Origin of the sequence: Streptomyces sp. ISL-99 (assembly GCF_018614005.1) — a bacterium.
Lineage (GTDB): Bacteria > Actinomycetota > Actinomycetes > Streptomycetales > Streptomycetaceae > Streptomyces > Streptomyces flavidovirens.
This window is the reverse complement of record NZ_JAGGPC010000004.1, coordinates 54,561-110,389: the sequence shown is the minus strand read 5'-3', so window position 1 is coordinate 110,389 and position 55,829 is coordinate 54,561. Positions and strand designations below refer to the sequence as shown.

The 55,829-nt window shown below is 71.2% G+C and carries 53 protein-coding genes and 1 pseudogene (2 of these 54 cut by a window edge); 28 read left to right on the top strand and 26 right to left on the bottom strand.

Annotated elements, in window-relative coordinates; translation table 11 throughout:
* On the bottom strand, positions 1-468 hold the 5' portion of the coding sequence (locus J7E91_RS02525) for an NAD(P)-binding domain-containing protein (protein WP_214898738.1). It extends 888 nt beyond the left edge of the window; the window shows 468 of its 1,356 coding nt (coding positions 1-468); the start codon lies at positions 466-468; its stop codon lies beyond the left edge, outside the window.
* 148 nt (positions 469-616) lie between these two features.
* Between J7E91_RS02525 and J7E91_RS02520 the strand changes: the two genes are divergently transcribed.
* Both J7E91_RS02520 and J7E91_RS02515 read left to right on the top strand, forming a co-directional pair.
* A complete protein-coding gene (locus J7E91_RS02520; RefSeq protein ID WP_028810657.1) occupies positions 617-976 on the top strand; it encodes a helix-turn-helix transcriptional regulator in 360 nt (119 codons plus the stop codon).
* 142 nt (positions 977-1,118) lie between these two features.
* Positions 1,119-3,035: an NAD(P)-binding protein gene (locus J7E91_RS02515; protein ID WP_214898793.1), complete on the top strand. Its 1,917-nt coding sequence runs from the start codon at positions 1,119-1,121 to the stop codon at positions 3,033-3,035.
* A gap of 44 nt (positions 3,036-3,079) precedes the next feature.
* Here J7E91_RS02515 and J7E91_RS02510 read toward each other — a convergent pair whose 3' ends face one another.
* The 4 genes and pseudogenes from J7E91_RS02510 to J7E91_RS02495 all read right to left on the bottom strand — a co-directional run bounded on the left by J7E91_RS02510 (position 3,080) and on the right by J7E91_RS02495 (position 5,731).
* Positions 3,080-4,141 (bottom strand): CdaR family transcriptional regulator, encoded by a 1,062-nt coding sequence (locus J7E91_RS02510; RefSeq protein ID WP_214898736.1) that lies wholly within the window; start codon positions 4,139-4,141, stop codon positions 3,080-3,082.
* A gap of 58 nt (positions 4,142-4,199) precedes the next feature.
* A pseudogene (locus J7E91_RS02505) lies at positions 4,200-4,319 on the bottom strand (FAD-binding protein); the annotation flags it as partial.
* Positions 4,320-4,328: 9 nt separating this feature from the next.
* On the bottom strand, positions 4,329-5,426 hold the full coding sequence (gene arsB, locus J7E91_RS02500) for an ACR3 family arsenite efflux transporter (protein WP_214898734.1): 1,098 nt from the start codon (positions 5,424-5,426) through the stop codon (positions 4,329-4,331).
* On the bottom strand, positions 5,423-5,731 hold the full coding sequence (locus J7E91_RS02495; RefSeq protein ID WP_214898732.1) for a helix-turn-helix transcriptional regulator: 309 nt from the start codon (positions 5,729-5,731) through the stop codon (positions 5,423-5,425). The genes arsB and J7E91_RS02495 overlap by 4 nt, the downstream gene beginning before the upstream one ends.
* A gap of 91 nt (positions 5,732-5,822) precedes the next feature.
* Between J7E91_RS02495 and J7E91_RS02490 the strand changes: the two genes are divergently transcribed.
* The 6 genes from J7E91_RS02490 to J7E91_RS02465 all read left to right on the top strand — a co-directional run bounded on the left by J7E91_RS02490 (position 5,823) and on the right by J7E91_RS02465 (position 11,283).
* A complete protein-coding gene (locus J7E91_RS02490; protein ID WP_214898730.1) occupies positions 5,823-6,236 on the top strand; it encodes an arsenate reductase ArsC in 414 nt (137 codons plus the stop codon).
* A 187-nt stretch (positions 6,237-6,423) separates the two neighbouring features.
* Positions 6,424-7,311 (top strand): hypothetical protein, encoded by an 888-nt coding sequence (locus J7E91_RS02485; protein ID WP_214898727.1) that lies wholly within the window; start codon positions 6,424-6,426, stop codon positions 7,309-7,311.
* Between the two features lie 33 nt (positions 7,312-7,344).
* Positions 7,345-8,103, top strand: coding sequence for a hypothetical protein (locus J7E91_RS02480; RefSeq protein WP_214898725.1), 759 nt, complete (start codon positions 7,345-7,347; stop codon positions 8,101-8,103).
* A 144-nt stretch (positions 8,104-8,247) separates the two neighbouring features.
* On the top strand, positions 8,248-9,672 hold the full coding sequence (locus tag J7E91_RS02475) for a DUF2252 domain-containing protein (protein WP_214898723.1): 1,425 nt from the start codon (positions 8,248-8,250) through the stop codon (positions 9,670-9,672).
* Positions 9,673-9,777: 105 nt separating this feature from the next.
* Complete coding sequence (locus tag J7E91_RS02470) at positions 9,778-10,869, top strand: J domain-containing protein (RefSeq protein WP_214898721.1); 1,092 nt, start codon at positions 9,778-9,780, stop codon at positions 10,867-10,869.
* 69 nt (positions 10,870-10,938) lie between these two features.
* Entirely contained in the window at positions 10,939-11,283 is a 345-nt protein-coding gene (locus tag J7E91_RS02465; protein ID WP_214898719.1) for a rhodanese-like domain-containing protein, read from the top strand.
* A 15-nt stretch (positions 11,284-11,298) separates the two neighbouring features.
* Here the strand turns inward: J7E91_RS02465 and J7E91_RS02460 are convergent, their stop codons facing one another.
* From J7E91_RS02460 to paaA, 6 genes are all read right to left on the bottom strand, one after another.
* Positions 11,299-12,432 (bottom strand): acyl-CoA dehydrogenase family protein, encoded by a 1,134-nt coding sequence (locus J7E91_RS02460; protein ID WP_214898717.1) that lies wholly within the window; start codon positions 12,430-12,432, stop codon positions 11,299-11,301.
* Between the two features lie 138 nt (positions 12,433-12,570).
* Positions 12,571-13,629 carry a 2Fe-2S iron-sulfur cluster-binding protein gene (locus J7E91_RS02455; RefSeq protein WP_214898715.1) on the bottom strand — a complete coding sequence of 353 codons (1,059 nt, stop codon included), beginning with the start codon at positions 13,627-13,629 and terminating at the stop codon, positions 12,571-12,573.
* The gene (gene paaD / locus J7E91_RS02450; protein ID WP_214898713.1) at positions 13,630-14,127 is read right to left on the bottom strand and encodes a 1,2-phenylacetyl-CoA epoxidase subunit PaaD; all 498 of its coding nucleotides are present in this window, start codon (positions 14,125-14,127) and stop codon (positions 13,630-13,632) included.
* Positions 14,121-14,852, bottom strand: a complete 732-nt coding sequence (gene paaC / locus J7E91_RS02445) for a 1,2-phenylacetyl-CoA epoxidase subunit PaaC (RefSeq protein ID WP_308375953.1) — start codon at positions 14,850-14,852, stop codon at positions 14,121-14,123. Before paaC ends, paaD begins: the two co-directional genes overlap by 7 nt.
* Positions 14,849-15,136, bottom strand: a complete 288-nt coding sequence (paaB, locus tag J7E91_RS02440; RefSeq protein WP_028810644.1) for a 1,2-phenylacetyl-CoA epoxidase subunit PaaB — start codon at positions 15,134-15,136, stop codon at positions 14,849-14,851. Before paaB ends, paaC begins: the two co-directional genes overlap by 4 nt.
* Positions 15,133-16,122, bottom strand: coding sequence for a 1,2-phenylacetyl-CoA epoxidase subunit PaaA (gene paaA, locus J7E91_RS02435; protein WP_214898712.1), 990 nt, complete (start codon positions 16,120-16,122; stop codon positions 15,133-15,135). Before paaA ends, paaB begins: the two co-directional genes overlap by 4 nt.
* Positions 16,123-16,271: 149 nt before the next feature.
* Between paaA and J7E91_RS02430 the strand changes: the two genes are divergently transcribed.
* From J7E91_RS02430 to J7E91_RS02420, 3 genes are read left to right on the top strand one after another with little or no spacing between them, the layout of a single operon-like run.
* Positions 16,272-17,042, top strand: coding sequence for a DUF5819 family protein (locus J7E91_RS02430; protein WP_214898710.1), 771 nt, complete (start codon positions 16,272-16,274; stop codon positions 17,040-17,042).
* Positions 17,039-18,247 carry an HTTM domain-containing protein gene (locus J7E91_RS02425; RefSeq protein ID WP_308375952.1) on the top strand — a complete coding sequence of 403 codons (1,209 nt, stop codon included), beginning with the start codon at positions 17,039-17,041 and terminating at the stop codon, positions 18,245-18,247. Before J7E91_RS02430 ends, J7E91_RS02425 begins: the two co-directional genes overlap by 4 nt.
* A 46-nt stretch (positions 18,248-18,293) precedes the next feature.
* A complete protein-coding gene (locus J7E91_RS02420) occupies positions 18,294-19,061 on the top strand; it encodes an RNA methyltransferase (RefSeq protein ID WP_214898706.1) in 768 nt (255 codons plus the stop codon).
* A gap of 40 nt (positions 19,062-19,101) precedes the next feature.
* Here the strand turns inward: J7E91_RS02420 and paaN are convergent, their stop codons facing one another.
* On the bottom strand, positions 19,102-20,793 hold the full coding sequence (gene paaN, locus J7E91_RS02415) for a phenylacetic acid degradation protein PaaN (RefSeq protein ID WP_308375951.1): 1,692 nt from the start codon (positions 20,791-20,793) through the stop codon (positions 19,102-19,104).
* A 125-nt stretch (positions 20,794-20,918) separates the two neighbouring features.
* On the opposite strand from paaN, the gene J7E91_RS02410 reads away from it, so the two are divergent.
* Complete coding sequence (locus tag J7E91_RS02410; RefSeq protein WP_214898702.1) at positions 20,919-22,427, top strand: 3-hydroxyacyl-CoA dehydrogenase; 1,509 nt, start codon at positions 20,919-20,921, stop codon at positions 22,425-22,427.
* Complete coding sequence (locus J7E91_RS02405; protein WP_028810638.1) at positions 22,427-23,029, top strand: TetR/AcrR family transcriptional regulator; 603 nt, start codon at positions 22,427-22,429, stop codon at positions 23,027-23,029. The genes J7E91_RS02410 and J7E91_RS02405 overlap by 1 nt, the downstream gene beginning before the upstream one ends.
* 6 nt (positions 23,030-23,035) lie before the next feature.
* Here the strand turns inward: J7E91_RS02405 and J7E91_RS02400 are convergent, their stop codons facing one another.
* Entirely contained in the window at positions 23,036-23,557 is a 522-nt protein-coding gene (locus tag J7E91_RS02400; protein ID WP_214898700.1) for an Lrp/AsnC family transcriptional regulator, read from the bottom strand.
* Between the two features lie 173 nt (positions 23,558-23,730).
* Here J7E91_RS02400 and pdhA (J7E91_RS02395) point away from each other — a divergent pair, with 173 nt between their 5' ends.
* The 7 genes from pdhA (J7E91_RS02395) (at position 23,731) to J7E91_RS02365 (ending at position 32,034) form a co-directional block, all read left to right on the top strand.
* Positions 23,731-24,897, top strand: coding sequence for a pyruvate dehydrogenase (acetyl-transferring) E1 component subunit alpha (gene pdhA, locus J7E91_RS02395; RefSeq protein WP_214898698.1), 1,167 nt, complete (start codon positions 23,731-23,733; stop codon positions 24,895-24,897).
* Complete coding sequence (locus tag J7E91_RS02390; protein ID WP_214898696.1) at positions 24,894-25,922, top strand: alpha-ketoacid dehydrogenase subunit beta; 1,029 nt, start codon at positions 24,894-24,896, stop codon at positions 25,920-25,922. The genes pdhA (J7E91_RS02395) and J7E91_RS02390 overlap by 4 nt, the downstream gene beginning before the upstream one ends.
* Positions 25,922-27,265: a dihydrolipoamide acetyltransferase family protein gene (locus J7E91_RS02385; protein WP_214898694.1), complete on the top strand. Its 1,344-nt coding sequence runs from the start codon at positions 25,922-25,924 to the stop codon at positions 27,263-27,265. Before J7E91_RS02390 ends, J7E91_RS02385 begins: the two co-directional genes overlap by 1 nt.
* A 337-nt stretch (positions 27,266-27,602) precedes the next feature.
* Positions 27,603-28,496 carry an NTP transferase domain-containing protein gene (locus J7E91_RS02380; protein ID WP_214898692.1) on the top strand — a complete coding sequence of 298 codons (894 nt, stop codon included), beginning with the start codon at positions 27,603-27,605 and terminating at the stop codon, positions 28,494-28,496.
* Positions 28,493-29,857 carry a molybdopterin molybdotransferase MoeA gene (locus J7E91_RS02375; RefSeq protein WP_214898690.1) on the top strand — a complete coding sequence of 455 codons (1,365 nt, stop codon included), beginning with the start codon at positions 28,493-28,495 and terminating at the stop codon, positions 29,855-29,857. The genes J7E91_RS02380 and J7E91_RS02375 overlap by 4 nt, the downstream gene beginning before the upstream one ends.
* A 20-nt stretch (positions 29,858-29,877) precedes the next feature.
* Positions 29,878-30,951, top strand: a complete 1,074-nt coding sequence (locus tag J7E91_RS02370; RefSeq protein WP_214898789.1) for a TrkA family potassium uptake protein — start codon at positions 29,878-29,880, stop codon at positions 30,949-30,951.
* Between the two features lie 102 nt (positions 30,952-31,053).
* A complete protein-coding gene (locus tag J7E91_RS02365) occupies positions 31,054-32,034 on the top strand; it encodes an NAD(P)H-quinone oxidoreductase (RefSeq protein WP_214898687.1) in 981 nt (326 codons plus the stop codon).
* A gap of 112 nt (positions 32,035-32,146) precedes the next feature.
* Here J7E91_RS02365 and J7E91_RS02360 read toward each other — a convergent pair whose 3' ends face one another.
* From J7E91_RS02360 to J7E91_RS02335, 6 genes are all read right to left on the bottom strand, one after another.
* Positions 32,147-32,686 (bottom strand): bacterial proteasome activator family protein, encoded by a 540-nt coding sequence (locus tag J7E91_RS02360; RefSeq protein WP_214898684.1) that lies wholly within the window; start codon positions 32,684-32,686, stop codon positions 32,147-32,149.
* 95 nt (positions 32,687-32,781) lie between these two features.
* A complete protein-coding gene (locus J7E91_RS02355) occupies positions 32,782-35,622 on the bottom strand; it encodes an ABC transporter permease (protein WP_214898682.1) in 2,841 nt (946 codons plus the stop codon).
* Positions 35,619-36,386: an ABC transporter ATP-binding protein gene (locus J7E91_RS02350; protein WP_214898680.1), complete on the bottom strand. Its 768-nt coding sequence runs from the start codon at positions 36,384-36,386 to the stop codon at positions 35,619-35,621. Before J7E91_RS02350 ends, J7E91_RS02355 begins: the two co-directional genes overlap by 4 nt.
* 65 nt (positions 36,387-36,451) lie before the next feature.
* Positions 36,452-37,141: a PadR family transcriptional regulator gene (locus tag J7E91_RS02345; protein WP_214898678.1), complete on the bottom strand. Its 690-nt coding sequence runs from the start codon at positions 37,139-37,141 to the stop codon at positions 36,452-36,454.
* Positions 37,142-37,272: 131 nt separating this feature from the next.
* Positions 37,273-37,947, bottom strand: coding sequence for a hypothetical protein (locus J7E91_RS02340; protein WP_214898676.1), 675 nt, complete (start codon positions 37,945-37,947; stop codon positions 37,273-37,275).
* A 191-nt stretch (positions 37,948-38,138) separates the two neighbouring features.
* Positions 38,139-39,797, bottom strand: a complete 1,659-nt coding sequence (locus tag J7E91_RS02335) for a protein kinase (protein WP_214898674.1) — start codon at positions 39,795-39,797, stop codon at positions 38,139-38,141.
* A 326-nt stretch (positions 39,798-40,123) separates the two neighbouring features.
* Here J7E91_RS02335 and J7E91_RS02330 point away from each other — a divergent pair, with 326 nt between their 5' ends.
* Complete coding sequence (locus tag J7E91_RS02330; protein WP_214898672.1) at positions 40,124-41,791, top strand: protein kinase; 1,668 nt, start codon at positions 40,124-40,126, stop codon at positions 41,789-41,791.
* An 11-nt stretch (positions 41,792-41,802) separates the two neighbouring features.
* Here J7E91_RS02330 and J7E91_RS02325 read toward each other — a convergent pair whose 3' ends face one another.
* The 3 genes from J7E91_RS02325 to J7E91_RS02315 form a co-directional block, all read right to left on the bottom strand.
* Complete coding sequence (locus J7E91_RS02325; protein WP_214898670.1) at positions 41,803-42,831, bottom strand: phosphotransferase; 1,029 nt, start codon at positions 42,829-42,831, stop codon at positions 41,803-41,805.
* Positions 42,832-42,854: 23 nt separating this feature from the next.
* The gene (locus tag J7E91_RS02320; protein WP_214898669.1) at positions 42,855-43,280 is read right to left on the bottom strand and encodes a pyridoxamine 5'-phosphate oxidase family protein; all 426 of its coding nucleotides are present in this window, start codon (positions 43,278-43,280) and stop codon (positions 42,855-42,857) included.
* A gap of 83 nt (positions 43,281-43,363) precedes the next feature.
* Positions 43,364-44,047 (bottom strand): response regulator transcription factor, encoded by a 684-nt coding sequence (locus J7E91_RS02315; protein ID WP_214898667.1) that lies wholly within the window; start codon positions 44,045-44,047, stop codon positions 43,364-43,366.
* A 326-nt stretch (positions 44,048-44,373) separates the two neighbouring features.
* Here J7E91_RS02315 and pdhA (J7E91_RS02310) point away from each other — a divergent pair, with 326 nt between their 5' ends.
* The 3 genes from pdhA (J7E91_RS02310) to J7E91_RS02300 are packed head-to-tail and all read left to right on the top strand — an operon-like array spanning position 44,374 to position 47,971.
* Positions 44,374-45,528, top strand: coding sequence for a pyruvate dehydrogenase (acetyl-transferring) E1 component subunit alpha (pdhA, locus tag J7E91_RS02310; protein WP_214898665.1), 1,155 nt, complete (start codon positions 44,374-44,376; stop codon positions 45,526-45,528).
* A gap of 2 nt (positions 45,529-45,530) precedes the next feature.
* A complete protein-coding gene (locus J7E91_RS02305) occupies positions 45,531-46,520 on the top strand; it encodes an alpha-ketoacid dehydrogenase subunit beta (protein WP_214898663.1) in 990 nt (329 codons plus the stop codon).
* 14 nt (positions 46,521-46,534) lie between these two features.
* Positions 46,535-47,971 carry a dihydrolipoamide acetyltransferase family protein gene (locus J7E91_RS02300; RefSeq protein WP_214898661.1) on the top strand — a complete coding sequence of 479 codons (1,437 nt, stop codon included), beginning with the start codon at positions 46,535-46,537 and terminating at the stop codon, positions 47,969-47,971.
* 73 nt (positions 47,972-48,044) lie between these two features.
* Here J7E91_RS02300 and J7E91_RS02295 read toward each other — a convergent pair whose 3' ends face one another.
* Positions 48,045-48,989, bottom strand: a complete 945-nt coding sequence (locus tag J7E91_RS02295) for a serine hydrolase (protein WP_251015060.1) — start codon at positions 48,987-48,989, stop codon at positions 48,045-48,047.
* Between the two features lie 191 nt (positions 48,990-49,180).
* Between J7E91_RS02295 and J7E91_RS02290 the strand changes: the two genes are divergently transcribed.
* Both J7E91_RS02290 and J7E91_RS02285 read left to right on the top strand, forming a co-directional pair.
* The gene (locus J7E91_RS02290; RefSeq protein WP_214898657.1) at positions 49,181-49,846 is read left to right on the top strand and encodes a GntR family transcriptional regulator; all 666 of its coding nucleotides are present in this window, start codon (positions 49,181-49,183) and stop codon (positions 49,844-49,846) included.
* Positions 49,843-51,180 (top strand): nitrate/nitrite transporter, encoded by a 1,338-nt coding sequence (locus J7E91_RS02285; protein ID WP_214898655.1) that lies wholly within the window; start codon positions 49,843-49,845, stop codon positions 51,178-51,180. The genes J7E91_RS02290 and J7E91_RS02285 overlap by 4 nt, the downstream gene beginning before the upstream one ends.
* Before the next feature lie 60 nt (positions 51,181-51,240).
* On the opposite strand, the gene J7E91_RS02280 is transcribed toward J7E91_RS02285, so the two are convergent.
* Positions 51,241-52,065: a maleylpyruvate isomerase family mycothiol-dependent enzyme gene (locus J7E91_RS02280; RefSeq protein ID WP_214898653.1), complete on the bottom strand. Its 825-nt coding sequence runs from the start codon at positions 52,063-52,065 to the stop codon at positions 51,241-51,243.
* A gap of 168 nt (positions 52,066-52,233) precedes the next feature.
* Here J7E91_RS02280 and J7E91_RS02275 point away from each other — a divergent pair, with 168 nt between their 5' ends.
* Positions 52,234-53,019 (top strand): carbon-nitrogen family hydrolase, encoded by a 786-nt coding sequence (locus J7E91_RS02275; protein ID WP_214898651.1) that lies wholly within the window; start codon positions 52,234-52,236, stop codon positions 53,017-53,019.
* 9 nt (positions 53,020-53,028) lie between these two features.
* On the opposite strand, the gene J7E91_RS02270 is transcribed toward J7E91_RS02275, so the two are convergent.
* Positions 53,029-53,583: a Uma2 family endonuclease gene (locus J7E91_RS02270; protein WP_214898649.1), complete on the bottom strand. Its 555-nt coding sequence runs from the start codon at positions 53,581-53,583 to the stop codon at positions 53,029-53,031.
* A 289-nt stretch (positions 53,584-53,872) separates the two neighbouring features.
* On the opposite strand from J7E91_RS02270, the gene J7E91_RS02265 reads away from it, so the two are divergent.
* The gene (locus J7E91_RS02265) at positions 53,873-55,687 is read left to right on the top strand and encodes an NHL domain-containing thioredoxin family protein (RefSeq protein WP_214898647.1); all 1,815 of its coding nucleotides are present in this window, start codon (positions 53,873-53,875) and stop codon (positions 55,685-55,687) included.
* Between the two features lie 82 nt (positions 55,688-55,769).
* On the opposite strand, the gene J7E91_RS02260 is transcribed toward J7E91_RS02265, so the two are convergent.
* Positions 55,770-55,829, bottom strand: partial view of a DUF6458 family protein gene (locus tag J7E91_RS02260; RefSeq protein WP_214898645.1) — the end only. The gene runs 168 nt beyond the window's last position; only the last 60 of its 228 coding nucleotides appear in the window; the start codon falls outside the window, past its right edge; the stop codon is at positions 55,770-55,772.

The following is a 55,829-nucleotide window of genomic DNA, read 5'->3' as shown; positions in this document are numbered from 1 at the left end:
CCAGGTGCCGGAGGCGTCGATGACGGCGCGGGCGGTGAGCCGCTCCTCGGAGCCGTCGGTGTTCAGGACGTGGACGGTGAAGGGCTGCTGCTCGCGCTCGGCATCCACCACGCGGTCGCGGCCGAGGCGGGACACACCGGTGACGCGGGCACCGAAACGGACCTGGTCGCCCAGGACGTCGGCGAGCGGCTGGAGGTAGTCCGCGGCCCAGTCACCGCCCGAGGGGTACGTCGTACCGTCGGGCGCGGACCAGCCGGTCGGGGCGAGCAGCTTCTCGGCCGCCGGGTCGACGACCTCGGCCCAGGTGGAGAACAGCCGCACGTGGCTCCACTCGCGGACGGCGGTGCCCGCGCCCGCTCCGGCCTCCAGGACCAGAGGCTCGATGCCGCGCTCGACGAGGTGGGCGGCGGCGGCCAGGCCGATCGGGCCGGCGCCGATCACGACGACCGGAAGCTTCTGCTCGCTCATGACTGCTGTCTCCCTGTATTGATGTCTGTCTATGTGGCGAGCCTCCCACCTGTATAGACCGTTGTCAACATAGACACGTGTCGAAATCGACTGTCCGGTTCCGGACCGTGGAGGGGGGGATTGGTTCGACGCGTGTCAACATAGACGTATGTCGAACGCAAAGGTCCTGCCGCTGCTGGAGCCGGACATCGTGCCCTGCTGCCCGCCGCTGAACGAGCGCCCCCTCACGGCGGACGAAGCAGTACGCACCGCCGCGATGTTCAAGGCACTCAGCGATCCCGTTCGCTTGCGGCTCTTCTCGGCGGTCGCCTCGCACGAGGGCGGGGAGGCATGCGTGTGCGACATCTCCGACGTCGGCGTTTCCCAGCCCACCGTCAGCCATCACTTGAAGAAGCTGAAGGAAGCGGGGCTGCTCACGTCCGAGCGCCGGGGCACCTGGGTGTACTACCGCGTCGAGCCGTCCGTGCTGGCCGGGATGAGCAAGGTGCTGGGCCAGTACGCCGCCTGACGAGTTCAGCGGCCACTCACTTTTCGGGCCACGGCGGGCGGGCCGGGGGATTCCCGTGCGATCCGCGCACCGGGCGAGGCACTCTACGCAGGTGCCTTCACTTCCCCCTCAGCGCTCCACGGACAGTCCGCCGGCCGGACACATGATCGTGTGCGGTGACGACGCCTTGGCCCACCGGCTGGCCGCGGAGCTCCGCGACGTCTACCGGGAGCGGGTCGTGCTGGTCCGGCCCGGCGGCGGACCGGCGCTCGGCCCCCGGCTTGCCGTGCCGGGGCAGGGCCGGGCCTCCGCCCTCCTCGGGCGGGTGTCCGCCGCCATGACAGGAACACCACCCGGCCCCGAGGCGGCTGATCCCGCCACCGTGGAGGCCGACGAGCCCACCGAGGCGGTACTGGCGTCTGCGGGCGTGGCCCGGGCCGCCGCACTGGCGCTCGTCTACGACGACGACGAGACGAACATCCGGGCCGCGCTCGCGGCCCGCCGCCTCAACCCCGGCCTGCGCCTCGTCATCCGGCTCTACAACCGCAAGCTCGGCCAGCACCTGGAAGAACTCCTCGACCAGGCCGCCTTCGTGGCCCTGCCGGATCTGGACGCCGCCGCCCTCGACGCGTCCACCACCGTCCTGTCCGACGCCGACACCGCGGCGCCCGCCCTGGCCGCCACCGCCGTCGCGGGCACGAGCAAGGTCGTACACGCCGACGGGCTGCTGCTGCGCGCGGTGGAACGCACCCCGCCCGGACGCGGCGAAGTCGCCGATCCCGGCCTGTGCACCCTCGCCCTGCTCTCCGCCACCACCAACGACCCGGCCGGGGAGGAGGGTTCGGACAGCAGCGGCACGGCAGGGCCCCAACTGCTGCCCGATCCCCGCACCGTCACCGCCGCCACCGGACGCGGAACCATCGTCCTCGAAGCGGTGACCCACACCGGCCCGCCCCTGCCGGCCGGCCGTCTGGCCGGCCGGGGCGTCCCGCTCTCCGAGCTCTTCTCCCGCCGCCTGCGCTGGGCCGTCGCCGGCACCGGCCTTGCGGTCCTCGCCCTGGCGATCGCCGCCTGGCAGGTCACGGACGACGGCTTTCTGCGCGCCGCCTACATCACGCTTCTCGACCTCTTCTCCATCAACGACCCCGCCGTCGGCGAGTCCACGGCCCGCCAGGTGCTCCAGCTCCTGTCCGGACTGGTCGGTCTCGCACTCCTGCCGCTCCTCGTGGCCGGAGGGCTGGAGGCGCTGGGCACGTTCCGCAGCGCCGCCACCCTGCGCCGCCCGCCGCGCGGCCTGTCCGGCCACGTCGTCCTGCTCGGCCTCGGCAAGATCGGCACCCGGGTGCTGGCCCGGCTGCGCGACCTCGACATCCCCGTCGTGTGCGTGGAGGAGGACCCCGAGGCACGCGGTATCGCGCTGGCCCGCCGCCTGCGCGTGCCGACCGTGATCGGCGACGTCACGCAGGAGGGCGTCCTGGAAGCGGCGAAAATCCACCGCGCGCACGCCCTGCTCGCCCTGACGTCCTCCGACACCACCAACCTGGAGGCCGCCCTCTACGCCCGTACGGTCAAGGCGGACCTGCGCGTCGCGCTGCGGCTGTACGACGACGACTTCGCCACCGCCGTCTACCGCACCCTGCGCGCCGCCCACCCCGACGCGCTCACCCGCAGCCGCAGCGTCTCCCACCTGGCCGCCCCCGCCTTCGCCGGAGCGATGATGGGCCGCCAGATCCTCGGCGCCATACCGGTCGAACGCAAAGTGCTCGTCTTCGCCGCACTCGTGGTCGCCGGCTACCCGCAACTGGAGGGCCGTACCGTCGCGGAAACCTTCCGGCCCGGTGCCTGGCGCGTCCTCGCCCTGGACACCACCGCCCCCGCCGAGCGGCGCCCCGACCTGTCCACCCCGCACCCGGCCGACGGCGAACAGCACCCCACCGGCCTCGTCTGGGACCTCCACCCCGGCTACGTACTCCAGCCCCAGGACCGCGTCGTCCTGGCCGCCACCCGCCGGGGGCTGGCCGAACTGCTCGGCAGGCACCCGCAGCCGCGTACTGGTCGGGGAACGCCCGCACAGCGCTGAGCCGGGCCCTACACGGACGCCGGTACGGTGCGAACGCTCAGAGGTCAGAGCGGCTGGTCCGGCCAGTCCAGCAGCCGGGCGCCGACCACCGCCGTCTGCAGGGTGTAACGGTCGCCGGGGTCACCGGGGTCGGCGCCCGTCAGCAGGCGGATCCGCTCCAGCCGGTACGTCATCGCCCTGGCGCTCAGGGAGAGCCGGCGGGCGGCTTCGGCGGCCACGCACCCGGTGTGGAAGTACGCGTTGAGGGTGTCGATCAGCGGCTGCGCTCCGCCGCGGGCCTGCTGGAGCGGGCCGAGGACGCTGCGTACCAGGTCGGCCATCGCCTGCCGGTCGCGGGTGAGGACCGGGTAGACCAGGAGGTCCGCGGCGTGCAGCACCGGGGCCTCCAGGGGCAGGCGGGCGGCCAGGTCGAGGGCGTTGAGTGCCTCCTCGTAGGAGTGGACCACTCCGCCGACGCCCGGATGGGGGCGGCCGATGGCCACCTGGCCGCCGTCGGTCGCGGCGTACGCCTGCTTGGCGAAGAAGCCGAGGACATCGGCCTCGTCACCGGGCGCGATGCAGATGAGCCGGCCGTTCTTCGTGGTGAGCAGGATCCGGCGGTTCGCGAAACGGGCCGCCAGGGACGCCTCGATGCCGCGGGTGACCGCGTAGCCGTCTTCGTACGGCTCGGTGCCCTGGGCCACGGCGACCGCATGCGCGTGGGACAGCAACAGCCCGAAACGCTCGGCTCGTTCGGCCAGACGCCCGGCGTCGCTGCGCCCGTGGAGCAGGTCGTCGATGAACTCCCGCCGGGCGGCCTCCTGCTGGCGGATCGCGAGCCGCTGGGCCCGCTCATGGCCCTCGGCGAAGGCGTCCACGGCCTGTTCCACTGCCGCGAGGAGGTGGTCGGCGCCCGCGCCCCGCAGGCTCGCCCGTACGCCCTGGGCCGCGGACAGGTGGGCGCGCACCAGGAAGCGCAGTCCGAGGCCGGCCTCGGCGGCCCGCTCACCCTGCGCCCGCAGCGCCGCCCCCTCGTCCCGGGTCAGCCGCCTGCCGGTGGCGCAGGCACCGGCCAGTATCTGGGCGTACCCCTCCAGGTATGCCTCGGCCGTGTCCCGGTCCGCCATGTCCCTCCCCGTTCTGACACGCCGTCGACGCCTTCCTGACGCGTGGACGTCAAGGGTGCCACGCATGCGCGCAGCGGCGGCCACCGGCATTAAGGATGACGAAGTCCAGGCCGAGGCGGCGCAGGTGGTGACCGGCGGCGAGCCCGGACTGGCCGCCGCCGATCACCACCACGTCCACCGTTGCCGCCTACCGGGTGGTGGTGATGGCCGTGGGTGCGAACTTCTTCCGCCAGGCCAGGGACACGTACACGAGCGCGACCAGGACCGGGACCTCGATCAGCGGGCCGACGACGCCCGACAGGGCCTGGCCGGAGGTGACGCCGAAGGTGGCGATGGCGACCGCGATGGCGAGCTCGAAGTTGTTGCCGGCCGCGGTGAAGGCGAGGGTCGCGGTGCGGTCGTAGTTCAGGCCGATGACCTTGCCGAGGAGGAACGTGCCGAACCACATCAGGGCGAAGTATACGAGCAGCGGAAGCGCGATCCGCGCCACGTCCAGGGGCTGCGAGGTGATCGTTTTTCCCTGGAGGGCGAAGAGGATGACGATCGTGAAGAGCAGGCCGTACAGCGCCCAGGGGCCGATCTTCGGCAGGAAGGTGTTCTCGTACTTCTCCTGGCCCATCTGCCGCTCGCCGAAGCGGCGGGTCAGGAAGCCGGCGAGGAGGGGGATACCGAGGAAGATGACGACGTTGAGCGCGATCTTCCACATGGAGATGTCGAGGTGCTCGCCGTCGCCGAGGCCGAGCCAGCCGGGCAGCAGGTCGAGGTAGAGCCAGCCGAGCAGGCCGAACGCGATGACCTGGAAGACCGAGTTCAGGGCGACGAGGACGGCGGCGGCCTCACGGTCGCCGCAGGCCAGGTCGTTCCAGATGATGACCATGGCGATACAGCGCGCGAGGCCGACGATGATCAGGCCGGTGCGGTACTCGGGCAGGTCCGGCAGGAAGATCCAGGCCAGCGCGAACATGATCGCCGGGCCGGCGATCCAGTTGATGACGAGCGACGAGATCATGAGCTTCTTGTCGCCGGTGACCGCGTCGAGCTTGTCGTAGCGGACCTTCGCAAGCACCGGGTACATCATGATCAGCAGGCCGACGGCGATGGGCAGCGAGATGCCGCCGATCTCGACCTTCGCGAGGGCGTCGTTGAGGCCCGGGATCAGGCGGCCGAGCCCCAGCCCGAGTGCCATGGCAAGAAGAATCCACACGGCCAGAAAGCGGTCCAGTGTGGAGAGCTTCGCGACGACCGAGGCTTCTTCGGTGGACGCGGGTGCTTCGGTGCGGGTCACGGACAGGCCCTCTTGTTCTCGGCGGCGGTACGGGAGGCTTCGGCCAGCTCGGCGAACTGGTCCGCGAGCTGGGCGATGACGTCGGGCCGGAGCTTGTAGTAGGTGAACCGGCCGCACGGCTCGGTCTCCACCACCCCGGCCTCGCGCAGGACGCGCAGGTGGTTGGAGAGGTTCGTCTGCCTGGCGCCGGTCTCCTCGACCAGGTGCGTGGTGCAGAGGGTCTCGCGGGCGAGCAGGGTCACGATCCGGAGCCTGAGCGGATCGGCCAGCACCCGGATCAGTTCAGTGTCGACTGACGTCATCATGGGCTGATACTGTCACATCAGTGGCCGCTGACGCCACCGGGTGCTGATGTCACTTGCGCCTGATTCCGTCGTGAGACAAGAGAGACCCCTGATGTCCGAGAAGCCCTCTGTGCTGTTCGTCTGTGTCCACAACGCCGGCCGCTCCCAGATGGCCGCCGCCTGGCTCAGCCACCTGGCCGGAGACCGCGTCGAGGTCCGCTCGGCGGGATCCAGCCCCGGCGCCGCCGTAAACCCGGCCGCCGTCGAAGCGATGCGCGAGGTCGGCATCGACATCTCCGCCGAGACCCCGAAGATCCTCACGGTCGAGGCCGTGAAGGAGTCGGACGTCTGCATCACGATGGGCTGCGGCGACACCTGCCCCGTCTTCCCCGGCAAGCGCTACCTCGACTGGCAGCTGGAAGACCCGGCCGGGCAGGGCGTTGAGGCCGTACGCCCGATCCGCGACGAGATCAAGGCGCTCGTCGAGGGCCTGATCAAGGAGATCGCCCCCGAGCCCTCCGCGTAAGCGTCGGCACGGACGTACGGAACGTACGCCGACGCAGTAACGGCAGGTGGACCGGCCGCGTCATCGCCTGCCGGCGCGACAGTTAGGCTGGCGCGGCTGGGGCCTCATCGTCGACCACGATGAGGCCCGTTTCTGTTTCTGCTTGCGGTTTCTGCTTGCGGTCGGTTTCAGGGTGGGGGAGTTCGTGGTGGCCCGTAGGAAGGCCGCCGGTGTGGTGGCCGTGGTGTTCACGGCGCTGGCCGGTGCGCAGCAGGCGTTGCTGGTGGCGGGGTTCGGGGGGTGGCTGCCGGGGTGGCAGCCGTGGCCGTATCTGCTCGTCGCGGCGCCGGCCTGGCTCATATCCAGGCCACTGTGGGGGGAGCGAATACCCCCACAGTGGCTGCGGGGTCTGGACGTGTTGCGGCGGGTGCCTGCCTGGGCGTACGTCGTGGGGGTGCTGGCGGTGGCCGCCGGGGTGTGGGCGGTGCTGCAGGATTTCGAGCCGTACCTCGGTCATGAGGAAGCGGTGTACGCGAACAAGGCGCGCTTCTGGGTGGAGGGGACGCCGGACGCGGGGTGGGGCGTCTACCGGCCTGTCGGGCTCCCGGCGCTGGGGGCGCTCGCGCTGTGGCTGGGCGGCGACGCGGGTGGCGGGGTGGGCGTTGCCGACGGGGTGGGGGCCCTGCGTGCGGTGGCGCTCGTACTGGTGCTGGGGGCGCTGACGGTGACGTATTTCGTCGCGGCCGCCTGGACCTCGCGGCGGCGTGCGGTGGTCTTCGTGGTGGTGCTGCTGAGCGGGCTGGGGTTTTTGCGCAGGGTGCCGGAGTACCTCAATGACATCGGGGCGACCGGGCTGCTGCTGATCGTCGTCCTTCTGCTGGTGCGGGCGCAGGAGAAGGAGGGGTCACGGGCGCTGTGGGGGGTGCCCGCCGTGGCGCTGGCTGCCTTTTATCTCCGGTACGGCGTCGTGGGGAACCTGCTCGCCGTGGGGCTCGCGGCGGTCCTCGCGTACGGCCCGCGCGCGTGGATGGCCCAGGGGCGGCGGCTGGTGGGGGCGGCCGTGCTGCTGGTGACCGGGCTCGTACCGCACTTCTGACATGCCGTACGGGAGACGGGCTCGCCGCTCGGGATGATCCTCTCGGCGACTTCGCAGGCCAATCGCGCGTACCTGGGCGACGGGCTCGTCTACTACCTGGCGGTCTTTCCGTACCGGCTGGCGGGGGACCTCGGTGCGGTGGTGATGGCCGCGGGGCTGTGGGCGGTGGGGGCGGCGCTGCGGCGGGTCCTGGCGGGACGCGGCGGCCGTTGCGGGGAGCGGGCGGACGACCGGCGGCGGGTGTTCCTGGGAACGGCCGCTGTGCTGGTGTTCGTGGTCCTCGGCATGGCGACGGACGGGGAGCCGCGGTTCGTTTACCTGGCCGTGGTTCTGCTCACCGTGCTCGGTGTGGAGGCGGTGGCCGGGCTGGCGGGGGCGGCGTGGAGTGCGCCCGTGCTGGCCGCCGTGGCCGCGTTCGCCGGGCTCACGGTGCTCGGTACGGCGCAGGTGGTGGCCCACGGCGCGATGCCGGGGCCGACCCGGCTGGCGGGGTCGACGGTGCCGGTCGCGCGGGAGATCGGGGCGGCGGCGCAGGGGCGGCCGTGTCTGGTGGTGACGGGGTACGAGCCGGAGTTCGGCTGGTACTCCGGGTGCGATGCGGTGACGTACGCCCAGTACCGGAAGATGCGGGTTCCCGAGGGGATGCGGGTGAGCCTGGTCGTCTTCGAGCGGGGGCGGCTGCAGCCGGACGCGGCGGGGCTGGAGCGGCTGGCCGCGGGGCGGGAGAGCGACGTACGGACGATCAGGACGGACGGGCCCGTGGGGACGGCGACGGTCGTCACGCTGCGGTAGGGGGGGGCTCCTGTCCTGCCTCGGTGTGGCGCGGGAGTGGCCGTCGGGGTCTGAACCTCGGTTGTCCACAGGGGGAGACGGGTGTCGGCGGGCGGCGGTACGGTCGTGGGCAGTTGATGTTGGGGCGGGGGGAGGCGGCGCACCATGGCCGGGAACAAGACGGTGGGGTCCGAGGGGCGTATTCCGGTGGTGCCTGGCTTCGCCCGGTGCACGGCGGACGGCTCGCCCACGGAGTCGCCCAAGGACAAGGGCAAGGCGCTGCGGGCACGGGTACCCCGGATCTCGCACGACTCGCTGGTGCTCGCCGCGCAGCGGCCCGACGCGGTGCGGGCGGTCGAGGAGTCGAATCGCGGCCGGGTGCCGGAGCTGACCCCGATACGGGTCGGACGTATGGCCGCCTCCCCCTTCGCCTTCCTGCGGGGCTCGGCCGGGCTGATGGCGCACGACCTGGTGGGTACGCCGGTCACCGGAGTCGGCGCACAGATCTGCGGTGACGCGCATGCGGCGAACTTCGGCCTGTACGGCGATGCGAGGGGCCGTCTGGTCATCGACCTGAACGACTTCGACGAGACCGCCGTCGGCCCCTGGGAGTGGGACGTCAAGCGGCTCGCGGCGTCACTGGTGCTGGCCGGGCGTCAGACGGGGGCCGACGAGCAGATATGCCGGCAGGCGGCTTTCGACGCGGTCGGGGCGTACCGGCGCACGATGCGGCTGCTGGCCAGGATGCCGGTGCTGGACGCGTGGAACGCGATCGCCGACGAGGAGCTCGTCTCGCACACGGACGCGCGTGATCTGCTGGGCACGCTGGAGCGGGTCGCGGAGAAGGCCCGTAACAACACCAGCGCGCGCTTCGCCGCCCGCGCGACGGCCGAGGGCCCGGGCGGGACACGGCGCTTCGTGGACGCACCGCCGGTGCTGCGGCGGGTGCCGGACGGGGAGGCGGCCGCGGTCGCCTCGGCGCTGGGCGGGTATCTCAGGACGCTCCCCGAGGACCGGCTGCCGCTGCTCGCGCGGTACGCGATCCACGATGTGGCGTTCCGGGTGGTCGGCACCGGCAGCGTCGGTACCCGGTCGTACGTGGTGCTGCTGCTCGACCACCGGGGCGAGCCGCTGGTGCTCCAGGTGAAGGAGGCGCGTGCCTCCGCGCTGACGCCGTATCTGCCTCTCGCCGGCTTCGACGTGCCGGAGGCCGGGCACGAGGGGCGGCGGGTGGTGCTCGGGCAGAAGCGGATGCAGGTGGTCAGCGACAGTCTGCTGGGCTGGGCCGAAGTGGACGGGCGGCCGTTCCAGGTGCGCCAGTTCAGGAACCGTAAGGGCAGTGTGGATCCGGCGGCGCTGGAACCCGGTCAGCTGGACGACTACGGGAGGATGACCGGGGCGCTGCTGGCGCGGGCCCATGCGCACAGCGTCGACCCGCGGCTGGTCGCCGGGTACTGCGGGAAGAACGAGGAGTTCGACGAGGCGGTGGCGCGTTTCGCGGTGGTGTACGCGGACCGTACGGAAGCGGATCACGCGGATCTGGTGGCGGCGGTCAAGGGCGGGCGGACGGCCGCCGAGTCCGGGGTGTGACGAGGGGGCCGGGCGGGATCTGACCGCGGTCTGAGTGGAGGGGCTGAGCGGGGGTGTGAGCGGGGGTGCGAGCACGGGTGCCCCGGCCGCCCGTACGCTGGGCGGGTGACTCAGGAAGCTCCCGGGGAGCCGACGACCCGGAACGACGACGCGCAGGGCCCGCACGCGGCCGGGTACGAGGCCGCCGGTGGGCAGTCCGCCGGGCGGGAAACCGCCGGGCCTGCGGGCGGTGAGCAGACCGCCGGCAGGGACAAGGGTGCCGAAGGCACCGAAGGCACCGAAGGCGCAGCAGGCACCGAAGGCACCGAACAGGTCGCGGCTCGGGGGCGGACTCAGGACCAGCGCGAGGACGGGGTCCAGGACCAGGACCAGGGCCAGGATCAGGATCAGGATCAGGATCAGGATCAGGATCAGGGTCAGGCTTCTGAGCGGCCGGAGGCGCGGCTGGAGAGGGCCGTGCGCGCCGCCGAGCAGGCGCTGATCGAGTTCGAGATCGCGGTGGAGACCTTCCGGGTCGAGGTGGAGAACTTCTCCCGGCTCCATCACCAGAAGCTCGGTCCGATGTACGCGCGCCTCGACGAACTGGACGCCCAGATCGCGGAGGCCACGGCCGCCCGTACCGGCGATCCCGACGACCGGCGCAGGGCGGACGAGGCGCGAGCCAACGTCATGCCCATGCCCGGTGTCGAGGAGCTGTTTCACGACTGGATGGACTCGGACGGCCTTTCGCCCGAGGCGTCGGCGATGCTCACCGACCAGAGGGTGCAGCCTCCGAAGCGGGTCAGGCCGACCGAGGAGGCGCGCAAGCTCTACCGCGAGCTGGCCCGCAAGGCGCACCCGGACCTGGCGCAGGACGAAACGGAGCGGGGCCGCAGGGACGAGTTCATCACGCGGGTCAACGCCGCGTACGGGCGCGGCGATGTGGACCAGCTGCGCGCGCTCGCGGAGGAGTGGGCCGCGGGGCCGGTGCCCGAGGAGCAGCAGCCGGAGCGCGACGAGCTCTACGCCCGGCTGGAATGGCTCTCGCAGCGCAAGGAGCTGCTGTCCCTGATCGCCCGGGAGCTGGAGGACAGTGCCATCGGCTCGATGCTGCGGATGGCGCCCGAGGATCCCGACGGGCTGCTGGACGAGATCGCCGAGCAACTGCTCGCGCGGGTCTCCGAGCGTGAGGCGGATCTGGCGAAACTGGTGCAGTAGGTTGCCGGACGAGCCCCGCCGATGAGAACACTGTGTATGTACGTGTATGTACGAGAGAAGGCATGACCCATGAATTTCGCCCCCCTTCCTTCCGTCGACGCCGCGGCGGTGCCGGCCGACGGCTTCGTGCTGGATGTACGGGAGAACGACGAGTGGGCAGCCGGTCACGTCGAGGGCGCACTGCACATCCCGATGAGCGACTTCGTCGGCCGCTTCGGTGAGCTCACCGAAGCGGTGGAGGACGGTCGGCGGGTACATGTGATGTGCCGGGTCGGCGGCCGTTCCGCGCAGGTCACCCAGTACCTGGTGCAGCAGGGCGTGGACGCGGTGAACGTCGACGGCGGGATGCTCGCCTGGGACGGCGCCGGACGCCCGATGGTCACCGACAGCGGAAACGCCGCCTTCGTCCTGTGACCCGGCCGGGCCGGTTCAGCTGAGGGGATGGGCAGCCAGCAGGTCGCCCAGTGCCTCTTCATGAGCGGCGGCCGGGCCGAGTGAGAGCTCGATCTGCTTGGCCCACGCGTGGTAGCGGTGCAGGGGGTAGTCGGTGTCCGCGCCGAAGCCGCCGTGCAGATGCTGCGCGGTCTGGACGACGCGGCGTACGCCGTCGGACGCCCAGATCTTCGCCACCGCCACGTCACCCGTCACGGGCAGGGCGCCGTGCGATCCCAAGGCCAGCCGCCAGGCGGCCTGCCAGAGGGTGACTTCCATGGCGCGCAGGTCGATGTAGCGGTCGGCCGCCTGGACGGCCACGGCCTGGAAGGTGGCGACGGGGAAGCCGAACTGTTCGCGCTTGCCCGTGTAGTCGCTCGTCATGGCCAGCACGCGCTCGCCGAGCCCGAGAGCCAGTGCGCAGGTGCCGGTGGTGAGGAGATCGCGCAGCCACTCCCACCCGCCCTCGGCGTCGATCACCTGGTGGGCGGTGATCCGTACGGCATCGAGGCGGACCTCGGCGAAGCGCTCGCCGCTGGTGGACACCTGGTCGGCGAGAGTGACGCCCGCGTGGTCGCGGGGGACCAGGGCCAGAACGGCGCGGCCCGTGCCGGTGTGCGCGGGCACCGCGATACGGTCCGCGCTCTGCGCCCAGGGCACGCCCGTCTGGACCCCGTCGAGCAGCCAGGAATCGCCGTCCTGCTGCGCGGTGACAGCCAGCTCGGCCGGGTCATGGCCGGTACGGCCGTTGGCGCCGGCTGTCAGGACGAGCTCGCCACGGCCGACGCGGGGGAGGATTTCGGCGGCCAACTCCGCGCTGCCGTAGGCCTGTACGGCCATCGCGACCGCGCTGGTGTCCAGCAGCGGTACGCGGGCGAGCACCTTCGCCGCCTCGCGCAGTACGAGGCAGAGCGCGACGGGGTCGAGGCCCGCTCCGTCGTGTTCCGGCGCCAGGACCAGGCTCAGCAGATCGGATCCGGCAAGCCTGGCCCACAGTGGCCGGTCGAAGTCCTCGGCCACCGCGCCGGGGGTGAGTGCGGGACTCGGCACCTGATCGGGCGCGACGCCCGAGAAGACCGCCTTCGCCGCCTCGACGGCCGCCTGCTGCTCCTCGGTGAAGGTGAAGTCCACGTCCTTGTCCTCCCCATGCCCCGGATTCCGCACACACCCGACATCTGACGGAGCGTCAAGATAGAACACGTTCCTGAAAATGAACACAGCATGAGACAGAACTCAGCCGGAGCGGGACCTCAGCCGGAGCGGGATGCCTCAGCGATCGAAGTCCAGCTCCACTTCCGGCGTCGCCGGATGCGACTGGCAGGCCAGGACATAGCCCGCTTCGGTCTCCTCCGGCTCCAGCGCGTAGTTGCGGTCCATCCGCACCTCGCCGGAGACCAGGAAGGCCCGGCACGTCCCGCAGACCCCGCCCTTGCAGGCGTACGGCGCGTCCGCGCGGCTGCGCAGCACCGTCTCCAGCAGTGATTCGCCGTCCAGTACCGGCCAGTTGCCCGACCGGCCGTCGAGCGTGGCGGTGAGTGTGCTGTTGGTGGCCGCCGTAACCGGGCTGCTCGTGACCGTTCCCGTTCCGTCGTCGACGTGGAAGATCTCCTCGTGGATACGGTTCCTGGCCACGCCGAGGCCGCGCAGCGCCCGCTCCGCGCCCTGGACGAGACCGAAGGGCCCGCACAGGAACCAGCCGTCCACGTCCGCCACCGGCAGCAGCGCGGGCAGCAGCTCCGTCAGCCGCTCCTCGTCGAGGCGGCCCGACGGCAGACCCGCCTGCTGCTCTTCCCGGGAGAGAGCGGTGACCAGCTGGAACCGGTCCGGGTAACGGTCCTTGAGGTCGGCCACCTCCTCCAGGAACATCGTCGAAGCCGCCGTGCGGTCACTGCGCACCAGGCAGAAACTGGCGTCCGGCTCCCGCGCCAGCAGCGTCGCCGCCATCGACAGCACCGGCGTGATGCCGCTGCCGCCCACGATCGCGGCGAAGCGGCCCGGGCGCGGCTCCAGGATGAAGCGGCCGGTCGGCGCCATCGCCTCGACCGTGTCGCCGACGGCCAGTTCCTTGAGGGCGTACGACGAGAAATCGCCGCCGTCGACCAGCCGGATGCCCACCCGCAGCACCGGCTCCCGCGGCGCTTCGGTGGCCGGGGCGCAGATCGAGTACGTACGGCGGATCTCCTCACCGTCCACGACGCGGCGCAGTGCGATGTGCTGGCCTGGTGTGTGCCGGAAGGTCTCGCGGAGCTCTGGCGGCACGGCGAGGGTGACAGCCACGGAGTCGTCGGTGAGCCGCTCGACCTCGCGGACCCGGAGCGGATGGAACATCTATAGCTCCTTGAAGTGGTCGAACGGTTCGCGGCAGGAAACGCAGCGGCGCAGCGCCTTGCACGCGGTGGAGGAGAACCGGCTGAGCAGCTCGGTGTCCGTGGAGCCGCAGTGCGGGCAGCGCACCGACAGGGTGAGGGGCACGGGCCCGCCGTCGGTCGGCTGCGGGCGCGGCGGTGCTATGCCGAACTCCGCGAGCTTGCGGCGGCCCTCCGGGCTGATGTCGTCCGTCGACCAGGCGGGGGACAGGACCGTGCGGACCGAGACCTCCGGTATGCCGTGCTCGTGCAGCGCACGCTCGATGTCCGTGGACATCGCCTCGATCGCCGGGCAGCCGGTGTACGTCGGCGTCAGCTCGACCTCGACCCTGCCGGGCCCGAAGACGTGGACGGCGCGCAGGACGCCGAGCTCCTCCAGGGTGAGCACCGGCAGCTCGGGGTCGGGGACCGAGCCCGCGACCCGGCGCAGCTCGGCCTCCAGGAGCGTCTCGGTCACCATGTCGCCCCCGGGTGGCTGCGGTGCAGGTGCTGCATCTCGGCGATCATGCGCCCGAACGGTTCGGTGTGCAGCCCCTGGCGGCCCGCTCCCGCCGCCCAGGCGCCGCTCTGCGGCCCCTGGGGCACGGTCAGCGTCGCCCGCTCCAGCACAGCGCCGACCGATTCCCGCCAGCCGGCCTGCAGCTTCTGCCAGTCGACGTCGACGCCTTCGACGGGCTGGAACACCTCGCCCGTGAACCGCCACAGCGTGTCGCAGCCCCGCTGCATCCGCTCGTGACTCTCGGCCGTGCCGTCGCCGAGGCGCAGCGTCCAGTGCTCGGCGTGGTCCTGGTGGTACGCGACCTCCTTGACCGCCTTCGCCGCCAGCGGGGCGAACTCGCTGCCCCCGGCCGCCAGTTGCCCGTACAGCAGCCCCTGGTAGGTGGAGAAGTACAGCTGGCGGGCGATGGTCTGCGCGAAGTCGCCGTTCGGCTGCTCGACCAGCTGGAGATTGCGGAAGGCCCGCTCCTCACGGAGGTACGCCAGCTCGTCCTCGTCACCGACGAGGGAGAGCAGGACCCGCGCCTGCCCCAGCAGGTCCAGCGCGATGTTCGCGAGGGCCACTTCCTCTTCGAGCACGGGGGCGTGTCCCGCCCACTCCCCCAGCCGGTGCGAGAGCACCAGGGCGTCGTCGCCCAGGGCGAGGGCCGCGGATTCGAGTGCGGCGGTCACAGGTACTTGGTTCACAGGTGCCGCACCCCTTCCGGGATCTCGTAGAACGTCGGATGCCGGTAGGGCTTGTCAGCCGCCGGTTCGAAGAACGGGTCCTTCTCGTCGGGCGAGGAAGCGGTGATCGCCGACGACGGCACCACCCACAGCGAGACGCCCTCGGACCTGCGGGTGTAGAGGTCGCGGGCGTTGCGCAGGGCCATTTCGGCGTCCGGCGCGTGCAGGCTGCCGGCGTGGGTGTGGGACAGTCCGCGGCGTGAGCGCACGAAGACCTCCCACAGTGGCCAGTCGGAGTTCGTCATGCTGCTGCCTTCCCGTGCTTCGCGGCGTACGCGCTCGCCGCCTCCCGGACCCAGGCGCCCTCTTCGTGCGCCGTGCGCCGCTGCGAGATCCGCTGCTCGTTGCAGGGACCGTTGCCCTTCAGTACGTTCCAGAACTCGTCCCAGTCGATCGCGCCGAAGTCGTACTGCCCGCGCTCCTCGTTCCACCGCAGGTCCGGGTCGGGGAGGGTGAGCCCGAGCGCCTCCGCCTGCGGGACGGCGATGTCGACGAAGCGCTGGCGCAGCTCGTCGTTGGAGTGGCGCTTGATCTTCCAGGCCATGGACTGCGCCGAATGGGCCGACTCGTCGTCCGGCGGGCCGAACATCATCAGGGACGGCCACCACCACCGGTCCACCGCGTCCTGCGCCATGGCGTGCTGCTCGGGCGTCCCCTTGCTGAGGTGGAGCAGGAGCTCGTACCCCTGCCGCTGGTGGAAGGACTCCTCCTTGCAGATGCGGACCATCGCGCGGGCGTACGGGCCGTAGGAGCAGCGGCACAGCGGCACTTGGTTGGTGATCGCGGCGCCGTCCACCAGCCAGCCGATCGCGCCGACGTCGGCCCAGGTCAGGGTGGGGTAGTTGAAGATCGACGAGTACTTCTGGCGGCCGGAGTGGAGCTTGTCGAGGAGCTCTTCGCGGCCGGTGCCCAGGGTCTCGGCGGCGCTGTAGAGGTAGAGGCCGTGCCCGGCCTCGTCCTGCACCTTGGCCATCAGGATCGCTTTGCGGCGCAGTGAGGGGGCGCGGGTGATCCAGTTGGCCTCGGGCTGCATGCCGATGATTTCCGAGTGGGCGTGCTGGGCCATCTGGCGGACCAGCGAGGCCCGGTAGGCGTCGGGCATCCAGTCCCGCGGCTCGATGCGCTCGTCCGCCGCCACCGCGGCGTCGAACGCCGCTTCGTACGCGGCCGCCCGCTCCGCTTCTCCGGCCTGCGCCTCAGCCGTCGTACGGTGCGCAGCTGCTGTAGCCATCCGAGCCCCCTGCCGTCCCTGCCGGCTTCTTCCCCGCCGGCGTCCCGACCGACCGATCGTTCGGTTCGATGACTTCAATGGTGAGTCGACGGCCCGTAGGGTGTCAACCCTGTGGATAACTGTGGGGGACCGACGGTGATCGGGGCGGGATGGATTCGTACGACGACAGGGGCGTGAGCGCCGGGCGGGAAGGGGCTTCCGTTCCGGGTGGCACAGAGGCCCCGGACGCCCCGGACGCCCCTCGCGCCCCAGGCATATCCGGTGGCGGTATCGCGGCTCTGTCTCTGCCGTACCAGGCCGTGGCAGCCCTGGCGCTCGCCGTCGTCGGCGTCATCGCCTGCGTGCACCTCGGGATGGTCTTCTTGCACGTCGCACCGTCCAACACCCTCACCAAGCAGAACGGCGAGGCGATCGACGACTGGGTCTACCCGGAATTCGAGCAGAACTGGAAGCTCTTCGCTCCCAATCCGCTCCAGCAGAACATCGCCGTACAGGTGCGGGCGCAGGTCCGAACGGCCGACGGGCAGTGGAAGACCACCGACTGGATCGACCTCTCCGCCCAGGACGGCGAGGCGATCCGCGGCAATCTGCTGCCGAGCCACACCGTCCAGAACGCGCTGCGGCGCGCCTGGGACTTCTACACCGCCTCGCACGACAACGCGAACAAGCCGAACGGCATGCGCGGCGCCCTCTCCGAGCGTTACGTCCGCCGCACCGTCATGCTGCGGCTCGCCCGGCAGGACCTGGGGGGCGAGGTCGAGCGGATACAGGTCAGGTCGGAGACCAGGTGGGTGAAGGCGCCGTCGTGGAGCGAGGAGAAGACGAACGGCCGGCCGGCCCATCGGGTGCTTCCGTGGTGGCCGGTGACCGATGCGGACCTGCCGGAAGGTGCGCGGCGCGCGTCGGAGGCGGCCCGGTGAACTCGTCCGTCCGTACTCCTGCCGCCCCCGGGGCAGCCGCCGCCCGTAAGCTCGCGCGCGCCGTTCAGCGCGTCACCTCCACCGCCCTCGGGCCGTACCAGAGCGCCGTCGTGCGGATCGGGTTCTCGCTGACCTGGCTGCTCTTCCTGCTCTGCGAATACCCGCACCGCCATGAGCTGTACGGGCCGGACGGGCCGTGGAGCTGGGACATGGCCCAGAAGCTGATAGCGAACAATCACGCTTTCACCGCGCTGATGTGGTCGCAGAGCCCGGTCTGGTTCGAGGTCGTCTACGGGCTCGCGATCGTGTCGGCGGCGCTGCTGATGCTGGGCTGGCGTACGCGGACCATGTCCGTCCTCTTCATGATCGGCGTGCTGTCGCTGCAGAACCGCAGCATCTTCATGGGCGACGGCGGCGACAACGTCATCCACCTCATGGCGATCTACCTGGTGCTGACGCGGTGCGGGCAGGTGTGGTCGCTGGACGCGCGGCGCGGTGCCCGTCGCGCCGACCGGGTGGGACCCGTCCTGTGGGGCACGCTGGGCGCGTGCCTCGCCGCGCTCACGTTCACGGGCGAGCTTGGCGAGGGCTGGCTGCTGATCTTCTGGGGTCTGCTGGTCGTTCACGCCCTGTGGTGGGCGGCCGGCCGCTACGCGCCCGGGCATCCGCGCGTTCTCCTCGACGTCATCGCCAACCTCCTCCACAACGCCGGTCTCTTCGTGATCATGGCGGAAGTCTGTCTCGTCTACGCGACCGCCGGCTGGTACAAGATCCAGGGCTCGCGCTGGCAGGACGGCACCGCGCTCTACTACCCGCTGCACCTGGACTACTTCTCGCCCTGGCCGGGGCTTTCCGGGCTGCTTGCCTCCAGCGGCGTGATCGTGATGCTGCTGACGTACGGGACGGTGGCAGTGCAGGTCGCCTTCCCCTTCACGCTCTTCAACCGGCGGGTCAAGAACGTCCTGCTCGCCGTCATGATCGCCGAGCATGCGGCGATCGCTGTACTGCTCGGGCTGCCCTTCTTCTCGCTGGCGATGATCGCCGCCGACGCGGTCTTCCTGCCGACCGGCTTTCTGCGGCGCGCCGGCCGGTGGGCGGCGCGGGGGCGGGCCCGGGTGCTGGGGCGCCAGGATGATGCGGATGCGGATGCGGCGCCGCGAAAGCAACCCCGGCAGCAGGAGCAGGTCTGTACGCTCGTCGAGTGAAGGCGAGGCGTCCGGCCTGGTCACGGGCTCCCCGTAGGCTGAGTCCATGACTGAGGACGTGGCCGGGGCTGTGGTGCGGCAGTGGCGTGAGGCAGAGCCGAACGCCGTTCTGCTCGACGGTTTCCATGCCCTGAAGCACGCGCTCCGCTTCGGCGCGGAGGTGCGACTGACGGTCGCGAGCGACCGGCAGGCCGTGCTGGCGCTCGCGCGGGAGCTGGCCGACGACCTGTCGGGTGTGCTCGCTGAGTCCGTTGTCGAAATCCCGGCGCGCGCCTTGCGTGAGCTGGTTCCGCGGGTTCACACGACGGCGGTGGCCGCACTGGCGGTCCGGCGCGACGCCGCAGCGAACGCGCAAACGCTGTCCCGGCTGCCTCGGCGCTCCCCGATCGTCGTGCTGGACAACCCCCGTAATCTCGGCAACGTCGGAGCGGTCGTCCGGCTGGCTGCCGGTTTCGGCGCCACGGGCGTCGTCACGACCGGCGACATGGACCCGTGGCACCCCAACGTCGTGCGTGCCGGCGCGGGGCTCCACTACGCCACGGCTGTCGAGCGCAGGAGCCTCGACGAGCTGCCGCCGGGCCCGCTGTACGTACTGGACCCGGAGGGCGAGGACATCCGGTCCGTCGAAGTCCCCGACGACGCGCTCATAGCGTTCGGCTCCGAGCGGCACGGGATCTCACCGGAGCTGCGCAGCCGGGCGACCAGGCTGGTGGCGCTTCCCATGAGACCGCAGGTGTCCAGCTACAACCTGGCGACCAGTGTGGCCATGACGCTGTTCCACTGGGGCGGGCCGCCCGCCGTCGCCCCTGCTTGAGCGGACGACAGCGGGCGTGGGACGGCGGAAAGCCGGCCGGTTACGCCTGCCTGCGGACCTCCACCACCCGGAAGCGGTTGGCTACGAAGGCCGCGTCGCACAGGGCGGCGTTGGCCGCCGGGTTGCCGCCCGAGCCGTGGAAGTCCGAGAACGCCGCGGTCTGGTTGACGTAGACCCCGCCCGTCAGGTTCAGCGAAAGCTGCGCCGACTCCTCCAGGCAGACCTCCTCGATGGCGGCCTCCGTCACCTGCGAGGTCGTGTACGCGCCCACCGTCATCGCGCCCTTCTCCCGCACCGTGCGGCGCAGCAGTTCCAGGCCGTCCTCGGTGGAGTCGACAGCGACCGCGAAGGAGACCGGGCCGAAGCACTCGGACATGTACGCCGCTTCCGCGTCCGGCTTGGCGCCGTCGAGCTTGACCATGACCGGCGTACGGACCACCGCCTGCGGGAAGTCCGGGTTCGTGATCTCCCGTGAGGGCAGCGCGACTTCGCCCAGTCCCGCAGCCGCTTCGAGGCGGGCCTTCACGTCGGGATTGACCAGCGCGCCCAGCAGCGCGTTCGCGCGGGCGTCGTCGCCCAGCAGGCCGGCGACCGAGGCCGCGAGGTCGGACACCACCTCGTCGTAGGTCTTCGCGCCCGCGTCCGTCCTGATCCCGTCCCTGGGGATCAGGAGGTTCTGCGGAGTGGTGCACATCTGGCCGCTGTAGAGGGAGAGGGAGAACGCCAGGTTGGACAGCATTCCCTTGTAGTCGTCCGTGGAGTCGATGACGACCGTGTTGACGCCGGCCTTCTCCGTGTAGACCTGCGCCTGGCGGGCGTTCGTCTCCAGCCACTCGCCGAACGAGGTGGACCCCGTGTAGTCGATGATCCGGATTTCGGGGCGGGTCGCGAGGGTCTTCGCGATGCCCTCGCCGGGGGCCTCGGCGGCCAGGGCCACCAGGTTCGGGTCGAAGCCGGCTTCGGTGAGGACCTCGCGGGCGATCCGGACCGTGAGGGCCAGCGGGAGGACCGCTCGGGGGTGCGGCTTGACCAGGACCGGGTTTCCGGTGGCCAGGGAGGCGAAGAGGCCCGGGTAGCCGTTCCAGGTGGGGAAGGTGTTGCAGCCGATCAGCAGCGCGATGCCGCGCGGGACCGCGGTGAAGGACTTCCTCAGGTTGAGCGGGTCGCGCTTGCCCTGCGGCTTGGACCACTCGGCCGCGCCGGGGGTGCGGACCTGCTCGGCGTACGCGTACGTCACGGCCTCCAGGCCGCGGTCCTGCGCGTGCGGGCCGCCCGCCTGGAACGCCATCATGAAGGCCTGGCCGCTGGTGTGCATGACCGCGTGCGCGAGTTCGTGCGTACGGGCGCTGATGCGCGACAGGATTTCGAGGCAGACCAGGGCGCGGTTCTCGGGGCCGGCCTCGCGCCAGGCGCCCATGCCCGCGCGCATCGCCGGCAGCAGGACGTCGATGTCGGCGTGCGGGTATTCGATGCCCAGTTCCGGCCCGTACGGCGACACCTCGGCGCCCGTCCAGCCGTCGGTGCCGGGCTGGTCGAGTTCGAAGCGCGTGCCGTGCAGCGCCTGGAAGGCCGCGAGGCCTTCGGCGGCGCTCAGGCTGCCGTTCTCGCCGTACGCCTTGGGGTGCTCGGGGTGCGGGGACCAGTACGCCCGCGTGCGGATCGCGTCGAGCGCCTGGTCGAGCGTCGTCCGGTGCTTCTCGGACAGCTGGGAAGTGGTGAGTTCGGCGGCCACGGCGGACCAACTCCTCGTCGAGCTGGGCAGGGACAGGCGGACACGAGATACAGTAACCGAACGATCGGTCGGGACAAGAGGGCCCGGTAAAACCTGTGGATAACTCATACGGGAGGATCGGGGTCATGACAGCTATCGATCGAGCCCGCACCGTCGCCGTCGTCGGCACCGGCACCATGGGGCAGGGCATCGCCCAGGTCGCCCTCGTGGCCGGTCACCCGGTGCGTCTCTACGACGCGGGCCCCGGACGCGCACGGGAGGCCGCCGAGGCCGTCGGCGCCCGCCTGGAGCGGCTCGTCGAGAAGGGCAGGCTCGACCGGGGGGACGCGGACAGCGCCCGCGCCCGGCTGCACACCGCCGACGACCTCACCGAGCTCGCCGACGCCGCGATCGTCGTCGAGGCGATCGTCGAGCACCTGCCGGTCAAGCAGCAGCTCTTCACGGCGCTCGAAGCGATCGTCGCCGACGACTGCCTCCTCGCCACCAACACCTCCTCCCTCTCCGTCACGGCCATCGCGGGCCCCCTGAAGAACCCCGGCCGCTTCGTGGGGATGCACTTCTTCAACCCCGCGCCGCTCCTTCCTCTCGTCGAGATCGTCAGCGGCTTCGCGACCGACGAGACGAGCGCCACGCGCGCGTGGGCGACGGCGGCCGCCTGGGGCAAGACCCCGGTCCGCTGCGCCGACACCCCCGGTTTCATCGTCAACCGCATCGCCCGCCCCTTCTACGCCGAGGCCTTCGCGGTGTACGAGGAGCAGGGCGCGGACCCGGCCACGATCGACGCCGTACTGCGTGAGTCGGGCGGCTTCAAAATGGGCCCCTTCGAGCTGACCGACCTGATCGGACAGGACGTCAACGAAGCTGTCACCCGGTCCGTCTGGGAGTCGTTCTTCCAGAGCCCCAAATTCGTCCCCTCCCTCGCCCAGCGCCGCCTCGTCGAGTCGGGCCGCCTCGGCCGCAAGTCGGGCCACGGATGGTTCCCGTACGGCGCCGAAGAGGCGGCGAAGCCCGCCCCCCGGACCGCCGGGCCCGAGGAGGCTCCCACAGCCGTCACCGTCGTCGGGGACCTCGGCCATGCCGGCGTCCTCGTCGCGATGATGGAGGAGGCGGGCATCGCCGTGGAGCGGGTCGAGGCGGGCGGCCCGTACATCGAGCTGCCGGGCGAAGGGCAGCTCGTGCCGGCCGACGGACGGACCTCCGTCGAGTACGCGGACGTCGTCTACTTCGACCTCGCCCTCGACTACCGCGGCGCCACCCGTATCGCCCTGTCCGCCTCCGAGGACACGTCCGCGCGGGCGGTCGCCGAGGCCACCGGCCTCTTCCAGAGGCTCGGCAAGGACGTCAGCGTCATCGGCGACGTCCCCGGCATGATCGTCGCCCGTACGGTCGCCATGCTCGCCGACCTGGCGGCGGACGCCGTCGCGCGGGGCGTCGCGTCGCCCGAGGACATCGACACGGCGATGCGTCTTGGGGTCAACTACCCCCTGGGACCCGTCGAATGGAGCAGCGCGCTCGGCCAGGACTGGGCGTACGACCTGCTGAAGAACCTGCACGAGTGCTGCCCCACCGGGCGCTACGCCCCGTCCCTGGCGCTCCACCGGCAGGCGTTCGCCGCCAAGGAGGAGGGCGCCTGATGACCACCGCCAAGCGCGACACGTACACCCCCGAGACGCTTCTGACCGTCGCCGTCCGGGTCTTCAACGAGCGCGGCTACGACGGCACGTCCATGGAGCACCTCTCCAAGGCCGCCGGCATCTCGAAGTCCTCGATCTACCACCACGTCGCGGGCAAGGAGGAGCTGCTGCGGCGCGCGGTCAGCCGCGCCCTCGACGGGCTCTTCGGGATCCTCGACGAGCCGGGGGCGTCGCGCGGGCGGGCGATCGAGCGGGTCGAGTACGTCACCCGGCGCACCGTGGAGGTGCTGATGGCCGAGCTGCCGTACGTCACGCTGCTCCTTCGCGTGCGCGGCAACACGAAGGCCGAGCGCTGGGCCCTGGAGCGGCGCCGCGAGTTCGACCAGCGGGTCGCCGATCTGATGAAGGCGGCGGCGGCCGACGGCGATCTGCGCACCGATGTGGACATACGCATGGCGACGCGCCTGCTCTTCGGCATGATCAATTCGCTGGTGGAGTGGTACCGCCCGCAGGCGGCCGAAGGCGGTGGCGGAGTGGACGGGGAGCAGCTCGCGGAGACCGTGGTGCGGCTGGCCTTCGACGGGCTGCGGACCAGCCGCTGAGTCTGCTCACAACTCCTGCGGCGGCTGGGGCGGTTGTGGCGAGGCGGCCGAGTCGAGGTCTGTCTCCTCGAAGACCAGGAGGGTGCGGGTGCTGAGCACCTCCGGTATCGACTGGATCTTCGTCAGTACGAGCTCGCGCAGCGCCCTGTTGTCCGCCGTGTGGACGAGCAGCAGTACGTCGAAATCGCCGCTCACCAGCGCGATGTGCGCGGCGCCGGGCAGTTCCTGAAGCCGTTCGCGGACCGTGCGCCAGGAGTTCTGCACGATCTTGAGCGTGATGTACGCCGAGGCTCCCTGCCCCGCTCGTTCGTGGTCCACGCGCGCGCTGAAGCCGCGGATCACGCCGTCGTCGATGAGGCGGTTGATGCGCGCGTAGGCGTTGGCGCGCGACACGTGCACGCGCTCGGCGACGGACCGTATCGACGCGCGGCCGTCCGTTTGGAGCATCCGCAGGATGTCGCGGTCGATGGCGTCCAGCTGGCGTGCGGGCGGGCCCGCTCCCGCGTCGGCCATTTGTTCAGCTGCCATGTCCCCCCGCCTCCCTCTCATGGACGACCTGCCTCTATCCCAGGCCGTGCGGAACCGTTTGTCCACAGGCTGGAGGTGCCTGTAGCCAAATTGCATCCACGACCGAACAATCGGTAGGTGAGGCACACCACATTGCTGTGCCCTCTCACCGCTCCCACGAGGAGGTGCACGCGATGAAGAAGAGCACCATGACGGTCCGGCCTGCCGAACCGGTCCAGGATCTGCCCGGTGCCGCCGCCTACAGGCCGACCCCTCCCCCGGCCTGGAAGCCCCGCACTGACCCCGCCCCGCTGCTCCCGGACAGCGAGCCGCACCGCGTGCTCGGCACCGACGCCGCGGACCGGCTCGACGCCGGGCTGATGCGGCGGCTGTACGCGGAGCTGGTCCGCGGCCGCAGGTACAACGCGCAGGCGACCGCCCTCACCAAGCAGGGCCGCCTCGCCGTCTATCCCTCCAGCACCGGCCAGGAGGCCTGCGAGGTCGCGGCCGCGCTCGTCCTGGAGGAGCGGGACTGGCTCTTCCCCAGTTACCGGGACACCCTCGCCGCCGTGGTGCGCGGACTGGACCCCGTACAGGCGCTGACGCTGCTGCGGGGCGACTGGCACACCGGATACGACCCGCGCGAGCACCGCATCGCGCCGCTGTGCACCCCGCTCGCGACGCAGTTGCCGCACGCGGTGGGCCTGGCGCACGCCGCGCGGCTCAAGGGCGACGACGTGGTCGCGCTCGCCATGGTCGGCGACGGCGGAACCAGCGAGGGCGACTTCCACGAGGCGCTGAACTTCGCCGCCGTCTGGCGGGCACCGGTCGTCTTCCTCGTGCAGAACAACGGCTTCGCGATCTCCGTGCCGCTCGCCAAGCAGACCGCCGCCCCGTCACTGGCCCACAAGGCCGTCGGGTACGGAATGCCGGGCCGCCTCGTCGACGGCAACGACGTCGCCGCCGTGCACGAGGTGCTGGCCGAGGCAGTGGAGCGCGCCCGCCGCGGTGGCGGTCCGACGCTGGTCGAGGCGGTCACGTACCGCATCGAGGCCCACACGAACGCCGACGACGCGACCCGCTACCGGGGTGACGCCGAGGTCGAGGCATGGCGTGCCCACGACCCGGTCCAGCTGCTCGAGCGGGAACTCACGGAGCGCGGAATGCTTGACCAGGACGCCGTACGGGAGGCCCGCGAGGCCGCCGAGACCATGGCCGCGGAACTGCGCGAGCGCATGAACGCGGACCCGGTGCTCGACCCCATGGATCTCTTCGCGCACGTGTACGCCGAGAAGACCGCGCAACTGCGGGAGCAGGAGGCCCTGCTACGGGCCGAGCTCGATGCGGAGGACGAGCGATGACGACGGCAGCGACGACCGAGGCCGACGTGAAGCCCGCCAAGCCCGCGACGATGGCGCAGGCGCTGGGGCGGGCGTTGCGTGACGCGATGGCCGAGGACCCGTCCGTCCATGTGATGGGCGAGGACGTCGGCGCGCTCGGCGGGGTCTTCCGGGTCACCGACGGGCTTGTGAAGGAGTTCGGCGAGGACCGGGTCACGGACACGCCGCTCGCCGAGGCGGGCATCCTGGGAACGGCCGTGGGCATGGCGATGTACGGGCTGCGGCCTGTCGTCGAGATGCAGTTCGACGCGTTCGCCTATCCGGCGTTCGAGCAGCTCATCAGTCATGTCGCACGGATGCGCAACCGGACGCGCGGCGCGATGCCGATGCCGATGGTGATCCGCGTGCCGTACGGCGGCGGGATCGGCGGCGTCGAGCACCACAGCGACTCGTCCGAGGCGTACTACATGGCGACTCCGGGGCTCCATGTCGTGACGCCGGCGACGGTCGAGGACGCGTACGGGCTGATGCGGGCGGCGATCGCGTCCGACGACCCCGTGGTCTTCCTGGAGCCGAAGCGGCTCTACTGGTCGAAGGCGGCGTGGTCGCCCGAGGCGCCCACCGCCGTCGAGCCGATCGGGCGTGCGGTCGTACGCCGCTCCGGGCGCAGCGCGACGCTGATCACGTACGGGCCGTCCCTGCCGGTGTGCATGGAGGCGGCGGAGGCGGCCGAGGCGGAGGGCTGGGACCTCGAAGTCGTCGATCTGCGCTCGCTCGTGCCCTTCGACGACGAGACGGTGGCGGCTTCGGTACGGCGTACCGGCCGGGCGGTCGTCGTCCACGAGTCCACCGGCTTCGGCGGGACCGGCGCGGAGATCGCCGCCCGGGTGACGGAGCGGTGCTTCCACCATCTGGAGGCGCCGGTGCTGCGGGTCGCCGGGTTCGACATTCCGTATCCGCCGCCGATGCTGGAGCGGCACCATCTGCCGGGCGTGGACCGGGTGCTCGACGCGGTCGCGCGGCTCCAGTGGGAGGCGGGCATCTGATGCCACAGGTCCTGGAATTCAAGCTGCCCGACCTCGGCGAGGGGCTGACCGAGGCGGAGATCGTGCGCTGGCTGGTGGAGGTGGGCGATGTGGTCGCCGTCGACCAGCCGGTGGTCGAGGTCGAGACGGCCAAGGCGATGGTGGAGGTGCCGTGCCCGTACGGGGGCGTGGTGACCGCCCGTTTCGGTGAGGAGGGGACCGAACTGCCGGTCGGCTCGCCGTTGCTGACGGTCGCGGTGGGGGCGGCGGCGCCTTCCGGGGGCCCGGATTCCCGGGCTCCCTCGGCCTCTTCCGCTTCCTCGGCTTCCTCCACTTCCCTTGCTTCCCCTGCTTCCGCTGAGGCGGAGTCATCGGGGAATGTGCTGGTGGGATACGGCACGGGGGCGGCTGTCGCCCGGCGGCGGCGTATCCGGCCGGTCGCGGCGGCCGGGTCTGCGGCGGTGGCCGACACAGCTGTTGTGACGGTGGAGACCGACGGTCCTGTGCCGGTGATCTCTCCGCTGGTCCGGCGGCTGGCGCGCGAGAACGGGCTGGACCTGCGGGCGCTGAAGGGCTCCGGGCCCGACGGTCTGATCCTGCGGTCCGACGTGGAGGGCGCGATTCGTGGGGCGAAGGAGGTGCCTGTGCAGGCACCGGCGCCGGCGGTCGCTGCCGTTGGTGAACGCGTTCCGCTGCGCGGGATGCGCGGTGCCGTCGCCGACAAGCTGTCGCGCAGCCGGCACGAGATTCCGGACGCCACCTGCTGGGTGGACGCGGACGCGACCGAGCTCATGGCGGCCCGTACGTCGATGAACCAGGCGGGCGGGCCACCGGTGTCGGTGCTGGCGCTCCTCGCCCGGATCTGTACGGCGGCCCTCGCCCGCTTCCCGGAGCTCAACTCCACGGTGGACATGGCCTCCCGCGAGATCGTGCGCCTCCCCGGCGTGAACCTCGGGTTCGCGGCGCAGACGGAGCGGGGGCTGATGGTCCCCGTCGTACGGGATGCGCATGCCCGCAATGTGGACGAACTGAGCGCGGAGTTCGCCCGGCTGACGGAGTCGGCCAGGGCGGGGTCGCTGACACCGGCGGAGCTGACCGGTGGCACGTTCACCCTGAACAACTACGGGGTCTTCGGAGTCGACGGATCCACGCCGATCATCAATCACCCGGAGGCAGCGATGCTCGGGGTCGGGCGGATCGTTCCCAAGCCGTGGGTGCATGAGGGCGAGTTGGCGGTGCGCAAGGTTGTGCAGTTGTCGCTGACGTTCGACCACCGGGTCTGTGACGGGGGGACGGCGGGCGGGTTCCTGCGCTACGTGGCGGACTGCGTGGAGCACCCGACCCTGCTGCTGCGCACGCTGTAGCCCGCTGCGCGGAGCCCTTTCCCCACCCCGCCCCAGGCCCCCGTCCTCAAAACGCTGGCCGGGCTGATTGCCGCAGAGGTGCTACCGGGGCTCCGCCCCCGGACCCCCGCCCTGCCCGGCACCACCAGCCCCTCCGGCCTTCGAGGGCCGGGTTCTGCGGCCCTGGCCGCCGAAACCGGCCCGCCTCGCGGCGACCATTCAGCCCGTCCGGCGTTTGAGGGCACGCCCGCAGGGCGTCCGGGGGCCGGGGGCTTGCCCTCACGTGGCGGAGCCGCAATGTCACGGCCGGGAAGGGGCGGGGTGGGGGGAGAACAGACCCGCCCCGCATACTCGGGGCATGACCGCGACCGCGTACGACGCCATCGTGTTGGCCGGAGGGGCCGCCAAGCGGCTCGGTGGGGTGGACAAGCCCGGTGTGCGCGTGGGCGGGCGGACGCTCCTCGACCGGGTGCTGGGCGTGTGCCGCGGGGCCGGGACGACCGTCGTCGTCGGTGGGCGGCGGGCGACCGTGCGGGCCGTCGAGTGGGCGCGGGAGGAACCGGCCGGGGGCGGGCCGCTGGCCGCGCTCGACGCCGGGGTGCGGCGTACCACGGCTGAGAGCCTGCTCGTACTCTCCGCCGACCTGCCCTTCATCCAGCGCGCCACTGTTCAGCGGCTGCTCGACGCCCTGGAGAGCGGTGGGAGTGAAGTGGCATTGCTAGTGGACGCGGGCGGCCGGGACCAGCCGCTCGTCGCCGCCTACCGCGCCGAACCGCTGCGCCGTGAACTGGCGCTCCTCGCCACCGAGCACGGCGGCCTCTCCGGGCTGCCGCTCCGGCTGCTCACGCACGAACTCGACCTGACGCGCGTCGCCGCCGGGCCGCTCGACTCCTTCGACTGCGACACCTGGGAAGACATTGCCGCAGCCCGGTCCAGGATCAGGGAGCATGGGCACGTGCTGGATGAATGGATGACCGCAGTCAAGGACGAACTCGGCATTGAGCTCGATGTCGACATCAACGTCCTGCTCGACCTCGCCCGCGACGCCGCGCACGGTGTCGCCAGGCCCGCCGCCCCGCTCACCACCTTCCTGGTCGGTTACGCGGCGGCGAAGGCGGGCGGGAACGGTCCGGAAGCCGTCGCCGAAGCGGCCCGCAAGGCCGCCGCCCTCGCCGCCCGTTGGGCCGCTGAGGCAGAGGAAGAGGCCAAGGGAGAGGCCTCGGGTCACGGCGCGGAAGACGGCACGGGGTGAGCCAGGAGGATCGCGAGGTCGACGAGGCGCTCGCTCTCGTCAGCCGGGCGCCGCAGGCGGCACCGGATCCTGGTGCGGAGCCGGGCCAGGACTCCGGTCGGCGCGCCACCCCGTCCGCGCCCCCGTCCCGTACCGGCGCCACGCCCTGGAGTGAGGCCCGCGCCCTGGCCGGACGGGTCGGCGGCGCAGCCGCGCCCCGCGCGCGGCGGGTGACGCTCGCGCAGGCCCTCGGGCAGGTCCTCGCCGAGCCCCTGGACGCCCTGACCGACCTGCCGTCCTTCGACAGCTCCGCCATGGACGGCTGGGCGGTCGCGGGGCCCGGGCCGTGGTGGAGCGTCGAGGAAGGCGGTCAGGTGCTGGCCGGGCACGCCGCAGCCGGACCGCTCCCCGACGGTGCGGCCGTACGCATCGCCACCGGCGCCCGTGTCCCGCCCGACGCCACCGCTGTGATCCGCAGCGAGCACGCCCGGCTGGACGAGGCCAGGGGGCGGCTGTACGCACGCCATGAGGTCGTCCAGGGGCAGGACATCCGCCCGCGCGGCCAGGAGTGCCGTACCGGCGATCAGTTGCTGCCCGTCGGCGCGCTCGTGACCCCCGCCGTCCTCGGGCTCGCCGCGGCCGCCGGTTATGACGGGCTGTCCGTCGTTCCCCGGCCGCGCGTCGAAGTGTTCGTACTGGGCGACGAGTTGCTGAGCGAGGGCCTGCCGCACGACGGGATGGTCCGGGACGCCCTCGGGCCCCTCCTCGCCCCCTGGTTGCGCGCTCTCGGCGCCGAAGTGCTGGGCACCCGCCACCTCGGCGACGACGCCGACGCGCTCCACCGGGCCGTCACCGCCTCCGAGGCCGACCTCGTCGTCACCACGGGCGGTACGGCCGCCGGCCCCGTCGACCACGTCCACCCGATACTGCGCAAGGCGGGCGCCGAGCTGCTGGTCGACGGTGTCGCGGTGCGGCCGGGCCACCCGATGCTGCTGGCGCGCCTCGGCGGGGGCGCCGAGGGCCGGTTCCTGGTGGGCCTGCCCGGCAATCCGCTCGCCGCCGTGTCGGGGCTGCTGACCCTCGCCGAGCCGTTGCTCCGTGCCCGTGCCCAGCGGCCACCCCTCGCGCCGTACGTCACGCCCGTACGGGACGATGTGAACGGCCATCCGCACGACACCCGCCTCGTTCCCGTCGTTCACCGCGCAGGGGGCAGGGACGCAGACGGGGCGGAGCAGGCCGTGCCGCTGCACTACAACGGCCCGGCGATGCTCCGCGGCATCGCCGCCGCCGACGGACTGGCCGTCGTCCCGCCCGGCGGTGCGCGGGCCGGCCAGGAACTGGAAATCCTCGACCTGCCCTGGACAGAAGGACGTTTCACGTGAAACTTCCCGGCCACGATGCGATGGCCAGGCACGCCGACGAGCATCTCGTCACCGCTCGGATCAGGCTGCCACGCCGTATCGTCGACCGCCCGCTGCGGCAGGTCGGCAAGCGGCTGCTGATGGCGCTGGGGGTCCTGGTGCTGACGGTCTTCATCGTCTACGTCGACCGCGCCGGCTACCACGACAACGCCGACGACAGCATCGACTTCCTCGACGCCGTCTACTACTCCACCGTGACCCTCTCCACGACGGGTTACGGCGACATCGTGCCGCACAGCGACAGCGCCAGGCTCATCAATGTGCTGCTGGTGACGCCGCTGCGCGTGCTCTTTCTGATCATCCTGGTCGGCACCACTCTCGAAGTCCTCACGGAGAGGACCCGGGAGGAGTGGCGGCTGAACCGCTGGAGGGCCCAGTTGCGCGACCACACCGTCATTGTCGGGTTCGGCACCAAGGGCCGTTCCGCGATCCAGACCCTGGCCGCCACGGGGCTCAGGAAAGAGCAGATCGTGGTCGTCGACCCGAGTGCCAAGGTCATCGAAGCGGCCAATGCCGACGGGTTCACGGGCGTCCTCGGCGACGCGACCCGCAGCGATGTACTGCTGCGCGCCGAAGTCCAGCGGGCGCGCCAGATCGTCATCTCGACCCAGCGCGACGACACGGCGGTCCTGGTCACGCTCACCGCGCGCCAGCTCAACCGGGGCGCGAAGATCGTCGCCGCGGTCCGCGAGGAGGAGAACGCGCCGCTGCTGCGCCAGTCGGGCGCCGACGCCGTCATCACCAGCGCCAGCGCGGCCGGCCGTCTCCTCGGCCTTTCCGTGCTCAGCCCGAGTGCCGGCACGGTGATGGAGGACCTGATCCAGCAGGGCAGCGGCCTCGATCTCATCGAACGGCCGGTGATAAAGGCCGAGGTGGGGCGGAACGTACGGGAGACCGAAGACCTCGTGGTCAGCGTCCTGCGCGGCCACCGGCTGCTCGGTTACGACGACCCCGAGGCCAGCCCGCTCCAGCTGACGGACCGGGTGATCACCATCGTGCGCGCCTCGCCCGGTGCCACGAGCGCGGGGGAAATGCGGGTGACGGCGCCGGAGTGACGGAGCGACGGAGGCCCGCAGATCCGGAGACCGGAGTGACGGAGAGCCGGCCTGACCGGGGAGCCGGAGTGGTTCCTACCGGTTCGGAGTAGCCTCGCGGCCATGTATGCGATCACGATCCCTGAACCCGGTGGCCCCGAGGCGCTCGTATGGGCGCAGGTCCCCGATCCCGTACCCGGCGAGGGCGAGGTCCTCGTCGAGGTCGTCGCGAGCGCCGTCAACCGCGCCGACCTGCTGCAACGCCAGGGCTTCTACGACCCGCCGCCCGGCTCGTCGCCGTACCCCGGCCTCGAATGTTCCGGGCGGATCGCCGCCCTGGGGCCCGGTGTCTCGGGCTGGTCGGTCGGCGACGAGGTGTGCGCGCTGCTGACCGGCGGCGGGTACGCCGAGAAGGTGGTCGTACCGGCGGGGCAACTGCTGCCGGTGCCCGGCGGCGTGGACCTCGTTACGGCGGCTTCCCTGCCCGAGACGACCTCGACGGTCTGGTCGAACGTCTTCATGATCGCCCACCTGCGGCCGGGCGAGACGCTGCTGCTGCACGGCGGCGCGAGCGGCATCGGCACGATGGCGATCCAGCTCGCCAAGGCGGTCGGCGCGCGGGTCGCGGTCACCGCGGGCAGTCCGCAGAAGCTGGCACGGTGCGCGGAGCTGGGCGCCGACATCCTCATCGACTACCGCGAGCAGGACTTCGTACAGGAGCTCCGCAAAGCCACCGACGGGGCCGGCGCGGACGTCATCCTCGACATCATCGGCGCCAAGTACCTGGACCGGAATGTGAAGGCGCTCGCCGTCAACGGCCGCCTCGCGATCATCGGGATGCAGGGCGGTGTGAAGGGCGAGATCAACCTGAGCGCGCTGATGAAGAAGCGCGCCGCGATCACGGCGACGACGCTGCGGGCGCGTCCGCTGGGTGAGAAGGCGGCGATCGTCTCCGCCGTACGGGAGCACGTCTGGCCGCTGATCAGTACCGGCCGTGTGCGCCCGGTCGTGGACCGCGTCGTGCCGATGGCCGAGGCGGCGGAGGCCCACCGGGCGCTGGAGGCGGGCGACCATGTCGGCAAGATCCTGCTGACGACGGGCTGAGCGGCCGGGTTGCCGGGAAAGCACGCGTGAGACACGCGTGAGAGAGGCCCGCACCGCCGTCATGGCAGTGCGGGCCTCCGGTCACCCCTGACAAAAGCTCAGAGGTGCGAGATCAGAGGTACGGGCCCGAGCGCACCGGCCCGTGGCCGTCCTCCTGGCCGTCGTCCTCGTGGCTCGCGCCCGGCGGAAGCGCGCGCCGCATCTGCTCCAACTGCGCCCGCGCTGCCATCTGCTGGGCGAAGAGTGCCGTCTGGATGCCGTGGAAGAGGCCTTCGAGCCACCCGACCAACTGGGCCTGCGCGATGCGTAGTTCCGCCTCGGACGGAATCGCCTCGTCCGTGAACGGCAGGGAGAGCCGCTCCAACTCCTCGACGAGCTCGGGCGCGAGGCCGTCTTCGAGTTCCTTGACCGAGCTGGCGTGGATGTCCTTCAGCCGTACCCGGCTCGCCTCGTCGAGAGGAGCCGCCCGTACTTCCTCCAGGAGTTGCTTGATCATGCTGCCGATGCGCATGACCTTTGCGGGCTGTTCGACCATGTCTGTCACTGGCACCTCGCGCGACTCGTCGTCCGCGCCGCCGAGAGCCATTCCGTCCTGTCCTACGACCAGGACATGGGGGCTCTCCTGCGACCGTTCACTCCTCGGCATCTCCATGAAGCCATTCTCTCGTACACCCGCCTCACCACACGGTGTGCCCCCGTACAGGGGTGATCCACCCTGTACGGGGGCACGGGAAGCAACCGCGTGTGTCAGCCCGCCGCGCGCCGCGCCACCGCGGTGCGGGATCTGGTGACGAGTGCGGCGAGGAGCGCCGCGCCCACGGGTACGGCGACGAGCAGCGCCGCGAGGGTTTCCCAGGGGACGACGATCGGGACGTACGGCGCCTCGTTGACGCCACCCATACCGGCGTCCAGGGCCTCCTCGTACCACTTGAGCTGCTGGCGTTCCTCGGTCAGCCGCAGCCCGATCGCGGGCAGTACGCCCGCCGCCGAGCCGAGCGCCACGCCCATCGCGGCGACCACCCCGCACTGGAAACCGCTCAGCGTCCTGCGCACCCGCGGGGGCGCGCCGACCGCGGCGAGGGTCTTGAGGTCGGGCTCGGCGTCGGTCTGGGCGAGGCCCGTGGCGATGCCTGCCGCGCCGATGGTGACGAGTCCGGCGAAGATGGCCAGGGCCAGCAGTACGACGCTGTTGTCGCCGGTGTAACCCTTCTCGACATACAGCCCGCCGTCGGTGCCCAGCGCGTCGAGTGCCGCTTCGAGCTTCTGCTGCTGCGTGCTGCTCGGCAGCTCGTCGGTCGAGAAGTACGCGCCGACCGGTGCGGTGATGAGCCCGGCGGCCTGTGCCGCCGGAGCGGGCAGGATGACCTTGACTCCGTACGCCGTGGCGGACCGCGGGGCCTGATGGACGGGGAAGGACTTGATCTCGCCGGGGGCGTCCTTGCCCTTCTGCGCCATCAGGTCGGCCTGGTCGGTGTCGGTGATCAGCTTGATGCCGACCTGGCCCTTCTCGACGTTGCGCCGGTCGAAGGAGACCGCCTTGCCGCTCTTGAGGGCGCTGAAGGCGGCCGGGTCGTCGACCGCGAGGACCGACAGCAGCTTCTCGTCGGCTACGAGGACGTCGTACTCGGCGTACTGCCCGTTCTCCTCACAGCGCCAGTCCTTCGACAGCTTGCGGCGCTCGGCCGTCGTGAGCTCCTTCGAGCCGGGAGTGCCCTCCGCCCACAGGACGCAGCGGTTGTCCTTGGGCGTGAAGATCTCGTACCGTCCGCAGCCCTTGGCGTCGCTGTACGGCGCGCAGCCGGCGTTGCCGACGACGATCCGGTCGACGTCGGCGCGTACGTCGACGGGGAAGTGCTTCTGGACGGCCGCGCGGATGGCCGGCACGTCTCGGCCGCCGCCCTCGGCGTTCAGCACGGTCACCACGCCGTGCGGGAGCCGCGCCTCGTACGCGGCGCGCTGCTGGACGTCGTCGCTGGCGGTGTACGTCGCCACCGCGACGGTGCCCGCGACGGCGGCCAGCACGGCGGCGACGGCGGGGGCCGTACGGCCCCGGTTGCGCACGGCGTCGCGCAGGGCGAGGCGCGGGGACAGCGGCAGCCACCCGCCGAGCCTGCCGAAGAGGCCGACCAGGGCGGGGGTGAGCGCGACGATGCCCAGCTCGGCGAGGGCGCTGCCGCCCGCGACGACGGCGACGTTGTCGGTGGCGGTGGCGCCGTACAGGGTGATGGTGATGCCCAGGCCGGCCGCGATCAGGCCGATGACGGGCAGGACGCGGCTGGAGCGGCGTACCCCGCGGCGGCCGGTCAGCGAGGCCAGTACGGACTGCCGGGACGAGGTGATGGCCGGGACGATCGCGGCGAGCAGGCCGGTGAGGACGGCGAGCAGGCCGATGCCGAGCAGCTCCAGCGGGCGGACATCGAAGCTGCCGAACCGCTGACCCATGTAGTCCTCGAGCAGCGGCCGCAGCGCGAAAGTGAGGAGCAGGCCGAGGACGGTGCCGACGACCGCCGCGGCGACGCCGATGACCAGACCGCCGGAGAGCACGATGGCGCGGATGTGGCGGCGGTCGCCGCCGTTCGCGCCGACGAGGCCGAGCTGGCGTGCGGAGCGCCGGGCGCCGACAGCGAACGCGGGACCGGCCAGCAGGCAGATCTCCAGCATGGCGAGGCCGACGACGGTGGCGACGACGGCGAGCGCCGCGGCCTCGGACGCCGCGCTCTGCTGATAGTTGGACCAGCCGTCCTTCTGGTACAGCGGCACCTCGGAGTCGGCGGGCGGGTTGAGGGCTACGGCCCGCGAAATGACCGTAACGCCTTGGCTGTTGGCCTTTTTGACCATGTTCCACGTGAAACCGTCGCCGCCGACGGAGACCAGGTACGTGCTGCTGGTCTCCGTGCCGGGCAGGTCGTCGGCCTTCAGCGCCTTGTCGAGCGGCGCCAGGAACGTGCCGGGCGGGGCGAGTACCTCGTCGGTCTTCAGCGCGTCGGGGAGTTCGTACGAGCCGACGATCCGGTACTCGGTGTCGAGCCCGCGGGCGGCGATCGTCGAGCCCACCTTCAGGCCGCCGGCCTCCAGGAAGTGGGTGGTCGCGGCGACCTCGCCGGCCTTGTCGGGGAACCGGCCCTCTTCGAGGGTCATCATGCCCCTGGTCATGGGGTCGGTCGCGTCCAGCTCGTGGATCACGGTGTTGAGCAGGCCGTGCCCGGTACGGAGCTTGCCGCTGCCGTTCGAGTCCTTGAGCGTCTTGGCGCCCGCCGGGAAGGCAGCCCGGATGTCACTGCGGCCCTCGGGCCAGATTCCCTCTCCGTAGTCCTTCGCCGGCGCGCTGCTGACGCCGTCGGGGGTCTGGAGGATCGGCACGCCGCCCATGCCGGGGTCGCTCATGCGGGCGTCGGCGGTGCCCAGGCCGCGTTCCATCTTCTGCTCGGCCGAGAGGTCCGCGCTGCGCAGGGTCACATCCGCGGCGCTGACGCCCAGGATCGGCAGGGCGATCATGGCGAGTACGAGGGAGCTGCGGCCCTTGAAGCGCCAGGCGTCGCGGCGGGCGATGCGCACCGCGGCCACCCATGAGTGGTACCAGCGGTTCACTGTGCGGCCGCCTGCCCGGAGAGCAGGGAGTCGGCCTGGCTGCGCAGGGTCTCGTCGACGACGGAACCGTCGCGCAGGAAAACCACCCGGTCGGCCCAGGCCGCGAAGCGCGGTTCGTGGGTGACGAGGATGCCGGCGGCGCCGGCGTCGCAGCGGGCGCGCAGCAGCGCGAGTACGGACTCGCCCGTCTCGGAGTCCAGCGCGCCGGTCGGCTCGTCGGCGAGGACGAGGCGGCGGTCGCCCACCAGGGCGCGGGCGATGGCCACGCGCTGCTGCTGGCCGCCGGACATCTCGTCGGGGAAGCGGTCGGCGAGCCGGCCGAGGCCCATCTCCTCCAGCGCGGCGACCGCGGAGACGCGGGCCTTGCGGGCGGACACGCCGTCCAGTTCGCGGGGCAGGGCGATGTTCTCGGCGGCGGTCAGGGCCGGTATGAGGTTGTAGTCCTGGAAGACGTAGCCGATGCTGCGGCGGCGCAGGGCGGCGAGTTCCTTGCGGCCGACGGTCGTGATGTCCGTACCTTCGACGACGACGCGGCCCGAAGTGGGGCTGTCGAGGCCGCCCGCGATGGTGAGCAGGGTGGACTTGCCGGAGCCGGACGGGCCCATGACGGCGACAAGTTCACCGGGAAAGACGGAGAGGTCGACGCCGCGCAGCGCGTGCACCTCGGTGGCGCCGCTGCCGTGGACGCGGGTGAGCTGCTCAAGCCGAAGGACCGGCTGCTGTGACTCATGCGGCTCTTGGGGCTGCTGTGACTTTTGGGACATGGGTCCGGGCATGGCTTCGGGCATGAAGGGTCCCCCCTGGGACGGGAATGGTCGTGCGACGCGGCTTATCGCCGTGCGCTGCGAGACGTCGAGGTGGTACGAGCGGTTCCGGTATCGGTGGTGCTGACGGCGGGGGCGATCGGGTCTTCCCCGGCCGCCGTGCCGGGTGACGCGGCCGCGGGAGTGCTCCCGGCCCTGCGCGCGGCCGTCGCGGAGAGCCGGGCGAGCCGCGACTCGGAGTGGTCGAGCCAGCGCGCCTCGGCCTCGGTCTGGAAGATCAGCTGTTCCAGTACGAGCAGCCAGGCGATGTCGTCGCGCCCCTTCTCGCCGTCCGAGCCCTCGACGGCGACGAGGGCCTGGGCCTTGAGGCGGGTGTAGTCCTGCATCGCCCGGAGAGTGGCGTGGCGCTGGGCCTGGATGACGGCCCGGATGTCGACTCCCGGGGCGCCGACGGCCATGGCGAGCTTGATGGCCAGCTCGTCGCGAGGCGGGCTGGCACGGTCGACGGGCCGCTCGAACCAGCTCCTGAGTTCACCACGCCCCGCGTCCGTGATCGCGTAGAGCGCGTGGCCGGCTCCGTCCTCGCCGTCCTGGACGACCATGCCGTCGCGTTCGAGGCGGCCCAGAGTCGTATAGACCTGGCCGACGTTGAGGGGCCAGGTCGCGCCGGTGCGCGACTCGAACTCGGTACGCAACTGGGAGCCGTAACGGGGCCCGTGCTCAAGGAGGGCAAGCAGCCCGTGACGGATCGACATACCGAGTATGTATACCGAGTATGTTGGCGAAGCGGCAACCGCCCTGAGAGGGACGTCGCGAGTAGGTCTTGAGAGGGACGACCCCGGGACAGCCGCAAAGGACGACCGCCGGACAGCTGCACGACGACCGCTCAGCCGCGCCGCAGCCGGAGCCCCAGGAACCCCAGCCCCAGCCCGACCAGAGTGAGCCCCGCTCCCAGTGGCAGCACATGCACGCCCAGCGGGTCGGACTGCGCCACGACCTGCTCGGACCCCTCGTGCGCGCCGCCCGGCGGCGGGTCGGGGGGCGAGGCGGCCGGCTCGTGCCCGGGGTCCTCCAGCGCCTCTTCGTGTACGTCCCAGGGCTTGGGCGCGTACGACTTACGGGGGGTGGCCGAGGCGCTCGCCGACGCGGAGGCGGAGCCGGACGCGGACGGGCTGGGCGTGCCCCGGGGGCTGCCCGACGGACTCGCACTGCCGCTCGGGGACGCCTCCCCGGCCGCCTCCTCCCCCGTTTCCTCACCCTCACCCGGATCCGCGCTCTTCTCCGGTGCCCGGCCCGGCCGCTTACGCCCCTCACCGGCCGGCCGGCCCGCCAGGCTCTCGGCGGGCGAGGCGGCGGAGGCGTAGGGCCCTTCCGGCATGTCCGGCGCTCCGACGCCCGGCAGCAACTCGTCCTCTTCGGCGTCGCCCGGGATCGCCGCCGGCCCCCCGGACGTGGACGCGGGCGCAGGCCCCGGCGGGTGCTCCTCGGCGTACGCCCCCGAAACCGGCAGCACCAGCACCACCGCCACCCCCACCCCCACCGCTGCGAACCGGACAGCCATGGGATTCCGCCTCCTGACCCGAACGCGCCCGACCACGATGTGAGCCGGACCACTGAGACAACTGAGACAACGGACTCAGCGTCACATGCGGCAACATTTCCGGCACGTCGGGTCACACGAAAGGGGCCCGGCGCGCACCGAGCGCACCGGGCCCCTGCACGCGTCCCAGCCGGACCGCGCGACCGTTCGGCCTAGTCCGAGGGCGGGTTGCCGGTGGAGACCTCGACCTCGATCGTGGCGTCCTCGGGGTCGATGTCGGAGCCGCTCTTGGGGTATTGGTTGAGCACGGTGTCCTCGCCCCAGGTGGGGCTGTCGACCCTGGTCTCCTTGATCTTCCAGTTCGCCGCCTGGAGGCACAGCTTGACCGAGCGGAGGTCCTTGTAGAGGAAGCTCGGCACCTCGACCTTCTCCGGGTCGGTCGCCGATTCCCTGCCCGGCGAGCAATCCGTGGTCTCCATCGTCCGGCTGCGGTCAGGGCCCTTGTAGCCGGGCTTCGCCGCCACCTCGCTCTGCGGCGGGTCGTCGGTCGTCACGTCGCCGCCCTTCGAGTCGTCCTTGAGGGAGATCGCGGTGATCACGCCGCCGATCGCCAGCAGTACGACCGTGATCGCCCCCACGATCACCGGCATGTTCCGGCCACCGCCGCCACCCCCGCCGCCCGGATTCGGCGACGTACCGGGCGACATCGTGTACGGCGGCGGCGTCTGCCCGCCCTGGTGCTGGCCCCCCTGCTGCATGCCGTGCGTCGCGTACGGAGCCGGCGTCGGGTACCCGTAGGCAGGCTGCGCGGGGCCGGGGGCGGGCGTGTGCGGTCCGTACGGTCCCGGCGGCGGCGTCGGCCGGTAAGGCGTCTGGACGTTGCCGCTCGGCGGGTAACCCGCCTGGTCGACCGGCGGGAAGACGGCGGATCCGACCCCGGACCCGCTCTGCGAGGGGCCGCCGGCGATGATCACCGGCGCGACGCCCGCCTGGCCGGAACCCGACACCCGCGCGCACTCGTCACGCATCGCGGCAGCGCTCGGGAAGCGCTCGTTCGGGTTCTTCTTCAGCGCCCGCGCGACCAGGGCGTCGACGCCGGGCGGGACCGACCGGTTGATCGACGAAGGAGCCACCGGCTCCTCCTGGACGTGCGCGTACGCGATGGCGAGCGGCGAATCCGCGTCGAACGGCAGCCGCCCCGTCACCAGCTGGAACAGCATGATGCCGACCGAGTACAGGTCGGAGCGCGCGTCGACCCCGCGCCCCAGCGCCTGCTCGGGCGACAGGTACTGCGGCGTACCGACGACCATGCCGGTCTGCGTCATGGACGTGACACCGGACTGCATGGCGCGCGCGATGCCGAAGTCCATGACCTTGACGACATTGCGCTTGCTCATCATCACGTTGCCGGGCTTGATGTCGCGGTGGACCAGGCCCATTTCGTGACTGGTCTCCAGCGCGGCCAGCACATCCGATGTGATCTTGAGCGCTTTGTCGGTGGGCATGGCGCCGTACTGCGCGATGTCCGCCTGGAGTACGGAGCCGAGCGGCTGCCCCTCCACGTACTCCATGACGATGTACGGCATCAGCGCGCCGTCCAGCTCGTCCTCGCCGGTGTCGAAGACCGAGACGATGTTGGTGTGGGAAAGCTTGGCGACGGCCTGCGCCTCGCGCCGGAACCGCTCGCGGAACGACTGTTCGCGCCCCAGTTCCGTATGCAGCGTCTTGATGGCCACCTGGCGGTCGAGCGCGGAGTCGTACGCGAGGTACACCGACGCCATGCCGCCTTCTCCGAGCAGGTCGCGCAGCTGGTAGCGCCCGCCCGCGACCGAGCCGCCTGCGTAGCGGCCCTGTCCGCCGTCCTGGCTCATGACTGTGCTTCCCCCTCAGCGCAAGATTTACGGGCCAAGTCTGCCCGAGGGCACTGACACGTCAAGCGCGGTGCCCGTTCCGTGACCGTACGCGCAACAAGCGTCGCGCAAGCGTTACAGCGGGGGTGCGGCACGGGTCCCGCGCGGGTCCGGAATTTGCACGGGTACATCGGCAACGGGTTTGATGGCCGGTCTCTCTCGAACCGGGGCGTCGCGCGGAGGCTGTAGCGTGACGTGGCGGAGCACCTTGAGGCCCAGACCTTGAGACTTGAGGCCCATGAGGACGACCGCGGACGCGACGCGGACAGAAACGACGGCGAGGACTGATGGCACCCGAACCCGAACCCGAGGGAAGCGGCGGCGGAGTGTCGGACGCCCCGGAATCATGGGGTATGGGCGGATTGGTCGGCGATGGTCGCTACCGCCTGACGCACCGCCTCGGCCGCGGCGGCATGGCGGAAGTGTTCGCCGCCGAGGACGTACGGCTCGGCCGTACCGTGGCAGTGAAGCTGCTGCGCTCCGACCTTGCGGAAGACCCGACATCCAAGGCCCGGTTCACCCGTGAGGCACAGTCGGTCGCCGGCCTGAACCACCACGCGGTGGTCGCCGTGTACGACTCCGGCGAGGACCAGGTCGGCGGCAGCGTCGTCCCCTACATCGTGATGGAGCTCGTCGAGGGCCGGACGATCCGCGAGCTGCTCCAGAACGCCGAGGCGCCGGGCCCCGAACAGGCCCTGATCATCGTCTCCGGCGTACTCGAAGCGCTCGCGTACAGCCACCAGCACGGCATCGTGCACCGCGACATCAAGCCTGCGAACGTGATCATCACGCACAGCGGCGCGGTCAAGGTCATGGACTTCGGCATCGCCCGCGCCCTGCACGGCGCGCAGTCGACCATGACGCAGACCGGCATGGTCATGGGCACGCCGCAGTACCTCTCCCCCGAGCAGGCGCTGGGCAAGGCCGTCGACCACCGCAGCGACCTGTACGCGACCGGCTGCCTGCTGTACGAACTGCTCGCGCAGCGGCCCCCGTTCACCGGTGAGACGCCTCTGTCGGTGGTCTACCAGCACGTGCAGGACATCCCCGTACCGCCGTCCGAGATCTCGGACGTGGCGCCGCCCGAGCTCGACGGGCTCGTCATGCGCTCGCTGGCCAAGGACCCGGACGACCGGTTCCAGAGCGCCGAGGAGATGCGCGGTCTCATCCAGTACGGCCTGTCCATGCTCCAGGAGCAGGGCAGCCACACCGGCGTGTGGAACACCGGCCCCGTCGAGTTGCACGAGGGCGGCCACACCCCGGCGGGCGGCGGCACGTACGCGACGACGGCGATGGGGCACCCCCACCACGGCGACACCTCGCAGATGCGGGCCGGCGGGGCGATGCTGCCGCCGATGAACCCGGACGACGGGGGGTACGACGGCGGGCACGGCGGCAACAGGGGCGGCCGCGGCAAGATGTGGATGTTCGCGGTGCTCGCGATCATCGCGATCACGGCGGGCGTCGCCTTCGCGATGAACCGTGCGGCCGACAACGGCACCGAGGAGAAGAAGGACCCGCCGAAGGTCTCCGAAAGCCCGACCGAGTCGGAGAAGAAGCCCTCCAAGTCGCCCACCGACGACGGAGGGGAAAGCTCGCCCGACACCGACCCGGGCACCTCCTCGACCGGCGGCCAGCAGCCGAGCTGGACGCCGACGGACATCCCGTCGACGCCCCCGAGCAGTACGCCGTCGAACACGCCCAGCGATCCGCCGTCGAGCCCGACGCAGACCGCTCCGGGCACGTCGACGGACGGCGGCACGGACGACGGCGGCACGGACGTGGGCGGCACGGACGACGGCGGTACGAGCGACGGCGGCACCAACGGCGACCCCGGCACGGACCCGGGCGGCACGGACGCCGGCGGCACCGACGCGGGCGGGACGGGCGCCGGGGGCACGGACGCGGGCGGCACCGACGCGGGCGGTACGAACGCGGGCGCCACCACCCCCTGAGTCCGCACGCCTCACCCGGCGAACGCCTCGCACACCGCCTCGTACTCCTTCGTCCACCACACCGCCAGGGCCGACGCCGCAGGAAACTGCGGGTCGGCCCTTCGGTCGTGCCGCTGGTAGCGCCAGCGCAGTATCCAGAAGTCGTTGAGCCGCTCCCACCACACCCGGTGCACCGCGGCCGCCAGCTCCTGCGCCCCGGCCCCGGCCGCCCGCCGGTACGCCGCCGCGTACGCCCGTACCTTCGCCAGCTCCAGCTCCCCGTCCGGCCGTACGAAGAAGATCGCCGCGGCCCGTACCACCTCCTCCGCGCGCGGCTGCACCGCGAGCCGGTCCCAGTCGACGATCGCGGCGGGCTCGGCGCCCCGGTAGAGCAGGTTCAGCGGATGGAAGTCGCCGTGCACCCATCCCGTGGCGGGCTCGGCGACCGGCGGGGGCCGCCGGTGTGCGAGCCGCTCCAGGAGCGCGCGCCGCTCCAGCAGGCGGTGCTCGGCCAGTACGTCGAAGGCGTCACGGGGCCGCTGCCCGCGCGCCAGCGTCAGCAGCTCGTCGATCAGGGCGAAGGTGTCGGCGGGGTCGGCGCAGTCGTGCCTGCGCAGGTCCGCGTCCTCCAGCACCCGGTCGGGCATCACGCGGTCGAGGCAGGTGTGCACGAGCCCCAGAAGCGCCCCGAGGCGCCGCGATTCCACCGTCGTGAGCTGGGCGCCGTCCCGGTGGCGGCCCTCGATCCACGGGTGCAGGGCGTAACAGCGGCCGCCGATCACGGTGACGGTGCGGCCATGGGCGTCCTCGACGGGCGGGGCGACGGGGACGCCGAAGGCCTGGAGGTGGCGGGTGGCGCGGTGCTGGCGCCTGATCGTGTCGCGGTCGCCGTCGAGGTGGTGCTTGAGGAAGTAGTCGCCGCGGGTGGTGACGAGGCGGTAGCCGTGGTTGAGCAGGCCTTGGGCCACGGGTTCGCAGGAGAGTGGGTCGCCCGCGTCGCGGTAGCGGCGCAGCAGGTCACCGACGGGCGGCGAAGGGGCGAGTACAGATGAGCGTGGCACCCGCCAGATGTTAGATCACGAAATCACAGAGCGTGCTCGCGCCGTCGCTCGGGGGCGCTGTTGAGGGTGTGCGCGGTGACGAACTGCGGCTCGATGCGCATGTAGACGGGGTCGAAGAGCTCGCCGCTGACGTAGCGGGGGCCACGGCCGAAGAGCTCCAGCTCGGCGGTGGCCGGCTCGAAGATCTCGGCGGTGCCGGTGCACTGGACGGCCCACAGGGTCTCGTCGCCGGACACCGGCACGTTGAAGTTGTCCGCACCGTACGCGACCACACTGCCGTGGCAGGCCTGGTGGTGGTTGAAGCCCGCGTGCATGCGCAGCAGCACGCGCCCCTGGACGACGATGTGGCGGGCGACGGCAAGGAAGGGCAGGGCCCGCATGCTCGTGGCGACTCGGCCGTAGGGGACACGGCGGAGGAGTTCGATGGCGCGTAGGTCCTCGGTGGGCATGCCCTTCACTGTCGGGCACCGGGGAGGGCCGTAAAAGGGACGGAAGTCCCGAATGGCGTACGTGTGGCCGGCGTCTCTCCGAGCTAGCGTCTCTCCTCCGCCTGCTTGCGCGCCACATAGGCGGCGGCCTGCGAGCGGCGCTGCATGCCCAGCTTGGAGAGCAGGCTGGAGACGTAGTTCTTGATGGTCTTCTCCGCGAGATGCAGCCGCTCGCCGATGACCCGGTTGGTCAGGCCCTCGCCGATCAGGTCGAGGATCTTGCGCTCCTGCTCGGTGAGGTTCGCGAGCCGGCTGTCGCCCTTGGCGCCGTCGCCGCCGCTGCCGTCGCCGTTGCCCGAACGCAGCCGCTCAAGCACGCGGGCGGTCGCGACCGGGTCGAGCAGCGACTTGCCCGCCGCCACGTCGCGTACGGCCACCAGCAGTTCGTTGCCGCGGATCGCCTTGAGGACGTATCCGGACGCACCGGCCATGATGGCGTCGAAAAGTGCCTCGTCGTCGGCGAACGAGGTCAGCATCAGGCATTTGATATCCGCATTCTGCGAACGGACTTCCCGGCACACCTCCACGCCGCTTCCGTCCGGCAGCCGTACATCGAGAACGGCCACGTCCGGACGGGTCGCAGGGATCCTGACCAGGGCATCTGTGGCCGTGCCGGCCTCGCCGACCACCTCGATGTCGTCCTCCACGGACAGCAGCTCGTGGACGCCGCGCCGGACCACCTCGTGGTCGTCGACAAGAAATACGATGATTTTTCCATCTACGGGCACGCCGTCATCCTTACATGCGAACTCTTCCCGTGCCGTGGGTCGCCGGGATAACGTGCCCCTGTTCCGGCGGCCCGCAAGGCTGTGACCAGTGGTTGTTCCCGAATTCTTCGATTTACTTGGATTTCCAAGCAAAATCGCAGGTCAAATGGGGTTTCGCAGTTATGCGGAGCACTGGGTAACGTTCCTTTGGCAGGGCGTTTCGCCGGGGCACCTGTCACACCTGTTCCCGGCCGAGTCGCACCCACCCCGTGCACGAGGACGCAAGCAGGTGAGCCGCACTGGTCACCGGCAGACCCCGGGGGCCGGACAGACGGAGGAGCACGCACGTGACCGTGGAGAGCACTGCCGCGCGTAAGCCGCGACGCAGCAGCACCAAGCGCGTCAGCGCCAAGAAACCCCAGCGATCCGAGCCGGAGCTCGTACAGCTGCTGACCCCCGAGGGCGAGCGGGTCGAGCACCCGGACTACTCGATCGATCTCACCCCGGACGAACTGCTCGGCCTGTACCGGGACATGGTCCTCACCCGCCGCTTCGACGCCGAGGCCACCTCGCTCCAGCGCCAGGGCGAGCTGGGCCTGTGGGCCTCGCTGCTCGGCCAGGAGGCGGCCCAGATCGGCTCCGGACGCGCTCTCCGCGACGACGACTACGTCTTTCCGACGTACCGCGAGCACGGTGTCGCCTGGTGCCGTGGCGTCGACCCGACCAATTTGCTGGGAATGTTCCGTGGCGTCAACCACGGTGGCTGGGACCCCAGCACCAACAATTTCCATCTGTACACGATCGTCATCGGCTCGCAGACGCTGCACGCGACCGGTTACGCGATGGGTGTCGCCAAGGACGGCGCGGACTCCGCGGTCGTCGCGTACTTCGGCGACGGCGCGTCCAGCCAGGGCGATGTCGCCGAATCGTTCACCTTCTCCGCGGTCTACAACGCCCCGGTCGTCTTCTTCTGCCAGAACAACCAGTGGGCGATCTCCGAGCCCACCGAGCGCCAGACCCGCGTCCCGCTCTACCAGCGCGCGCAGGGCTTCGGCTTCCCGGGCGTCCGGGTCGACGGCAACGACGTACTCGCCTGCCTGGCCGTGACCCGCGACGCGCTGGAGCGCGCGCGCCGGGGCGAGGGCCCGACGCTGGTCGAGGCCTTCACGTACCGCATGGGCGCGCACACCACCTCCGACGACCCGACGAAGTACCGGGCCGACGAGGAGCGCGAGGCGTGGGAGGCGAAGGACCCGATCCTGCGTATGCGTACGTACCTGGAGAAGGCAGGCCTCGCCGACGCGGCCTTCTTCGAGGAGCTGGAGACGGAGTCGGAGTCGCTGGGCAGGCGGGTCCGCGAGGCGGTGCGGGCGATGCCCGACCCCGACCAGATGGCGATCTTCGAGAACGTCTACGCGGACGGCCACGCCCTCGTCGACGAGGAGCGGGCGCAGTTCGCCGCGTACCAGGCGTCCTTCGCCGAGTCAGTGGAGGGCAAGTAGCCATGTCCGTACAGTCTGTACAGAAACTTCCGCTCGCGAAGGCGATCAACGAGTCGCTGCGCAAGGCCCTCGACACCGACCCGAAGGTCCTCATCATGGGCGAGGACGTCGGCAAGCTCGGCGGCGTCTTCCGCGTCACCGACGGCCTCCAGAAGGACTTCGGTGAGGAGCGGGTCATCGACACCCCGCTCGCCGAGTCCGGCATCGTGGGCACGGCGATCGGCCTGGCCCTGCGGGGCTACCGCCCGGTCGTGGAGATCCAGTTCGACGGCTTCGTCTTCCCGGCGTACGACCAGATCGTCACGCAGCTCGCGAAGATGCACGCCCGCTCGCTCGGCAAGATCAAGATGCCGGTCGTCATCCGCATCCCGTACGGCGGCGGCATCGGCGCGGTCGAGCACCACAGCGAGTCGCCGGAGGCGCTGTTCGCGCACGTCGCCGGCCTCAAGGTCGTCTCCCCGTCCAACTCCTCGGACGCGTACTGGATGATGCAGCAGGCCATCCAGAGTGACGACCCGGTGATCTTCTTCGAGCCGAAGCGGCGCTACTGGGACAAGAGCGAGGTCGACACCGAGGCCATCCCGGGCCCGCTCCACACGGCGCGGGTCGTCCGCGAGGGCTCCGACCTGACGCTCGCGGCGTACGGCCCGATGGTGAAGGTCTGCGCGGAGGCGGCAGCGGCGGCGGCCGAGGAGGGCAAGTCCCTCGAAGTCGTCGACCTGCGGTCGATGTCCCCGATCGACTTCGACACGATCCAGACGTCGGTGGAGAAGACCCGCCGCCTGGTCGTGGTCCACGAGGCCCCGGTCTTCTACGGCTCGGGCGCCGAGATCGCCGCTCGCATCACGGAGCGGTGCTTCTACCACCTGGAGGCGCCGGTGCTGAGGGTGGGCGGCTTCCACGCGCCGTACCCGCCGGCGCGCCTGGAGGAGGAGTACTTGCCGGGGCTTGACCGGGTACTCGACGCCGTCGACCGCTCGCTTGCGTACTGAGGAGAGCCGTGACGATGACTGAGACTTCCCAGCGTTTCCGCGAGTTCAAGATGCCCGACGTGGGCGAGGGGCTCACGGAGGCCGAAATCCTCAAGTGGTACGTCCAGCCGGGCGACACGGTCACCGACGGCCAGGTGGTGTGCGAGGTCGAGACGGCGAAGGCCGCCGTCGAGCTGCCCATCCCGTACGACGGCGTGGTGCACGAGCTTCGCTTCGGCGAGGGCGTGACGGTCGACGTCGGCCAGGTGATCATCACCGTGGACGTGGCGCCGGGGACGCCGGCCGCCGCACCTGAGGCCCCCGCGCAGGTACCGGTGGCGGAGCCCGCTCCGGAACCCGCTCCGGAACCCGAGGAGGCCAAGCCCGCCGCCCGCCAGCCGGTGCTCGTCGGCTACGGCGTCTCCGAAGCCTCCACCAAGCGCCGTGCCCGCAAGGGGACGGCGGCTCCGGCGGCCGCGGTGGCGGCGGTCCAGACCGAGCTCAACGGCCACGGGCCCGGCGCCGCCGCCGCCACGGCGGTGCCCGCGTCGCGCCCGCTGGCCAAGCCTCCGGTCCGCAAGCTCGCCAAGGACCTGGGCCTCGACCTGGCCACGATCACGCCGACCGGCCCCGACGGGATCATCACCCGCGAGGACGTCCACGCGGCGGCCGCGACTCCGGCGGGCGTGGAGCCGGCGCAGCCCGCGCCGGCGCCCGAGCCCGAGCCGGCCGCGGTCCCGGTCCCGGCACCGGCTCCCGCCGCCGGTGCGGCCCGTGAGACCCGTACCCCCATCAAGGGCGTACGGAAGGCGATCGCGTCGGCCATGGTGAACAGCGCGTTCACCGCGCCGCATGTCACGGAATTCATCACCTTCGACATTACGCGCACGATGAAGCTCGTCGAAGAGCTGAAGTCCGACAAGGACATGGCGGGCCTGCGCGTCAACCCGCTCCTCCTGGTCGCCAAGGCGTTCCTGGTCGCCATCAAGCGCAACCCGGACGTCAACGCGGCCTGGGACGAGGCCAACCAGGAGATCGTGCACAAGGAGTACGTGAACCTGGGCATCGCGGCGGCCACGCCGCGCGGCCTGATCGTCCCGAACATCAAGGACGCCCAGGCCAAGACCCTGCCGGAACTGGCGGCGGCGCTGGGCGAGCTGGTGGCGACGGCCCGCGAGGGCAGGACGTCACCGGCGGCGATGCAGGGCGGCACGGTGACCATCACCAACGTCGGCGTCTTCGGCGTCGACACCGGTACGCCGATCCTCAACCCGGGAGAGTCCGCGATCCTCGCGGTCGGCGCGATCAAGCTCCAGCCGTGGGTGCACAAGGGCAAGGTAAAGCCCCGTCAGGTCACCACCCTGGCACTCTCCTTCGACCACCGCCTGGTCGACGGCGAACTGGGCTCAAGGGTCCTGGCGGACGTGGCGGCCATACTGGAACAGCCGAAACGCCTGATTACCTGGGCCTGATCCGGCCGGAAGCGGTTACGCACGAGTGCCCCGCCGGGAATCCCGGCGGGGCACTCGTGCGTACGGTCCGTGATCAGTCCTGCTGTGCGCCCGAGGGGAGGGTGCGCAGCTTCATGGTCGACGACGTGGTGCTGGTGCCGAAGCCGTAGTTCAGCATCTTGCCGGCGTCGTTGTAGCGGTCGGTCACAGTGGCGCTGTTCAGGACGACGCCGATGAGGGTCTTGCTGTCGCGCGTGGCGGCGAAGACCAGGCAGGGGCCGGCCGTCGAGCCGGTGCCGGTCTTGATCCCGATGGCGCCGCTGTAGGAACCCAGCAGCTTGTTGGTGTTGTACCAGGTGTACGTCCGGGTGCCGCCCGTGCTGGTCGTCGCGGTGCTCTTGTACGACGTCGCCTTCACGACGGCGCGGAAGTTGCTGTTCTTCATGGCGTAGCGGGCGAGCTTGGCCAGGTCGCGCGGGGTCGTGTAGTTGTTGCCCGTCGTCGAGATGCCGTCGAAGGAGTCGAACTTGGTGTTCGTCAGCCCGAGAGAGCCGGCCTTCGCGTTCATCTTCGAGATGAAGGACTTCTTGCGCTCCGCGACGGTGGTGCCGGTGCCGAAGGTGTCGGCCAGGGCGTACGCCGCGTCGCAGCCGGAGGGCAGCATCGTGCCGTACAGCAGCTGACGGACGGTCACCTTGTCGCCGGTCCTCAGGTCGGCGGTGCTCGCGCCCTGCGCGGTGACGTAGTCGCGGTAGACCTGCTTGACGGTCACCTTGCGGTTGAGGTCGACGTTGGTCGTGCTGAGCACCACGGCGGCCGTCATGATCTTCGTCGTGCTGGCCATCTGGCGCTTGGTGTCCGCGCCCTTGCTGTAGACCGTGGCGCCGGTCGCGTTGTTCAGCATGAACGCGCCCTTTGCGGTGACCGGCGGCGCGGTGGCCGCCTGCGCGGGCGCGGCCAGGGGTGAGACGGTCAGCAGCGCGCCGGTGGTGACGAGGACCGCGGCGGCTCTGCGGACGGCCGGGAGGCTGGTGATCAAAGAACGCTCCGAAGTTCGCGAATGCGTTGAAAGCGGACCGCCCTGGAATAGGGGTCCCGACAAGAGACTCGCGAGCACGTCGAAAGGATGTACGCGCCCGGCCGGCAATTTCATCGCGCTCTCCCCGTCGTCCCCGTTCCGGGATGCGGACGCGGCTTTCTGTTGAACCCTGTTGTATCTATGCTGTGCGCATGCCTGCCGCGCCCGCTCTCACCGCCATCAAGCAGCCCCCCGCCGCCGAGCGCGTCTACGCCCATGTCAAGAAGGGCGTACTCGACCGCCACTACGAAGGCGGCACCCTCCTCACCGAGGGCGACCTCGCCGACGCCGTCGGGGTGTCCAGGACGCCGGTGCGCGAAGCGTTGCTGCGGCTCGAAGTCGAGGGGCTCATCAAGCTGTATCCGAAGAAGGGCGCCCTCGTCCTCGCCGTCTCCGCCCAGGAGATCGCCGACGTCGTCGAAACCCGGCTGCTCGTGGAGGAGTTCGCGGTACGTCGCGCCGTACCGGCGTCCCCCGCCCTCATCGCCCGGCTCGAAGAGCTGCTGGAGGAGCAGAAGCAGCGCGCCCTCGAAGGGGACCTCGCCGAAGTCGCCGTCACCGACCGGTGCTTCCACGCCGAGATCGTCCGCAACGCCGGGAACCAGATCCTCTCCCGCCTCTACGACCAGCTCCGCGACCGCCAGTTGCGCATGGGCGTCACCATCATGGAGGCGCACCCCGACCGCATCGCCAAGAACATCACCGAGCACGCCGAGATGCTCGAAGCCATCAGGGCCGGTGACGTCGAAGGCGCCGCCCAGTGTGTACGCCGCCACGTCAGCCGCGTCAGGGTGCTCGTCCGGGGTGAGGACCGGTGAGGTGGGGTTCCAGGCCGGGTTCCAGGAAGGGGTTCGCCGCTCCCGCCGTCTCCCTGCCCGGCGATCCGCCCGGCGGCCGGCGTGCCGCCGCCGTCTGGGGGATAGGCGTCGCCGTCTACTTCGTCGCCGTCATCTTCCGTACGAGCCTGGGCGTCGCGGGCCTCGACGCCGCTGACCGGTTCGACGTCAACGCCTCCGCGCTGTCGACGTTCTCGATCCTCCAGCTCCTCGTGTACGCGGGCATGCAGATACCCGTCGGTCTCCTCGTCGACCGCCTCGGGACCAAAAGGGTTCTGACCCTGGGCGTCGTGCTCTTCACCCTCGGGCAGGCCGCCTTCGCCTTCTCCCCCTCGTACGGCATGGCCCTCGCCGCCCGCGCCCTCCTCGGCTGCGGCGACGCGATGACGTTCATCGCCGTACTGCGCCTCGGCGCCCGCTGGTTCCCCGCCCGCCACGGACCGCTGATCGCCCAGCTCGCAGGTCTGTGCGGGATGGCGGGCAACCTCGTCTCGACGCTCGTCATCGCGCGCCTGCTGCACGGCGTCGGCTGGACCGCCACCTTCGCGGGCAGCTCGCTCGCCGGCGTGCTCGTGCTCGTACTGCTGCTGCTGTTCCTCAAGGACCACCCCGAGGGCCACGAGCCGGCGCCCGCCGAGCACGCGGGTGCGGCCTACGTCCGCAAGCAGATCGCCGCCGCCTGGCGCGAGCCCGGGACGCGGCTCGGGCTGTGGGTGCACTTCACGACGCAGTTCCCCGCGATGGTGTTCCTGCTGCTGTGGGGGATGCCGTTCCTGGTCGAGGCGCAGGGGCTCTCGCGCGGGACCGCCGGTGAGCTGCTGACGCTCGTCGTGCTGTCCAACATGGCGCTGGGGCTCGTGTACGGGCAGGTCATCGCCCGCCACGGCGCCGCCCGCGCGCCGCTCGCCCTCGGCACCGTCGGGACCACCGGCCTGCTGTGGGCGGCGACCATCGCGTACCCGGGCGACCACGCCCCCATGTGGCTGCTGGTGACGCTCTGCGCGGTGCTCGGCGCCTGCGGTCCCGCGTCGATGATCGGCTTCGACTTCGCCCGGCCCGCCAACCCGCCGGAGCGTCAGGGCACGGCATCCGGCATCGTCAACATGGGCGGCTTCGTCGCCTCGATGACGACGCTGCTCGCGGTGGGCGTGCTGCTCGACGCGACCGGCGACAACTACCGGATCGCGTTCGCCTCGGTCTTCGTGCTGGAGACCGTCGGGATCGTCCAGATCCTGCGCCTGCGCAAGCGGACCGCCCGCCGGGAGCGCGACCACCTGGTCGCCAGCCGCGTCGAGGCGGTGCACGTCCCGGCGTGAGGGGGACCGCGGTGAGGGTTCGGCAGGGGTGACTGCGAGACCGTGACTACGGCGTAACAGTTACGGCGTGACCGCGAAGTTGCGCAGGATCGCGTCCGCCAGCCCCTGGTCGCCCTCGACCTTGATGCGGTCGGCGACCGCCTCGTGGCGGACCCGGCCGCAGGCCAGGCGTACGTACGTCTCCCAGTCCAGGGCGATCGTCGCGAGCGGGCCCAGCGACGGCGTGCCGTCGACCGTGCCGTGGCCGTCCGCGTCCACGCGGACCGTGCGCATGAACTCGACCGGGCCGTGTACGTCGAAGACGACCGCGGAGTTCGCGGGCGCGCCCGCCTCCTTCGCGACGACCTTCGGCAGGCCGTGGACGAGGATGTCACGGGCGACGATCGCGCCGGGCGAGTCGAGGTTGCCGGGTTGGCCGAGGGTCGTACGCAGGTCCTGCTCGTGCACCCAGGTGTCGAAGGCCCGCATCCGCAGCGCCAGTTCCAGCGTCTGCTCGGCGCCGAGGGGGGCGCGGACCATGGTGTCGGGGGACCGGGTCTCGTTGCGGAGCTGACGCTGGCGGCGGATGATCGTGTACTCGAGCTCCGAGGTCATCTCCGGCGCCGTGTGGTGGCGTCGTACGTCGACCTGCATTTCCATGTACCGGGCGAACTCCGAGGTCACGTGGTACAGGTCGCGCGGCAGCGAGTGGATCGGCCGGGGGTCGCCGAGCATCTCGCTCTCCATGCCGATGATGTGCGAGACGATGTCGCGCACCGACCAGCCTGGGCACGGCGTGCGGCGGTTCCACTCCGCTTCGACGAGCGGCGTCACCAGCTCGGATATCGCTTCGATGGAGTGGGTCCAGGCTTCGGCGTATGTCTGGAGGCTGGGATGGACGGTCACGGGACCCCTCGTGCGGTTCACTTGCGGGCGGGCTGGACTTGACGGTGCGTGCCGGACTGCGTGGGAGGCTCGCACGCTAAGTTACGCTGCCCCGTGGCACCCTGGCAGTGCTTTGGTGTGACGATCGTAGGCCCGTGTTGACGGCTCGAATGCCAGGACGGTGGTAGTGTGCGCGCCTCCCTCATCCAGATCGCAGTAGACCCGGACGAAACGGTCAATTCCCGTCGGCAGCGCGTCGCTTCGCTCGTGCGCGAGCAGCGTGAGCGGCGCGGTGCGGATCTCGTGGTCCTTCCCGAACTGTGGCCGACCGGAGCCTTCGCGTACGAATCCTTCGTCGAGGAGGCCGAGCCGCTGGAGGGTCCGACGTACGACGTGATGTCGAAGGCGGCGGCCGACGCCGGGGTGTGGCTGCACGCCGGGTCGATCGTCGAGCGCGACCCCGAGGGCCCCCTCTACAACACCTCCCTCGTCTTCGCCCCCGACGGCGAGCTCGTCCGTACGTACCGCAAGATCCACCGCTTCGGCTTCGACAAGGGCGAGGCCGTGATGATGGGCGCGGGCGAGGAGCTCGTGACGGTCGCGGCCGCGGGCCTCACGTTCGGCCTGGGCACCTGCTACGACCTGCGCTTCCCGGAGCTTTTCCGCGGCCTCGTCGACGCCGGTGCGCAGGCCTTCGTCGTCCCGGCCGGCTGGCCCGCCAGGCGCCGCGAACACTGGACGCTGCTGGCGCGTGCCCGCGCGGTCGAGAACCAGGCGTACGTCCTGGCCTGCGGCACCGCCGGCACGCACGCGGGGGTGGAGCAGGCGGGGCACAGCATCGTCGTGGACCCGTGGGGCGAGGTGCTGGCCGAGGCGGGAGTGGCGGAGGAGACGCTGGTGGTGGACCTCGACCCGGCGAAGGTGGCGTCGACGCGGGAACAGTTCCCGGCCCTGAAGGACCGGCGCCTGCGGTAGGACTCCGGCTCAGAGGTCGCTGGTGTCGAGGTCGAGGTCGAACGGGGCCGGCAGGTGCAGGGGAGTGCCGAAGGGGTGGGGGCCTTCGGCCCCGGTGTAGCCGAGAGGACCAGGCTCGGAGAACAGGGTGATGCTCTTCTCGACGCGGTCGACGAGGAGGTAGAGCGGCGCCCCGTACTCGGCGTACCGCTTTCGCTTGACGACCCGGTCGGTCTCGGCGTTGGACTCCGACGTGACCTCCACGATCAGGAGCGTCTGGTCGGGGAGTAGGGCGTTCGCCCTCTTGGCCAGGTCCTTGGGAACGACGGCGAGATCCGGGACGTACCAGTTGGGAGAGCCCGGCAGGTCGAGGTTGCCGGATCCTGTGAGGCAGCCGAGCTCTCGCACACGCCCCTTGATCTGGTCGCGGACCGCTTCCGCCGCGTTCTCGTGGTCCCAGGCAGGTGGCATGAAGCCGATAACTCCCTCGATGATCTCGGCGCGGTCGCCATGGACTCGCTGAACGGCGAACTTCAAAGCGCGCTCGGGGTCGATGCCCTCGTTGTACTCGGGCGCGGTGGCCATCCCGGTCCCTCCTTCGCTGCCGACGTGTGTCCACGGTCCCACGACAGGGCCTCCCGCGCCCTCGCCGCAGCCCACCGTCACTCGTCAGTGTGTACGACGGGGATGGCGCCCTGGGCTGCGTCAACCCTTCCCCGGACTCCCACCGCCGCCCCTTCCTGTCCTGGCCCGTTGCGGTGCTCTGCTCTTCATGGGCGTGGCCAACAGCATCGGGTCCCACACGTTCAACATCAACGTGGCCAGGCGCTCGCCCCACGACTGAGCGACAGAGCGGGGATGGCACCCTGGATCCATGAACGATGCAGCCGCCCCCAGTCCCCGCCGTGCCCGTGTCCGTGCCCCCGAGCTCATCGGCAAGGGGGGTTGGCTGAACACCGGCGGAGACGATCTGACCCTCTCCGGTCTGCGAGGAAAGATCGTTCTGCTCGATTTTTGGACCTTTTGCTGTGTTAACTGCCTGCATGTCCTGGACGAGCTGCGGGAGCTGGAGGAGAAGCACCGGGACACCGTGGTGATCATCGGGGTCCATTCCCCGAAGTTCGTGCACGAGGCCGAGCACGAGGCCGTCGTCGACGCCGTCGAGCGCTACGGCGTGCATCACCCGGTCCTCGACGACCCCGAGCTCGCGACCTGGAAGCAGTACGCCGTACGGGCCTGGCCGACGCTCGTCGTCATCGATCCCGAGGGGTACGTCGTCGCCCAGCACGCCGGCGAGGGGCACGCGCACGCCATCGAGAAGCTCGTCGAGGAGCTGGAAGCGGCTCATGAGGCCAAGGGGACGCTGCGGCGCGGGGACGGGCCGTACGTCGCGCCCGAGCCGGAGGCGACCGACCTGCGCTTCCCCGGGAAGGCGCTGGTGCTGCCCGGCACCGGGACGGGCAGCGGGAACTTCCTCGTCTCGGACACCACCAGGCATCAGCTCGTCGAACTGGAGGCGGACGGCGAGACCGTCGTACGGCGCATCGGCGGGGACGGCGAGTTCAAGGAGCCGCAGGGGCTCGCGCTGCTGCCGGACGGGCGGGTCGTCGTAGCCGACACCGTCAATCACCGGCTGCGTACGTACGACCCCGCGAGCGGCGCGATCCAGACCGTCGCCGGTACCGGAAAGCAGTGGTGGCAGGGCTCGCCCACCTCGGGGCCCGCCCGCGACGTCGATCTGTCCTCGCCGTGGGACGTGGCCTGGTGGCAGGGCAAGGTGTGGATCGCCATGGCCGGCGTACACCAGCTGTGGACGTACGACCCCGAGGCGGGCACGGTCCAGGTCGCGGCCGGGACGACCAACGAAGGGCTGGTGGACGGGCCCGCCGCCGAGGCCTGGTTCGCGCAGCCGTCGGGGCTCGCGGTGTCGCCGGACGGCGACCGGCTGTGGGTCGCGGACTCGGAGACGAGCGCGCTGCGGTACGTCGACCGTGAGCTGGTGGTGCACACCGCCGTCGGGACCGGGCTCTTCGACTTCGGCCACCGGGACGGCGCGGCGGGTCAGGCGCTGCTCCAGCATCCGCTCGGGGTGACGGCGCTGCCCGACGGTTCGGTGGCGATCAGCGACACGTACAACCACGCCCTGCGGCGCTACGACCCGGCGATCGGTGAAGTAACCACGCTCGCAACCGACTTGAGGGAGCCCAGCGACGCCGTGCTCGTCGGTGACGACATCGTCGTCGTCGAGTCCGCCCGGCACCGGCTGACCCGGCTGCGGCTGCCCGACGAGGCGGTACGCGTGGAGGCCGTCGCGCACCGGACGCAGCGTGCGGCGACCGAAGTGGCGCCGGGGAAGCTGCGGTTGGACATCGTCTTCCAGGCGCCGAGCGGTCAGAAGCTGGACACGCGGTACGGGCCTTCGACGCGGCTGCTGGTTTCCTCGACCCCGCCCGAGCTGCTGAACGCCGGCGAGGGGGCCGGGACCGACCTGAGCCGCGAGCTGGAACTGAACCCCGAGGTCACCGAGGGCGTGCTGCACGTCTCGGCGATGGCCGCTTCCTGCGACGACGATCCGGCCAATGAGTACCCGGCGTGCCACGTCCACCAGCAGGACTGGGGCGTGCCCGTCCGCGTCACCGCGGAAGGAACGCCCCGGTTGCCGCTCGTGCTCGCCGGTATGGACGGCTGAGCGGCCGGGGCCCCGGGGTCCGGTCCCTCCAGGGGCCGGTCTCTCCCGGGGGCCCGGCGCTGCGAACGGCCGCTGCCGGGCCTCAGGGGTTGTGGTGGTGGTGCTGGTCGTCGGACACGACGGTGGTGGTCGGGGGGACGAC

Coding starts and splice junctions, on each gene's coding strand:
- J7E91_RS02335 (WP_214898674.1), bottom strand. CDS start 39,797: ATGAGCCAGGACGGCGGACAGGGCCGCTACGCAGGCGGCTCGGTCGCG.
- J7E91_RS02265 (WP_214898647.1), top strand. CDS start 53,873: ATGAACGATGCAGCCGCCCCCAGTCCCCGCCGTGCCCGTGTCCGTGCC.
- J7E91_RS02495 (WP_214898732.1), bottom strand. CDS start 5,731: ATGATGACGTCAGTCGACACTGAACTGATCCGGGTGCTGGCCGATCCG.
- J7E91_RS02405 (WP_028810638.1), top strand. CDS start 22,427: ATGACCACCGCCAAGCGCGACACGTACACCCCCGAGACGCTTCTGACC.
- J7E91_RS02520 (WP_028810657.1), top strand. CDS start 617: ATGTCGAACGCAAAGGTCCTGCCGCTGCTGGAGCCGGACATCGTGCCC.
- J7E91_RS02380 (WP_214898692.1), top strand. CDS start 27,603: ATGACCGCGACCGCGTACGACGCCATCGTGTTGGCCGGAGGGGCCGCC.
- J7E91_RS02385 (WP_214898694.1), top strand. CDS start 25,922: ATGCCACAGGTCCTGGAATTCAAGCTGCCCGACCTCGGCGAGGGGCTG.
- paaA (WP_214898712.1), bottom strand. CDS start 16,122: ATGGCTACAGCAGCTGCGCACCGTACGACGGCTGAGGCGCAGGCCGGA.
- J7E91_RS02340 (WP_214898676.1), bottom strand. CDS start 37,947: ATGGCTGTCCGGTTCGCAGCGGTGGGGGTGGGGGTGGCGGTGGTGCTG.
- J7E91_RS02390 (WP_214898696.1), top strand. CDS start 24,894: ATGACGACGGCAGCGACGACCGAGGCCGACGTGAAGCCCGCCAAGCCC.
- J7E91_RS02360 (WP_214898684.1), bottom strand. CDS start 32,686: ATGGAGATGCCGAGGAGTGAACGGTCGCAGGAGAGCCCCCATGTCCTG.
- pdhA (WP_214898698.1), top strand. CDS start 23,731: ATGAAGAAGAGCACCATGACGGTCCGGCCTGCCGAACCGGTCCAGGAT.
- J7E91_RS02330 (WP_214898672.1), top strand. CDS start 40,124: ATGGCACCCGAACCCGAACCCGAGGGAAGCGGCGGCGGAGTGTCGGAC.
- J7E91_RS02490 (WP_214898730.1), top strand. CDS start 5,823: ATGTCCGAGAAGCCCTCTGTGCTGTTCGTCTGTGTCCACAACGCCGGC.
- J7E91_RS02480 (WP_214898725.1), top strand. CDS start 7,345: ATGATCCTCTCGGCGACTTCGCAGGCCAATCGCGCGTACCTGGGCGAC.
- J7E91_RS02465 (WP_214898719.1), top strand. CDS start 10,939: ATGAATTTCGCCCCCCTTCCTTCCGTCGACGCCGCGGCGGTGCCGGCC.
- J7E91_RS02475 (WP_214898723.1), top strand. CDS start 8,248: ATGGCCGGGAACAAGACGGTGGGGTCCGAGGGGCGTATTCCGGTGGTG.
- J7E91_RS02365 (WP_214898687.1), top strand. CDS start 31,054: ATGTATGCGATCACGATCCCTGAACCCGGTGGCCCCGAGGCGCTCGTA.
- J7E91_RS02270 (WP_214898649.1), bottom strand. CDS start 53,583: ATGGCCACCGCGCCCGAGTACAACGAGGGCATCGACCCCGAGCGCGCT.
- J7E91_RS02430 (WP_214898710.1), top strand. CDS start 16,272: ATGGATTCGTACGACGACAGGGGCGTGAGCGCCGGGCGGGAAGGGGCT.
- J7E91_RS02420 (WP_214898706.1), top strand. CDS start 18,294: ATGACTGAGGACGTGGCCGGGGCTGTGGTGCGGCAGTGGCGTGAGGCA.
- J7E91_RS02305 (WP_214898663.1), top strand. CDS start 45,531: ATGTCCGTACAGTCTGTACAGAAACTTCCGCTCGCGAAGGCGATCAAC.
- J7E91_RS02290 (WP_214898657.1), top strand. CDS start 49,181: ATGCCTGCCGCGCCCGCTCTCACCGCCATCAAGCAGCCCCCCGCCGCC.
- J7E91_RS02320 (WP_214898669.1), bottom strand. CDS start 43,280: ATGCCCACCGAGGACCTACGCGCCATCGAACTCCTCCGCCGTGTCCCC.
- J7E91_RS02400 (WP_214898700.1), bottom strand. CDS start 23,557: ATGGCAGCTGAACAAATGGCCGACGCGGGAGCGGGCCCGCCCGCACGC.
- J7E91_RS02300 (WP_214898661.1), top strand. CDS start 46,535: ATGACTGAGACTTCCCAGCGTTTCCGCGAGTTCAAGATGCCCGACGTG.
- paaD (WP_214898713.1), bottom strand. CDS start 14,127: ATGGTGACCGAGACGCTCCTGGAGGCCGAGCTGCGCCGGGTCGCGGGC.
- J7E91_RS02350 (WP_214898680.1), bottom strand. CDS start 36,386: ATGTCCCAAAAGTCACAGCAGCCCCAAGAGCCGCATGAGTCACAGCAG.
- J7E91_RS02455 (WP_214898715.1), bottom strand. CDS start 13,629: ATGTTCCATCCGCTCCGGGTCCGCGAGGTCGAGCGGCTCACCGACGAC.
- paaB (WP_028810644.1), bottom strand. CDS start 15,136: ATGACGAACTCCGACTGGCCACTGTGGGAGGTCTTCGTGCGCTCACGC.
- J7E91_RS02515 (WP_214898793.1), top strand. CDS start 1,119: ATGATCGTGTGCGGTGACGACGCCTTGGCCCACCGGCTGGCCGCGGAG.
- J7E91_RS02370 (WP_214898789.1), top strand. CDS start 29,878: ATGGCCAGGCACGCCGACGAGCATCTCGTCACCGCTCGGATCAGGCTG.
- J7E91_RS02345 (WP_214898678.1), bottom strand. CDS start 37,141: ATGTCGATCCGTCACGGGCTGCTTGCCCTCCTTGAGCACGGGCCCCGT.
- J7E91_RS02410 (WP_214898702.1), top strand. CDS start 20,919: ATGACAGCTATCGATCGAGCCCGCACCGTCGCCGTCGTCGGCACCGGC.
- J7E91_RS02510 (WP_214898736.1), bottom strand. CDS start 4,141: ATGGCGGACCGGGACACGGCCGAGGCATACCTGGAGGGGTACGCCCAG.